This is a genomic window from Streptomyces sp. GL_148 (assembly GCF_057834205.1).
This window is the reverse complement of sequence record NZ_CM174396.1, coordinates 4,473,128-4,529,645: the sequence shown is the minus strand read 5'-3', so window position 1 is coordinate 4,529,645 and position 56,518 is coordinate 4,473,128. Positions and strand designations below refer to the sequence as shown.

Sequence of the window (56,518 nt, the reverse complement as noted above, 5' to 3'; positions counted from 1 at the left end):
TCAAGGGCAACGGCCCGTGCAACGAAGAACGGATCGGACAGCGCCGCGCGGCGCACGAGGAAGGCGCCTGGGTGCGCGACGCGGCCGCGGCGTACGCGGAGAAGCAGGCGGCGGCCACGGCCGCCGCGGCGGCAATCGGAAGCGAGGCTCGGGTATGACGCAGAACTGGCCCCTGTGGGAGGTGTTCGTCCGCTCGCGGCGCGGCCTCTCGCACACGCACGCGGGCAGCCTGCACGCCCCCGACGCGGAGATGGCCCTGCGCAACGCCCGCGATCTCTACACCCGGCGCGGCGAGGGCATCTCCATCTGGGTGGTGCCCTCCACGGAGATCACCGCCTCCTCCCCGGACGAGCGGGACCCGTTCTTCGCCCCGTCCGCCGACAAGCCGTACCGGCACCCGACCTTCTACGAGATCCCCGAGGGGGTGCAGCACCTGTGACGAGCACCGAGGCAAGCACCGAGACGAGCACCGCATCGGGGACGGCCGCCGTGGCGGCGGCCCTGGCCCTCGGCGACGACGCGCTGATCCTTTCGCACCGCCTCGCCGAGTGGGCGGGCCACGCGCCCGTCCTGGAGGAGGAGGTCGCGCTCGCCAACATCGCCCTCGACCTGCTCGGCCAGGCCCGCGTCCTGCTGTCGACGGCCGGCGACGAGGACGAGCTGGCGTACCTCCGCGAGGAGCGGTCCTTCCGCAACCTCCAGCTGGTCGAGCAGCCGAACGGCGACTTCGCCCACACCATCGCGCGCCAGCTCTACTTCTCGCTCTACCAGCACGAGCTCTACGGGGAACTGGCGCTCGGCGACGGCCCGTTCGCGCCGCTCGCCGCCAAGGCGGTCAAGGAGACCGCCTACCACCGCGACCACGCCGAGCAGTGGACGCTGCGGCTCGGCGACGGCACCGAGGAGAGCCGGCGCCGGATGCGGACCGGCCTGGACGGGCTGTGGAAGTACACCGGGGAGATGTTCCGGCCGGTGGACGGGCTCGACGGGATCGACGGGATCGACTGGGCCGCGCTGGAAGGCCGTTGGCTGGCCGCGCTGGGCGGCGTACTGGAGCGGGCCGGACTGGAGCTGCCCCAGGGGCCGCGGCACGGCGCCTGGGCCGCGGGAGCCGGCCGGCAGGGACTGCACACCGAGTCGTTCGGCCGCCTGCTCGCGGAGATGCAGCACCTGCACCGCAGCCACCCGGGGGCATCGTGGTGACCGGCACCAGTGCCGGCGTCGCCGCTACCGGCACCGGCACCGACAGGACCCGGCTGGAGGAGGAGCTGGCCGCGCTGGCCGGCTCCGTCCCCGACCCCGAACTGCCCGTGCTCACCCTCGCCGAGCTCGGCGTGATGCGCGGGGTGCGGATGCACGAGGACGGCCACGTGGAGGTCACCCTGACCCCCACCTACACCGGCTGCCCGGCCATCGAGGCCATGTCCGCCGACATCGAGCGGGTCCTGACCGACCACGGCATACCGGAGGTCCGGGTGCGGACCGTGCTGGCCCCCGCCTGGTCCACCGACGACATCAGCGCCGAAGGCCGCCGCAAACTGGCCGAGTTCGGCATCGCCCCGCCGCGGCCGCACGCCGCCGGCGGACCGGTTCCGCTCACCCTGTCCGTCCGCTGCCCGAACTGCGGATCGACCGACACCGAGCTGCTCAGCCGGTTCTCCTCCACCGCATGCAAGGCGCTGCGCCGCTGCACCGCCTGCCGTGAACCGTTCGACCACTTCAAGGAGCTGTAGATGGCCGTGTCACCGCCGTCGCCCACGCCGGTGTCGCCTGCCGGCCCGGCGTCCGCCGCGTCGGCGCGCCCCGCCCGCCACGGCGCGTTCCACACCTTGACGGTGACGGCGGTCGACCGGCTCACCGAGGACTCCGTGGCCCTGACCCTGGCCGTCCCGCCGGAGCTGCGCGCCGAGTACCGGCACGCCCCCGGTCAGCACCTCACCCTGCGCCGCGGCGGCTCCGCTGCGGCCGGGACCGCCGAAGTGCGGCGCACCTACTCGATCTGCTCCCCCGCCCCGGCCGCGGACGGGCCCGGCCCCGGCGCGCTGCGGGTCGGGGTGCGGCTGGTGGAGGGCGGGGAGTTCTCCTCCTTCGCCCACAAGGAGATCGCCGCCGGGGACGTCCTGGACGTGATGGTCCCGGCCGGCCGGTTCGTCCTGGACCCCGCGGCGGCGCCGCCCGCCGCGCACTACGCCGCGATCGTCGGCGGCAGTGGCATCACCCCGGTGCTGTCGATCGCCGCAACCCTCCTCGCCGCCCGCCCCGACGCCCGGTTCTGCCTGGTGCGCAGCGACCGCAGCGCGGCCTCGACGATGTTCCTGGAGGAGGTCGCCGACCTCAAGGACCGCTATCCCGACCGGTTCCAGCTCGTCACCGTGCTGTCCCGGGAGGAGCAGGAGGCCGGGCTGCCCTCGGGCCGGCTCGGCGAGGAGCGGCTGACGGAGCTGCTGCCCGCCCTGCTGCCGGTCGCCGAGGTGACGGGCTGGTTCCTGTGCGGGCCGTACGGTCTGGTGACGGGCGCGGAGAAGGCGCTGGGCTCGCTCGGCGTGCTCCGCACCCGGGTCCACGAGGAGGTCTTCCACGTGGAGGACACCGCCCCGCCCGTCCGCACCGCTTCGGCCGACACCACGCGCGGCCGGGTCACCGCGCGGCTCGACGGCCGCTCGGGCACCTGGCCCGTGCGCGACGGCGAGTCCCTGCTCGACGCGGTGCTCCGGGCTCGCGCGGACGCTCCGTACGCCTGCAAGGGCGGGGTGTGCGGCACCTGCCGGGCGTTCCTGGTGACGGGTGAGGTGCGGATGGACCGCAATTTCGCCCTGGAGGAGACCGAGACGGAGGCCGGGTTCGTGCTGGCCTGCCAGTCGCACCCGGTGTCCGAGGACGTGGAGATCGACTTCGACCGCTGACGGGCCCCCCGCGCTGCCCCTGTCCAATTTCAGGAACGTGTTCTATCTTGACGCACCGTCAGGCGCATCGTCAGGCAGAGCGCGATCCGGGCACGCGGGAGGACAGGCAGTGGACTTCACCTTCACCGAGGAGCAGCAGGCCGCCGTCGAGGCGGCCAAGGCCGTGTTCGCGGACGTGGCCCCCGACGGCGTGCCCAGCCCCGCACTCACGCCGAGGGCGGTGGCCGAGGAGTTCGACCGCGAGCTGTGGGCCAAGCTCGCCGACTCCGACCTGCTGAGCCTGGTCCTCAACCAGGAGCACGGCGGCTCGGGACTCGACGCGATCGCCCTGTGCCTGGTCCTGCGCGAGGCAGCGAGGGTGCTGGCACGGGTGCCGCTGTTGGAGCACTGCGCCACCGCCATGGCCGTCCAGGCCCACGGCAGCCCCGAGCTGGCCGGCGCCCTGCTGCCCGGCGCCGGGCGCGGCAGCGTCGTCCTCACCGTCGCCGCGCACGGCCGCAGCGGCCACGACCCGGCCGAACTGGCCGTCACCGCACGGCGGGACGGGGGCACCTGGGTCCTGGAGGGCCTCCAGACGGCCGTCGCCTGGGCGCACGGCGCCGACTGGACCGCCGTACCGGCCCACACCGGGGAGGGCGAGGCGGTCCTCGCGTTCGTCCCCCGGGGCGCGGAGGGCCTCTCCCTCGCGGAGCAGTACTCCACCAGCGGGGAGCGGCTCGCCGAGCTCACCCTCGACGGCGTACGGGTCCCGGCCGCGCACCTGATCGACGCTCCCGGCGCCTGGGACCACCTGCGCCAGCTGCTGGCCACGGGGACCTGTGCGCTCGCGCTCGGCCTCGGCGAGAACGTGCTCACCATGACCAGCCAGTACACGAGCAAGCGCGAGCAGTTCGGCTTCCCGGTGGCCAGCTTCCAGGCCGTCGCCGTCCAGGCCGCCGACCGCTACATCGACCTGCGCGCCATGGAGGTCACCCTCTGGCAGGCCGCCTGGCGGCTCGACGCCTCCACGGGCGGAGCGGGCGGACCGCTGCCGAGCGCCGGTGATGTGGCCGTGGCCAAGATCTGGGCCTCCGAGGGCGTACGCCGCGTCGTGCAGACCGCACAGCACCTGCACGGCGGCTTCGGGGCCGACACCGACTACCCGCTGCACCGCTACCACGCCTGGGCCAAGCAGCTGGAGCTCCAGCTCGGCCCGGCCGCGGCCCACGAGGAGGCGCTGGGCGACCTGCTGGCCGCCCACCCCCTCGCCTAGCCCGTCACTGGGCCGCCGTCTCAGACGACGAAGCCCGGGGCGCCCGCGTCGGTGACGACCGGACGGCCCGCGGCCTCCCAGTCCTGCATGCCGCCGACCACGTTCACGGCGTCGATGTCCCGGCCCCGCAGGTACTGGGCCACCTGGGCGGAGCGCCCGCCGACCCGGCACATCACGTAGACCGGGCGCTCGTCCTCGATCTTCTCGGTCAGCTCACCGATGCGCGCCACGAACTCGCTCATCGGGATGTGCAGCGCACCCTCGGCATGGCCGGCCGCCCATTCGTCGTTCTCGCGAACGTCGAGGACAAAGGCTTCGGAGGGCAGTGCGGAGGCGGCCACCGAGGGAAGCGGTCCGGAGTTCATGTCTGTCGCCTTCTCTCGTCACGGATAGCTGAGCCAACCTATCCGACCCGCCCGGCCGGCCCGTCCGCCGCGGCCCCAGCCTCGGGTCCCAGCCTCGGGCCCCAGCCGCGGGTCCGGGCCGCGGCCTCACTCGGCGGCGAGTGCCGCCAGCTCCGCCTCGCGCTTCTCGACGTCGCCGAGCAGCTGCTCGGCGATCTCCTCCAGCAGCCGGTCCGGGTCCTCCGGGGCCATCCGCAGCATCGACCCGATCGCGCTCTCCTCCAGGTCCCGGGCCACGACCGACAGCAGCTCCTTGCGGCGCGAGAGCCACTCCAGGCGCTCGTACAGCTCCTCGCTCTCGCTCAGTCGCGGCTCGGCCGGCGCCGGGCCCGCCGCCCACTCCTGCGCCAGCTCGCGCAGCGCCTGCTCCTCGCCGCGCCCGTAGGCGGCGTTGACCCGCGCGATGAACTCACCGCGCCGCTCGCGCTCGGCCTCGTCCTGGGCGAGGTCGGGATGCGCCTGGCGGACCAGCTCGCGGTAGAGGCGGCGCACCTCCTCCGAGGGGCGCACCCGCTCCGGCGGCCGCACCGCGCGGTCCGTGAGCATCGCGGAGGCGTCGTCGGACATCCCCTCCGAGGCCAGCCAGTCGTGGAACAGCTCGTCCACCCCGGGCATCGGCATCACCAGCGAGCGGGCATCGCGCGCCCGGCGCAGGTCCTCCGGGTCGCCGGTCCTCGCCGCCTTCGCCTCGGCGATCAGGGCGTCCAGCTCGTCGAGGCGCGAGTACATCGGTCCGAGCTTCTGGTGGTGGAGGCGGGAGAAGTTCTCCACCTCCACCCGGAAGGTCTCGACCGCGATCTCGAACTCGATCAGCGCCTGCTCGGCGGCCCGCACGGCGCGCTCCAGGCGCGCCTCGGGCCGCTCGTCGGCAGCGGGGCCGGGGCCTTCGCCGGAGCCGGGCTCGGACGCTTCGGGAACTGTCTGCTCGCTCACCCGGCCAGCCTACGGCCCTGGGGCCCGGGTGTTTCACGTGAAACATCCACCGGTTTCACGTGAAACATCCCGGCTGCGGGCTCGGATCCCGGGGCCCAGCCGCTCAGACCCCGGCTGCTCAGACTCCCGTTGTCGCCGCGATCCGCCCCGACCGCACCGCCGCCACCAGTACCGCGTGGTCGGCCTCGCTCCGGTCGGCGTAGGCCACGGCGAAGCCGGCGATGGCCTCGTCGAGCTCGTCGCTCTTGCCGCAGTACCCGGACAGCAGCCGCGGATCCGCGCTGTGCGCGTGGGCCCGCGCCAGCAGGGCTCCGGTCATCCGCCCGTAGTCGTCGAACTGGTCGGCGGCCAGCGCCGCGGGGTCCACACTGCCCTTGCGGTTGCGGAACTGGCGGACCTGGAAGGGCCGCCCCTCCACCGTCGTCCAGCCCAGCAGGATGTCGGAGACCACCTGCATCCGCTTCTGCCCGGCCACCACCCGGCGGCCCTCGTGCTCCTCCGGCGGGGACACGAAGCCGAGCCCGGGCAGGTGCGGCAGCAGCGCCGAGGGCCGGGCCTCCTTCACCTGGAGGACCAGCGCCTCACCCCGGTGGTCGAGCAGCAGCACCACGTACGAGCGGGTACCGACGCTGCCCGTGCCCACCACCCGGAAGGCCACGTCGTGGATCGCGTACCGGGCCAGCAGCGGCAGCCGGTCGCCCTGCAGGGTCTCCAGGTACGGGCCCAGCGCGGCCGCCACGGCCGCCGCCTCCCCGTCGCCGACCCGGCGCAGCACGGGCAGCGCGTCCACGAAGGCCCGGCCCCCGTCGGGCGTGGGCTCGGTGGACTTGGCGGCGAACCGGGCGGAGGTGTTGTTGCGGGCCTTCTCCGAGACCCGTTCCAGGGTGCCCAGCAGGTCACGGGCGTCGGTGTGGGAGACCAGTTCCTCGTCCGCGATGGCGTTCCACGCGTCGAGGGCCGGCAGTTTGGCGAGCAGGCGCATCGTGCGCCGGTAGGCGCCCGCCGCGTCGTGCGCGGCCGCCCGGCAGGTGGCCTCGTCCGCACCGGCCACCCGGCCGGCCAGGACCAGCGAGGTGGCCAGCCGCTTGAGGTCCCACTCCCACGGGCCGAAGACGGTCTCGTCGAAGTCGTTGAGGTCGATGACCAGCCGGCCGCGTGCGTCCCCGTACAGGCCGAAGTTGGCCGCGTGGGCGTCCCCGCAGATCTGCGCGCCGATCCCGGTCACGGGACCGCCGGAGAGGTCGTGGGCCATCAGCCCGGCCGCCCCGCGCAGGAAGGCGAAGGGGGTGGCGGCCATCCGGCCGACCCGTATCGGCGTGAGCTCGGCGACCCGCCCGACGTTGGACTCCTCCACCGCCCGCACCGCGTCCGGCCGGTCGGCCGGGGCCTCGAACCGCGCGTGTGCCGCCCGGGGCACGCGCGTCCGCAGCGCCTTGCCCGCCTCCCGGGGAGAGCCGGCGGGCGAACCGGCGGCCCGCGCCGCCGACCCCGCGGAGTACCGCGGAGCGAACCCCTCGACCACCGGGATCCGTACCTTCGGCTCCGGTCCCACGCCACGCTCCTGCGCTACCGCCGTCATGCGCCCCGCCCCCTGATCGCCATCGGATTTCGGCCCGACCGTACCTAGAGCCCGGCGTCCCTGGCCAGCAGGGCCGCCTGCACCCGGTTCTCGCATTCCAGTTTCGCCAGGATCCGGCTCACGTACGTCTTCACCGTGGCCTCGCTCATGTGCAGCCGCCGCCCCGCGTCCGCGTTCGACAGCCCCTCCCCGAGCAACGCCAGTACCCCGCGCTCGCGCTCGCTCAGTTCGGCCACCCGGCGCCGTGCTTCCTCGTCGCGGCCGGCCGTCCTGCCGGAGGCGAGCTGGTCCACCACGTGCCGGGTCGCCGCCGGGGACAGGTACGCGTCCCCCGCCGCGGCCGCCCGTACGGCGCCGATGAGTTCGCCGGGCGCCGAGTCCTTCAGCAGGAACCCCGCGCCGCCGCCGCTCAGCGCCCGCAGCACGTTCTCCTTCTCCCCGAAGGTGGTCAGGATCAGCGCCCGCACCTCGGGCGCCGCCCGCCCGAGCTCGGCAAGCGCCGTCAGCCCGTCCATCACCGGCATCTGGATGTCCAGCAGCACCACGTCCGGGCCGTGTGCCCGGGCCAGTTCCACCGCCTCCCGGCCGTTCGCCGCCTCGGCGACGACCTCGATGTCCGCCGCCGAGGTCAGGATCATCCTGATCCCGGCCCGGATCAGCGGTTCGTCGTCAGCGATCACCACGCGGATCACCTTGGCTGTCACCCCTGCTCCTACTGCTTGGCCTGGTACGCCTGCTTGTCGACGAGCTTGCCGTCCTTGAAGCAGAACCGGAAAACGCTGTCGCTGCCCAGGTCGGAATCGTCGTCCGCCAGAAAGACCAGACAGGCCGCGCCCTTCGGACGCGGCGGCCCCTTCCGGTCGAGCCCCTCGGTCAGGATGCTGTCCCCGCTGGGCAGTTGCGAACGTACCGCTTCCTCCGAGTCACCCACGTGGACGGCGTCGTACTCGGCCTTGCCGAGCATCGCATCTCCCACCGAGCCCACCAGCAGCGCCACCGCGGCCCCGATCACGATCAGCAGCACCACCACCGCCGCGACGGCGATCCCACAGCCCAGCGTCACGCCCCCGGCGCGGCCGCTCCCGTTCAGCAGCTTCCGGTCGATCGCGTCCCAGTCCACCGGCGCGGCGGTTGCGCTCAGTGTCCTGGCCTGCAGCTGCTGTCCGAAGTCGTCGGCGACCCCACCCGCCCCGGCCTCCTCGGCCCCGGCCGGCTCGGTCCCGTACGGGAGCACCCCGGCCACCCGGAACCCGCCGCCCTCCGCGGTCCCCGCGTAGACCATGCCGCCGACCAGCCGGGCCCGTTCGCGCAGCCCGGTCAGGCCCTGCCCGCCGGACACCACCTCACCGGCGCCCGGTCCGGCGGCCGGGCCGTTGGCGATCTCCACCACCAGGGAGTCGTCCTCGTACCGCAGTTCCACCGTGATGGGCGCGCCCGGCGCGTGCTTGTAGGCGTTGGTCAGCGCCTCCTGCGCGATCCGGTACGCCGCGTGGTCGCACGCCGCGACCAGCGGCCTGGGCTGCCCCGCCGTGGTGAGCCGCACGTCCGTCCCCGCGCTCCGCGCCGACTCCACGATGCCGGCGATGCCCGCCACCCCGCGCGCGGCGGGCTGCGCCTCTTCGACCGGCAGCGGCGCCTCCACCCCGTCCCGGAGGATGCCGACGACTTCGCGCAGCTCGTGCATGGCGGCGACCGAGGCCTGGCGCAGGACGCCCACCGCCTCGCGCTGCCGGTCGGTCAGGACCGGATCGACCTCCAGCGCACCGGTGTGCACCGAGATCAGCGCGAGCTGGTGGCCGAGGCTGTCGTGCATGTCCTGGGCGATGCGCTGGCGTTCGCGCAGCCGGGCCTGCCCCGCGACCATCGCCCGCTCGCGCAGCAGCTGGGCGTTGCGCTCCTGGAGGGCGCGCAGCAGCGTATGGCGCTGGGACCAGTAGCGGCTGGCCAGACCGGGCATGACCACCATGGCCAGGAACATCAGCGCGCTGAAGACGACGATCAGCACCGCGCGGCCCTGCGACCACTCCTTGACCACGCTGAGGGCGACGGCCAGGGCGAAGGCCGCGGTGAAGGCGCCGAGCGCCCGTCCGACGCCGACGATGCGCCGCCCCGCCGACCAGCCGAGCGGGACCGCCACGAGGAAGGCCCCGGGCAGGTAGACGCCCACGGCCGAGCCGACCACCAGCGTGAACACCGGAAGCCGCCGCCGCAGCAGGGTCAGCACCACCACGACCACGGCACTGGCCAGCATCCGCGCCGCCGAGCCCTTGTCGAGCTCCTCGACCCCCAGCCCGAGCAGCACCAGCACCCCGGCCAGCGCGAGATCCCCCGCCAGCATCCGCCGGGTCCAGGGCTCGGGCCCCTTCACCCAGTCCCATCCCGCACGCACCCTCGACGTCACATCCACCCGGCCGACCCTAGACACCACCCCGCCACCCGGCTGCCCTCTTTAGTCGCGCCCGCCGCAACGAAAGTCTCCCGGCGCAACTTTCTTCAACGCGGTGACGGACGCGCCGCGGGCCCGCCCAGGGTGACGGCGAGGGCGGCCAGGGCCGGTACCCACCCCAGCGCCACGCCGAAGAGCCCCGCGTGCGCGGCCTCCGAGAGCGCGGCCCGGACGCCGTCCGCCCCCCAGCCGGCCCGCGGCAGCGCCAAGACGCCGGCAGTGATCATCGCCCGGCCTCGGCGACGTGGGCCGCGTCGGCGGTGGCGGTGGCGTCGGCGGCGGTGGCGGCCGCGTCGACTGCGTGGCCGGCGTGCCCGGCGTGCCCCTGCGCAGGGACCGTACGCTCCCCGGCCGCGGACTCCCGGAAGCCGTGGCGGGACCACCAGCCGGCCAGCGGCGCCGGTGCCCACCACGCCCCATCGCCTTCGGCCTGGCCATGGACTACGAGGTGTTCCTGCTCTCCTGGGTGCGCGAGGAGTGGGAGGCCACGGGTGACCCGGTCGAGTCGATGGCCATCGGGCTCCAGCGCACCGCGAAGATCATCACCAGTGCCGCGCTGCTGCTCGTCGCAGTCCGCGCCCCGTGAATTGCCCGGCTTTTCATCGGTCTTGAATTCGCGCACGACGCACGACGCGCGGCGCACGATCACGCTTCCGTGCCGGACCGCGGGCCGCGGTCCACGACCGGCCCTCCTCTCGCCCGAAGGCGTCAGGCACGACCCCGGAACCGGCCTCCGGATCTTCCCGGCCCGCACGGCCACCCGAGACCCTCGTCACGCCCCGCCCAGGCCCGGCCCACGCCCACGCCCGCTCCCCCGGACACAACGAAAGAGCCCCCGCTCCGGATCTCTCCGGAGCGGGGGCTCTTCCAACTGTGCGCGAGGGGGGATTTGAACCCCCACGTCCCGAAGGACACTGGCACCTGAAGCCAGCGCGTCTGCCGTTCCGCCACTCGCGCAAGTGGCTACCAGTGGTTCTTCCCTTGCGGGCCGTTCCCCTGGCGACATCGGAACATTAGCACGTCGGATGGGGTGGATTCACATCGCTTTTCGTGCTCTCCCGGCCCCCGCCGACGACCGCCCCTCCCGCACTCGGCCGCCGGTGCGGGACACTGTCCTCGGGGCGCCCCTACGATCGCTTGTGAGGACCAACACTCATGCGCACGTGACCGATGGGGAACCACCCGAATCCGCCATGCGTGGATACGATCAGTAAGCAGTACAGGGCGACAACGACGGAGGAGGTGCCCCATGGGAGTCCTGAAGCGGTTCGAGCAGCGACTCGAAGGTCTGGTGAACGGCACCTTCGCCAAGGTGTTCAAGTCCGAGGTCCAGCCGGTGGAGATCGCGGGCGCCCTCCAGCGCGAGTGCGACAACAACGCCACCATCTGGAACCGCGAGCGCACCGTCGTCCCCAACGACTTCATCGTGGAGCTGAGCACGGGCGACTACGAGCGCCTGAGCCCCTACTCGGGCCAGCTCGGCGACGAGCTCGCGGGCCTCGTCCGCGACTACGCCAAGCAGCAGCGCTACAGCTTCATGGGCCCCATCAAGGTCCAGCTGGAGAAGGCCGACGACCTGGACACCGGGCTCTACCGGGTCCGCAGCCGCACGCTCGCCTCCAGCACCTCCCAGTCCCCCGGCCAGCACGGTCCGGGCCAGGGGCAGGGCCACCAGGCCCCCCCGGCACAGCCCGGCGGCTACGGATACCCTCCGACCGCCGCGCCGCCGATGCCCGCCGGACCGCCCCCGGGCGGTCCCGGTGCGCGCCGACCGAATCCTGGCGCACCTGGCGGTCCGGCCCCCGTACCCACCGGCGGCGCCGTCCGGCGCCACTGGATCGAGATCAACGGCACCCGCCACCAGATCTCGCGCCCTACGCTCGTACTCGGCCGAAGCACCGAAGCCGACGTGCGGATCGACGACCCCGGCGTATCGCGCCGGCACTGTGAGATCCGGACCGGAACGCCCTCGACGATCCAGGATCTCGGGTCCACCAACGGCATCGTGGTGGACGGGCAGCACACCACCCGCGCTACGCTCCGCGACGGTTCGCGGATCGTCGTGGGATCCACCACCATCATTTACCGGCAAGCCGAAGGGTAAGCGGGGGCAATGTCAGAGCTGACCCTGACGGTCATGCGGTTGGGTTTCCTGGCCGTTCTGTGGCTGTTCGTCATCGTGGCCGTCCAGGTCATCCGCAGCGATCTCTTCGGTACGAGAGTCACGCAGCGCGGATCCCGACGCGGCGGCGGCGCCTCCGGCGCCCCTACGCAGCAGGGCCGCCAGCCGGCGGCCCCGCCGCAGCAGCGCCAGCGCCGCGGTGCGCCCACCAAACTCGTCGTCTCCGAGGGCACGCTCACGGGCACCACGGTGGCCCTCGCCGGCCAGACGATCACCTTGGGCCGCGCCCACGACTCCACGATCGTGCTGGACGACGACTACGCCTCCAGCAGGCATGCCAGGATCTACCCCGACCGTGACGGCCAGTGGATCGTCGAGGATCTCGGGTCCACCAACGGCACGTATCTCGACCGGACCCGGCTGACCACCCCGACGCCCATTCCGCCGGGCGCCCCGATCCGCATCGGCAAGACCGTCATCGAGCTGCGGAAGTAGTACGAGAATGAGCGAGCGGAGCGAGCGAGCCGCAGCGGCCGGTCCCACCGGGGACACGGACCCGAGCGCGCTCCAGGCCGGAGGGTGGGCAGTGTGGCTCGAGACCGGTTGTACCCCGAGGCGTCGACAGGGCAGGTGCGCATGAGTCTGTCCCTGCGGTTCGCCGCCGGATCGCACAAGGGCATGATCCGCGAGGGCAACGAGGACTCCGGCTACGCCGGTCCCCGTCTCCTCGCGATCGCCGACGGCATGGGCGGCCAGGCCGCCGGTGAAGTCGCCAGCTCCGAGGTGATCTCCGCCCTCGTCCAGCTCGACGACGACGTCCCGGGCTCCGACATGCTCACCGCGCTCAGCACCGCGGTACAGCGCGCCAACGACCAGTTGCGCGTCATGGTCGAGGAGGACCCCCAGCTCGAGGGCATGGGCACCACGCTCACCGCCCTGCTGTGGACGGGCCAGCGCCTCGGCCTGGTCCACGTCGGCGACTCCCGCGCCTACCTGCTCCGCGACGGCGTCCTCACGCAGATCACCCAGGACCACACCTGGGTGCAGCGCCTCGTCGACGAGGGCCGGATCACCGAAGAGGAAGCCACCACCCACCCCCAGCGCTCCCTGCTGATGAGAGCCCTGGGCAGCGGCGACATCGTCGAGCCCGACCTCTCCATCCGCGAGGTCCGGGTCGGCGACCGCTACCTGATCTGCTCCGACGGCCTCTCCGGCGTGGTCTCGCACCAGACCCTCGAAGAGACCCTCGCCGACTACCACGGCCCCCGCGAGACCGTGGCCTCGCTCATCCAGCTCGCACTGCGCGGCGGCGGCCCCGACAACATCACCTGCATCGTGGCCGACGTCCTCGACACGGACAGCAACGACACCCTGGCCGCGCAGGTCAACGACACCCCGGTCGTCGTCGGCGCGGTCGCCGAGAACCAGCACCACCAGCTCTTCGACGGCGGCAACGCCATGCAGACGCCGGCCGGCCGCGCCTCCGGGCTCGGCCGCCAGGCCCCCCCGCAGGCCGGCGCCTTCGGCCCCCCCGGCAGCGGCGAGGCTTCGGGTTACGGCGGTTACGGCGCCCAGGGACAGGGCGGCGGAGCCGACGCGTACGGCAGCTTCGGCGACGCCGACCCGTACGACGGCGACTCCGGGTACGAGGACACGTACGACCACCCCCGCAGGCGCCGCGGCAAGGGCCGCAAGTGGACCACGCGCACGCTGATGCTGCTCGTGGTCTTCGGCGTCGTCGGCGGCGGCCTGTACGCGGGCTACCGCTGGACCCAGACGCAGTTCTACGTCGGGGTCAAGGACGAGCACGTCGCGCTCTTCCGCGGGATCAGCCAGAAGCTGGGGCCGCTGGAGCTCTCCAAGGTGGAGACCGACCGCCCCGACATCGAACTGAAGTACCTGCCGTCCTTCAAGCGCAAGCAGGTCGTGGACACGATCAGCGAGACCAGCCTCGACTCGGCCCGTACGAAGATCGACGAGCTCGGCACCCAGGCTTCCGCGTGCAAGAAGGACGAGGAGCGGCGTGCCGCCGAGGCCCAGGGCAACCAAACACCCGGCCCCGTCCTGACTGCCGCCGAGCAGCAGGTCGCCGGCCAGTGCGAGAAGCAGTAGACATACGCGGGCACAGGGGGCCCGCCACACCATGAGCGTTGTCACCAACACGACCACCATCGGCGCCATCGAGCTGCCGAGCCGGCGGAACACCGAGCTCCTGCTGCTCGTCTTCGCCGTGGTCATCACGATCTTCGCCTACGCCAACGCAGGCCTGTCGATCGACGGAAAGCTGCCCCCGGGCATGCTCAGCTACGGGCTCGGCCTCGCCGTCCTGGCGGGCATCGCCCACTTCGTCGTACGGCGCTACGCCAAGTACGCCGACCCGCTGCTGCTGCCGATCGCCACGCTCCTCAACGGGCTGGGCCTCGTCCTGATCTGGCGCCTGGACCAGTCCGAGCGCCTGCAGAACCTGGCGAAGATCCAGTTCGGCGCCTTCTCCGAGTCCGCCCCCCGGCAGATGATGTACACGGCGCTCGCCATCGCCCTGTTCGCCGTGGTCCTGGTGGTCCTCAAGGACCACCGCGTGCTCCAGCGGTTCACGTACATCTCGATGGCCGCCTCGCTCGTCCTGCTGATCCTGCCCGTGATCCCGGGCCTGGGCGCCGACGTCTTCGGCGCCAAGATCTGGATCAGCGTCGGCGGATTCTCCATCCAGCCCGGCGAGTTCGCGAAGATCGTCATCGCCGTCTTCTTCGCCGGCTACCTCATGGTCAAGCGCGATGCCCTGGCACTCGCCAGCCGCCGCTTCATGGGCCTCTACCTGCCGCGCGGCCGCGACCTCGGCCCGATCCTGATGATCTGGGCGATGAGCCTGCTCGTCCTGGTCTTCGAGAACGACCTCGGCACCTCGCTGCTCTTCTTCGGCATGTTCGTGATCATGCTGTACGTGGCCACCGAGCGGACGAGCTGGATCGTCATCGGCCTGCTCATGAGCGTCGGCGGAGCCGCAGTGGTCGGCGCCACCGCCAGCCACGTCAAGGCCCGCGTCACCGCCTGGCTCGACCCCTTCGCCTGCTACCAGAAGTCCGGCGCCTGCGAGCAGGTCGGCCAGTCGATCATGAGCTTCGGCTCCGGCGGGGTCCTCGGCACCGGCTGGGGACAGGGCAACTCCGACCTCATCGGCTTCGCCGCCAACTCCGACTTCATCTTCTCCACCGTCGGCGAAGAGCTCGGGCTCGCCGGGGTCATGGCCTTCCTGCTGCTCTACGGCCTGATCATCGAGCGGGGCGTGCGCACCGCCCTCGCCGCCCGCGACCCCTTCGGCAAGCTCTTCGCGATCGGCCTCTCCGGCGCCTTCGCGCTCCAGATCTTCGTGGTCGCCGGCGGAGTCATGGGGCTCATCCCCCTGACCGGTATGACCATGCCCTTCCTCGCGTCCGGCGGTTCGTCCGTCCTTGCGAACTGGATCCTCATCGCCATCCTCATCCGGATCAGCGACACCGCACGCCGCCCTGCCCCGGCCCCGGCACCGTCCCCCGACTCCGAGATGACCCAGGTGGTCCGCCCGTCATGAACAAGCCCCTGCGCCGCATCTCGATCTTCTGCGGGCTGCTCGTCCTGGCACTGCTCGTGCGGACCAACTGGATCCAGTACGTCAAGGCCGAGGAACTGAGCACCCGCAAGGAGAACCGCCGGGTCCAGATCGCCCAGTACGCCACCGAGCGCGGCAACATCATCGTCGAGGGCAAGCCGATCACCGGCTCCGCCGTCACCGACGGCAGCGATTACAAGTTCAAGCGGACCTACATGGACGGTCCGCTCTGGTCCCCCGTGACCGGCTACGCCTCGCAGGCCTTCGGTTCCACGCAGCTCGAGTCCCTCGAGGACGGCATCCTCACCGGCAACGACGACCGGCTCTTCTTCGACCGCACCATCGGCATGTTCACCGGCGAGAAGAAGCAGGGCGGCAACGTCATCACGACGCTGAACGCCGCCGCGCAGAAGGCCGCGTTCGACAAGCTCGGCAGCAAGAAGGGCGCCGTCGCGGCGATCGACCCGCGCACCGGCGCCATCCTCGCCCTGGTCAGCACCCCCTCGTACGACCCCACGTCCTTCGCGGGCAACTCGAAGGCCGACGAGAAGGCCTGGGTCGAGCTCAAGGACAGCGAGGACAAGAAGCTGGTCAACCGCGCCCTGCGCGAGACCTACCCGCCCGGCTCCACCTTCAAGGTGGTCACCGCGGCCGCGGCCCTGGAGCACGGCGTCGTCACGGACGTCAACGCTCCGACCGACACCGAGGACCCGTACATCCTCCCGGGGACCAAGACCGAGATGGTCAACCACGCCCCGAACTGCGGCAAGGCCACCCTCAACTACGCCCTGCAGGTCTCCTGCAACTCCGTCTTCGCCAACATGGGCGACAAGGTGGGGCGGGACAACATGGTGAAGACCGCCGAGAAGTTCGGCTTCAACAACAGCAAGATCGACACCCCGGTCCGCGCCTTCGCCAGCGTCTACGACAAGACCATGGGCAAGGACGGCAACGCGCTGAGCTCCATCGGTCAGTTCAACACCGCGGCCACCCCGCTGCAGATGGCGATGGTCACCGCCGCCATCGCCAACAACGGCAAGCTGATGAAGCCGTACATGGTCAGCCAGCTGGAATCGCCCGGCGTCGACATCGTCGAGAAGCACGAGCCGCAGGAAATGAGCCGTCCCCTCTCCGCCGAGAACGCGAAGAAGGTCCGGGACATGATGGTGAACGTCGTCGAGAACGGCACGGGCAGGACCGCCAGGATCAACGGCACCGTCGTCGGCGGCAAGACCGGCACCGCCCAGCACGGCGAGGGCAACAAGAAGCGCCCCTACGCCTGGTTCATCTCCTACGTGGAGAACCCGGACGGCAGCTCGCCGGTCGCCGTCGCCGTCGTCATCGAGGACAGCGGCGCCGACCGCGAGGACATCAGCGGTGCCGGTCTCGCCGCCCCCGTGGCCAAAGCCGTCATGCAGGCCGTACTCAAGAGCAACAAGGGGTAACGGGCGGGGCGAAAGGCCCCACGAGAGCCGCAAGGGGCATACAGATGTGATCCGGGTCACCATTCCCGTCCGGATCCGAGCGTACGGTACCGGTCCGGTATCAGCCGGTGGTCACGAACCGATCACCGACGATCGGCCGGTAGCCTTTGCGCGAACAGCACACCGCCGGACCACACACCGGTGCGGTCGGGACTGACGGAGAGGGCTGCAACGTTATGGAAGAGCCGCGTCGCCTCGGCGGCCGGTACGAGCTGAGCCACGTGCTCGGCCGCGGTGGCATGGCCGAGGTCTACCTCGCCCACGACACCCGGCTCGGCCGTACCGTCGCCGTCAAGACCCTGCGCGCCGACCTCGCCCGCGACCCGTCCTTCCAGGCCAGGTTCCGCCGCGAGGCCCAGTCGGCCGCATCGCTCAACCACCCGGCGATCGTCGCCGTGTACGACACCGGCGAGGACTACGTCGACAACATCTCCATCCCGTACATCGTGATGGAGTACGTCGACGGCTCGACCCTGCGCGAGCTCCTGCACTCCGGCCGCAAACTGCTGCCCGAGCGCACCCTGGAGATGTGCATCGGCATCCTCCAGGCGCTGGAGTACTCGCACCGCGCCGGCATCGTGCACCGCGACATCAAGCCCGCCAACGTCATGCTGACCCGCTCCGGCCAGGTCAAGGTCATGGACTTCGGCATCGCCCGCGCCATGGGCGACTCCGGCATGACCATGACGCAGACCGCCGCCGTCATCGGCACCGCCCAGTACCTCTCCCCGGAGCAGGCCAGGGGCGAGCAGGTCGACGCCCGCTCCGACCTCTACTCGGCCGGCTGCCTGCTGTACGAGCTCCTCGCCGTCCGGCCGCCGTTCATCGGCGACTCCCCGGTCGCCGTCGCCTACCAGCACGTACGGGAAGAGCCCCAGCCCCCGTCGAACTTCGACTCCGAGATCACGCCCGAGATGGACGCGATCGTGTTGAAGGCGCTGGTCAAGGACGCCGACTACCGCTACCAGTCCGCCGACGAGATGCGCGCCGACATCGAGGCCTGCCTCGACGGCCAGCCCGTCGCCGCCACCGCCTCCATGGGCGTCGCCGGCTACGGCTACCCCGACCAGGGCAACGGCTACGGACACCAGGGCTACGACCAGCCCACCACCGCCCTGCGCACCGCCGACCCGAACCAGACCTCCATGCTCCCGCCGATGCCCCAGGGCGACGGCGGCTACGGCGGCCCCGGGTACCCGGACCAGGGCGGCTACGACCAGGGCGGCCGCGGCCGGCGTCCGCAGAAGAAGAGCAAGGCCTCCACGATCCTGCTGGTCACCGCCGGCATCCTCGTCCTGGTCGGCGCGATCCTGATCGGGCGCGCCCTCTTCGACACCAACGCCGACAACCGGCCCGCGGTCCCCAAGCTCATCGGCGAAACCCTGGAAACGGCCAAGGCCAACGGGGACAACGTCGGTCTCGTCGTCCAGCAGGACGGGGAGATGGCCTGCGAGACCGCCCCCAAGGGCAGCGTCTGCGAGCAGAACCCGGCCGAGGGCACCAGGGTCGACAAGAACTCCATCGTCAAGGTGAAGGTCTCCACGGGCGCGCCCAAGGTCGCCGTGCCGGACGTCCTCCGCCTGCCGTTCGACGCCGCGGAGAAGACCCTCAAGGACAAGGGCTTCCAGGTCACGAAGAAGCTGGACGAGTCCGAGGCGTCGCCCGGTACCGTCCTGGACCAGGACCCGAAGAGCGGCGGCCAGGTCGAGGCGGGCAGCACCATCACCCTGACGGTGGCCAAGGAAATCTCCAAGGCGACCGTCCCGGACCTGACCGGCAAGAGCCAGGCCGACGCTTCGAAGGCCCTGCAGGCCGTCAAGCTGAAGCTCGGCAGCATCACGGAGGTCGACGCGCCCCCGGGCACGGCCCCCAGGACGGTCGTCGGCCAGGACCCCGGCATCAACAGCCAGGTCGAGGTCGGCTCGGCGGTCAACATCTCGGTCGCCAAGCCGGTCCAGCAGCTCCAGGTCCCGAACCTGGCCGGCAGGACCATCAACCAGGCCCGGGAACTGCTGGCCGCCAAGGGCCTGGTCTTCGGAGCCGTCCTGTCGGGCTCCTCGGACGGCAAGGCGAGGATCCTCAGCACGGACCCGCCCGTCGGCAGCCCGGTGGAGCCCAACGCGGTGATCAACGTGAACACGGTCCCCGACAACCAGCAGGACGGCGGCAACGACGGCGGCGGCGGCTTCTTCGGAGGCCTGGGCGGCTGACCGCGCGGCATCGCACACCAACGGGTCGGGCCCCTCTCCACGAGAGGGGCCCGACCCATTTTTCGTACGTGTCTTCATATGTACGAAATTCGTTAGCCCGGACGGGGCGGGCAGCTGAGCCCGCCCGGGAGGGACGGGCCATGATCAACGAATCGGTGCTGCTGGAGTCCAGGACTTTGCGCACGAGCGTCCTGGAGCGGACGGACGTGCTGGACAGGGTGAAGGCGCTGTCACTACTGCCGGACGGGCTCCACGTGACGACGGCGATGGTGGCGGCGTATTACGAGGTCACCGAAGTCGTCGTTCGCGCCCTACTGTTCGACCACCGCGAGGAACTGGAGTCCAACGGCTACCGGGTTCTGACAGGTACAGAACTGAGTTACTTCAAGCAACTCGGTGACATTCGGTCACAGGTTTCGTCACTCGCAGTATTCCCCCGCCGGGCCGTCCTGAACGTCGGAATGCTCCTCAGGGACAGCGAAGTCGCACGTCAGGTGCGTACGTACCTCCTCGACGCCGAGACCGAGGTCCGCACTCGCCCTGTGGATAACCTTGTCCACAGGGCGAGTTGGGACGAGCTCGACGAGCGGATCGACAATCGCATCACCGACGTGCTCGGCAAGACCGTCGTGCCGATGCTGAACGTCCTGATCGAGACGTCCGGCGAACAGCGCCGCGAGCTGATCTCCCTCCGGGAGGACGTCCAGCAGATCCAGATGAAGCTCATCGAACACGACCTCCAGATCAGCCGCCTCCAGCGCGGCCAGGACGTGAGGGCCCTCACCGGGGTCATCGGGACCATCGACGCAATGAACTGGAAGGAGTTCGAACTGCACGTCGCAGAGCTATTGCGGCGGGACGGGTGCACCGACGTCGAGGTGTACGGCGGGCACGGCGGCGACCGCGGGGTCGATATCACCGCCAAGACGGCCGACGGACGCTCGGTCGCCGTCCAGTGCAAGAACTTCGCGCCCTTCCGGCACGTGCTCAGCGGTGAGATGCAGAAGTTCCTCGGCTCCTCCAAGGTCCTCCACCAGGCCGACGTGGCCCTCTACGTGGCCACCTGCGCCTTCACGCGCGAGTCCCTGGCCATCGCCACTCAGGGGGGCGTCACGGCCGTCCACAGGGGCCTTCTGGAGGCCTGGAGCGCCGGAGTCCGGCTCCAGGTCTTGCGCTGACTTTGAAAGCGACAGCCTGTCGCTTTCAAACGAGGGTTATCCACAGCGCAACGACTGTCAGCGCAGCTCCGCCGGAAGGCTCCGCTTCGCGTCGACCTTCTCCGTGCGGACCAGCTCGCCCCACACGATGTAGCGGTACTTCGAGGTGTACACGGGCGTGCAGGTCGTCAGGGTGATGTAGCGGCCCGGTGCCGTGCGGCCCGACTCCTTGGGGACCGGGCTGATCGAGTCCACGTTGTACTTCGAGGTCTGGCTCAGTTCCGCGAAGACCTTGTACACGTACCAGGTGTCGCGGGTCTCGAAGACGAGCGCGTCGCCGTTCTTCAGCTTGTCGATGTTGTGGAACTTGGCCCCGTGCCCGTCGCGGTGCGCCGCCAGCGCGAAATTGCCCGCCGGGTCCCACGGCAGCGCCGACTTGACCGGCTCCGTGTAGTAGCCGGCGACGCCGTCGTTCAGGACCTCCGAGGCGGTGCCCCGCTTGACCAGCACCTCGCCGTTCTTCATCGCCGGCACGTGCAGGAAGCCGATCCCGCCCTGGGTGTCCAGCGCGCCCGGCGCCGCGGCCGCCTGCGAGGGCGCCGCCCGGTCCCACTGCTCGCGCACCGCGTCCCCGCGCGCGGAGGCGTCCCGGTCGGCCAGGACGTTCGTCCACCACAGCGAGTACGCCACGAACAGCCCGAGCACCAGGCCCACCGTGATCAGGACCTCGCCCAGCAGGCTCAGGAACCCCGCGACGGCGCTGCGGTGCGGGGGCGGTGCGGCACGTGACACTGCGGTTCCTCTACGGGCTGGTCAGCTCGGGCGGAGCACCCTGACTGCGGGGGCGTTCAGCTGTCATCCTGCCCCATACGATCAGCCGGTAGGTGCTGGTGAACTCCGGGGTGCAGGTGGTCAGCGTGATGTACCGGCCCGGGGCGGTGAATCCCGATCCGGCCGGCACCGGCTTGATCACCGCCACGTTCGACGGCGGGGTCTGCGCGAGCTGCGCGCTCGTCTCGTACGTGTAGTACGCGTCCCGCGTCTCCACCACGATCTTGTCCCCCGGCACCAGCCGGTTGACGTAGCGGAACGGTTCTCCGTGTGTGTTCCGGTGGCCCGCCAGCGCGAAGTTGCCTTGGCGGTCGGCCGGCATCCCGGTCGCGAGCGGCGCCTCGGAGTAGTGGCCGACCATGCCCTTGTCGAGGACCTTCGCCTTGTTCGTCCCCTCCGCGACCGGCACCTTCACGTCCAGCTTCGGGATGTACAGGATCGCGAAGCCCTGGCCCGGCTCGAACGCCGCCGCGACCGGCGGGGCGGCCGCCCCGGCCGGATCGCGGTCCCAGTTCTCGAGCAGGGAGCCGGCCGCGTCATCGGCCGTCCGGCCCGCCAGGAAGTTGGTGTACCAGAGCTGGTAGCCGACGAAGAGCAGCATCACCAGGCCCAGCGTGATGAACAGCTCCCCGGCGAGCCTGCTGACGACCACCACCGGTCCGCCCGAGGCCGGCCGCCTGCGCCGCCGGCCCCGGCCCCGCGCGCGCGTACGCTTCGCGGCCTCCTGCGCTGCCCTGCGTCGCGCTGCCCGGCCCTCGGTGGGCGCGGACGGCGCGAGCGCCGTCACGCGACGGCCTTGCCCACCACCGGGGCGAGCCCCACCGAGCGCTCCACCGCGCCCGCGTCACCGCAGCGCACCAGCCAGTTCGCGAGCATCCGGTGGCCCCACTCGGTCAGCACGGACTCGGGGTGGAACTGCACGCCCTCGACGTCGTGCTCGCGGTGACGCAGACCCATGATGATCCCGTCCTCGGTCCGCGCCGTGACCTCCAGCGTGTCCGGCAGGGTCGGCGGCTCGGCCGCGAGGGAGTGGTACCGGGTCGCGGTGAAGGGCGAGGGCAGTCCCTCGAAGACGCCGAGGCCCTCGTGGACCACCGGCGAGGTCTTGCCGTGCAGCAGTTCCGGAGCCCGGCCGACGACGCCTCCGTAGGCGACGGCCATCGACTGCATGCCGAGGCAGACGCCGAAGACCGGTACGCCCGTGTCCGCGCAGTGGCGGACCATGTCCACGCAGATGCCGGCCTCTTCGGGCGTCCCCGGACCCGGGGACAGCAGGACCCCGTCGAAGCCGTCCTGGGCGTGGGCGAGCTCGACCTCGTCGTTGCGCAGCACCTCGCATTCGGCGCCGAGCTGATAGAGGTACTGGACCAGGTTGAAGACAAAGCTGTCGTAATTGTCGACAACCAGAATGCGCGCGCTCACGGAGTCGCTCCCGATCCCTCGTCCACCGTCACATCGTTGAACGGAAGCAGCGGCTCGGCCCACGGGAAGACGTACTGGAACAGCACGAACACCACCGCGAGCACCAGCACGAGGGAGATCACCACACGTACCCACGCGTTGCCCGGCAAATGCCGCCAGATCCAGCCGTACATGCCGCCTGTGTCCTTTTCGTCCACGATCGTTCAACGCACCGCAGGGGCGGTACGTCCACAGCCTAAAGCCACCCGCCCGGCGCGGAGGGTCACCTTGCCAAACCCTCCGGTACACCCTGGGCCAGGGTCCGCATACCGGTCAGTTCGGCCCAGACCACGAGCCGGTGGCTGTGGCCCCATTCCGGGTCGCAGGTGGTCAGCGTCAGGTACGTGCCCGGCCCGGTGAAGGGCGAGCGGCTCGGCACCGGATCGACCACGCCGACCTCCGTGGGGAGGGTGCGCAGCGCTTCGGCGCGGACGGTGTACGTGTACCAGCCGGTGGCGTCCTTGAGGATCACCAGGTCGCCGGGGCGCAGCTTGGGGATGTCCTTGAAGGGGTCCCCGTACGTGCGCCGGTGGCCCGCCACGGCGAAGTTCCCGGTGGAGCCGAGCCGGGCCGTGCCGGCGTAGTGGCCCAGGCCCTTCTTCAGCAGCTCGGTGCCCGTGCCCTCCAGGACGGGCTTGTTCCAGCGCGGGCCGAAGCGCGGTACGTACATCTCGGCGAAGGCCCGGCCCGGCGGGTACGCGGCGCTCTGCGGTGCGGCCGGGGCCGCCGACGGCGCGGGGGCGGGCTGCGGAGCGGCCGCGGGCGCCGCGGACCAGCGGTCGCGCATGCGGGCCATCTCCCCGTCCATGGCCTGGTCGGCCTTGACCCCGGTCCACAGCAGGACGTAGACGACGAAGAGCACGATGAGCGAGCCCGCGGTCAGGCACACCTCGCTGAACGTCCGTACCAGCAGGCGCAGTACGGCGTCACGGGGTGGCGGACTCCAGCGGCTTCGCATAGTGGAGGTCCACTGTGCCGGAGTAGCCCGGCAGTGTCAGCGCCTTGTGCTCGTCCACTTTCCAGCCGAGCCCGTACGCGTTCACGTACAGCTGGTAGTTCTGCAGCGCCGGGGAGGCCGCGAGGGCCTTCTTCAGCGCGCCGGGGTCACCGACCGCCGACACCTTGTACGGGGGCGAGTACACCCGGCCCTGGAGGATCAGGGTGTTGCCCACGCAGCGCACGGCGCTGGTGGAGATCAGGCGCTGGTCCATGACCTGGATGCCCTGGGCGCCGCCCTGCCAGAGGGCGTTGACCACGGCCTGGAGGTCCTGCTGGTGGATCACCAGGTCGTTTGGCTGCGGCTCGGGCACGTTGGGGATGCGGGCCGTGGCGTTCGGGGGCGCGTCGTTCAGGGTGACCGTGACGGCCTTGCCGGTGATCTCCTCGGTGCCGGAGGCGGCGCGCAGGGCGGCCAGCTTGGCGTCCTCGGCCTTGGTGCTCCCGTTGTCGCGTTCGGCGAGGGCGTCGACCTGGCCGCGTGCGGTGGCGGTGCTCTTCTCCAGCTCCAGATTGTTCTGGCTGCGCTCCTGGATCAGGTCGGACAGCTTGAGGAGCGAGGCGTCCGTCCGGATGTTCGTACCCTTGGAGGTGTTGAAGCTGGTGACGAAGATCAAGCCGGCCAGGGCGAAGACGGCGGCCGTGAGCAGCCGGACCGGTCTGGCACGGCGACGGGGACCCGCGGAGGAGTCGTCGGAATTGGTCAACGTACCGTTCTCCTTCAACGCCACAGGTCCACTACGCTAACGGACGCCCGGGGCAGGCAAGGTCCCCAGCCCATCGACAGGAGAGCCCCTCGTGCCGAAGTCACGTATCCGCAAGAAGGACGACTACACGCCGCCCCCCACGCGGACGCCGCAGTCGATCAAGCTGACGAACCGCAACTGGGTCGCCCCGGTCATGCTGGCGTTCTTCTTGGTCGGTCTGGCATGGATCGTCGTTTTCTATCTGTCCGAGACCCAACTTCCGATCGAAGCTCTCGGAAATTGGAACATTGTGGTCGGATTCGGCTTCATTGCGGCAGGATTCGGCGTCTCTACGCAGTGGAAGTAGCCCGGCTCCGCAAGCTCTCCCCATGAGTTATCCACAGCGTCATCCACACCTGAGGAAAAGACAGAAGATCTGTGGATAACTCTGTGGAGAGTTGACGCCGGTGTGATCAGTTGAGTACGGAAAGTTCGGCCGTCCGGATCGCGATCAGGGCTGTGGCCAGCAGGAACACCGCCACACAGGTGCCCCACTGGACGAATTTGCGATTCCGCGCGCCCATGTCCTTGGCTGGCCACAGGAAGCCCGACGCGACCAGCACACCGGTGACGAGGCCACCGATATGGGCCTGCCAGGACACGTTCAGCCCCGGTACGAAGGTCAGTACCAGCATGAACACGGCCATGGTGATCAGCGGCCGCATCTCGTACCGCATCCGGCGAGCCAGCACCACGGTGGCGCCGAGCAGGCCGAAGACGGCCCCGGAGGCGCCGAGGGTAGGGACGTTCATCGGGGTCAGCAGATAGACCACGGCGCTGCCGCCCAGGGCCGACAGCAGGTACACGGTGAGGTAGCGGGCCCGGCCGAGGGCCTGCTCCAGCGGTCCGCCGATGAACCACAGGGCGAGCATGTTGCCGAAGACGTGCCACAGCTCGGTGTGCAGGAACGTCGAGGTCAGCAGCCGGTAGTACTCGCCGGTGGAGACGCCTTCCGCCGGCCCGCCCTCCAGCTCTCGGTACCAGCCCAGCAGCTCCAGCTGGATCGCCAGCCCGGGAAAGACCTGGACCGCGAGGAACACCGCCACGTTGATCCCGATCAGGATCTTGGTGACCAGGTACGGATCGGCGGCGGCCACCCCGCCCGCGATCGTGCGCGGGGCGTTGGCGGCGGGCCCGTGGCCCGTTCCCGAGCCCCCGCGGACGCACTCGGGGCACTGGAAGCCGACCGAGGCGCTGATCATGCACTCGGGGCAGATCGGCCGCTCGCAGCGCGTACAGCTGATCCCGGTCTCGCGGTCCGGGTGCCGGTAGCAGCCCGGAAGACGGTCGGTGTCCATCGGTCCCCTCGGTCGGGGGCGGGGCGGCGGATCCGCCGCGCCCGTCCGGTACGTATCGAGGACGGACGGGCGGGGCCGAAAGGTTCCCCTGCGGTCAGCGCTTCTCGATGACGACGGACTGGATGATCACGTCGTCGAGGGGGCGCTCCGTGCGCGGGTTGGTGGGACCCGCGGCGATGGTGTCGACGATCTTCTGGCTGGCCTTGTCGCTGATCTCGCCGAAGATGGTGTGCTTGCGCGTCAGCCAGGCGGTGGGGGCGACGGTGATGAAGAACTGCGAGCCGTTGGTGCCCGGGCCGGCGTTCGCCATCGCGAGCAGGTAGGGCTTGGTGAAGGCCAGGTCGGGGTGGAACTCGTCGGCGAACTGGTAGCCGGGGCCGCCGGTGCCGTTGCCCAGCGGGTCGCCGCCCTGGATCATGAACCCGCTGATGACGCGGTGGAAGACGGTGCCGTCGTAGAGCGGGTCCGTGGTCTTCTGGCCGTCGGTGGGGCGCGTCCATTCGCGCTCGCCGGTGGCGAGTTCCACGAAGTTGCGCACGGTCTTCGGAGCGAAGTTCGGCAGAAGCTCGATCTCGATGTCGCCGTGGTTGGTCTTCAGGGTGGCGTAGAGCTTCTCGGCCACGGATCTGCCTTCCTCTCGTCATCACTGTCGGTTTCAGATCCTCGCACGGAGGGATGCACCGGACGGAAATCGTCCACCCGTATGCCCTGTCGCGCGCGCCGGGCGGCGTTATGGGAGGCATGATCCGACAAAGGGTGGAAAGGTGAACTGTGTCCGCCACCGAGGAGGAGGATCCTGTGACCCGCAAGGAAAGCGTGCGCCTGGCAGCATCAAGTGCCAGGGATACGGCGCGGCACGCAGCGGAAGTGGTGGCGCCGTACGCGGAATCCGCCAAGCACGCTGCGGTGCATTACGCCCACGAAGCAAATGAACGGCTCGCACCGAAGGTGTCGTACGCGGCCGGCGAGGCAGCCAAACAAGCCCGCCAGACGTACGACTGCCACGTACAGCCCATGATCAAATCAGCGCGCGCCCACGTCCCGCCGAATGTGGACCGGGCGGCGTCCAATGCCGTGAAGCAGACCCGTCTGGCGGCCCGGCACGCGGCGGAGTACACGCAGCCGCGTCTGGAGAGCGCCCTCGCGGCGGCCCAGCCGGTGGCCGAGGAGGCCGCTTCCCGGTCGACGGCGGCGCTGGCGGCGCTGCGCGGCCAGGTATCGGCCAAGGAGGTCAAGAAGCTCGTACGGCGCCACGAGCGGCGTGCGCGCTGCGGCCGCCTGTTCAAGGGTGTGGTGGTGGTCGGCGTCCTGGCCGGCGCAGCCTACGCCGCGTGGCGCTGGTGGGACCAGCAGTCGAACCCTGACTGGCTCGTCGAGCCGCCGGCCGCCACCGAGCTGTCGGCTCGCGACGAGGGGGCCCCGGCCTCCTTCGACGATGAGCTGGCCGCGAAGGAGCGCGACGCCGGGACGTCGGATTTCGTGTCCGGCTTGGAGGAGGAGGCCGAGGCCGCGCAGGAGCGGATCGACGCCGAGGACGCGAAGCGCAAGCACCGCTGAGGAACGCGTGAAAGAGAGCGGGGCCCGGATCCTTTCCAGGATCCGGGCCCCGCTCTCGTTTTCCGCTAGCTGGGGAGGGTGAGCTTCTGCCCCGGGTGGATCATGTCGGGGTTCGAGCCGATGACGCCCTTGTTCATCGCGTAGAGCTCGCGCCAGCGGCCCTCGTTGCCGAGCTCGCGGCGGGCGATCGCGGAGAGCGAGTCGCCCGAGCGGACGGTGTACGTGCGCTGCGCCTTGGGCGCGGGCTTCGGCATCGGGGCCGCGGGCACCGCCTTGTGCGCGGCGGAAGCCGGCGTGGGCGTGTGCGAGGCCGGCCGAGTGACGGGGGGAGCCGGTGCGGCCCTGGGCGGCATCGGCGCCGCCTTGGGCGGAGCCGCCGCCGCCATGCGCTCGGCGGCCGCCTTGGTCGCCGCTGCCGAGTCGGTGTACTTGGTCCCGGCGTCGGCAGGCATCGCGGGCGGGGCCGCCGGAGCGGCCGCGGCCTGCTGCTGCACCTGCTCAGCCGCCTTTCCCGCGGCCTTCTCGGCTTGTTCCTTCTTCTTGTCGGACCTCATGAAGTCGAACAGTCCCATGTGCGTACGCCTCCGGCATGGTGGTGCCCCCTGGGCTGAGTGCCCTTGTCCCCAACTCTCTGCCCGAAGGCGCCGGACGGCCCTGCGACGGGGCCATCCGGGGGATACCGGTGGATACCGGGAACCGGGGCGCTGCTACTGGCGGGCCCTGCGAGCCGGCCTCGGGCTCTCCGACGGGGTTGCCAGGTCGCCCTTGACGAGCAGGTTCAGTACCCGCAGCACGGCCTCGCGGTCCGCGTCCGCGAGGGAGGCGAGGGCGTCGGCGTGGACCTGGTCGACGATGCGGCTGCTCTCCTGCGCCAGGGCCGCGCCCTGCTCCGTGACGACGATGACGCGGGCCCGGCGGTCGGTGCTGGACTGCCGCCGCTCGGCCAGGCCGGCCTTCTCCAGGGCGTCGACGGTGACGACCATTGTCGTCTTGTCCATGCCCCCGATCTCGGCGAGCTGGATCTGGGTCCGCTCCTCCCCCAGGGCGTGCACGAGCACGCAGTGCATCCGCGCCGTGAGCCCGATCCGGTCGAGCGCCACCGCCATCCGGGTGCGCAGGACGTGGCTGGTGTGGTCCAGGAGGAAGGAGAGGTCCGGCTCGTTCTGTGCGGGCGCCATGGCTGTCATGTCCGCCAGTCTAGCAATTCAGTCCCCAACAGATCGTCTGCAACAGAACTATCTGATACGGTCTTACCAAGTCAGCCCGCCGCTCACGACTGGGGACACAGATGCCTGCCACTTCCGCTCCCGCCGCCCCTCCGATCGCTTCCCCCGGTGCCGCCGCGTCCGCCCCTGCCGCACCGCGCGGGCTGCGCTCCCGGTGGACCGCCCTCGGGGTGCTGTCCACCGGCGTCCTGATGACCGTCCTCGACGGCAGCATCGTCACCGTCGCCATGCCGGCCATCCAGAACGACCTCGGCTTCACCCCCGCGGGACTCAGCTGGGTCGTCAACGCCTACCTGATCGCCTTCGGCAGCCTGCTGCTCCTCGCCGGCCGGCTCGGCGACCTCATCGGCCGCAAGCGGATGTTCCTGGCCGGGACCGGCGTCTTCACCGGAGCCTCCCTGCTCGCCGGGTTCGCCGGATCCCCCGAGGTGCTGATCGCCGCCCGGTTCCTGCAGGGCCTCGGCAGCGCCATGGCCGCGGCCGTCAGCCTGGGCATCCTGATCACGCTGTTCACCGAACCCCGCGAGCGGGCCAAGGCCATCGCCGTCTTCTCCTTCACCGGCGCGGCCGGAGCCTCCCTGGGGCAGGTGCTCGGCGGGGTCCTGACCGATGCCCTCGACTGGCACTGGATCTTCTTCATCAACCTGCCCATAGGACTCGCCGCCCTCGCGCTGGCCCTGCCCGCGCTCCCCGCCGACAGCGCTCACGCCCGGACGGGTCTGCGCGCCGGGGCCGACGTCATCGGCGCCCTCCTGGTCACCGCCGGCCTGATGCTCGGCATCTTCACCGTCGTCGAGGTGGAGCGCTACGGCTGGATCTCCGCCCACACCCTCGGCCTCGGCACGCTCGCGGTCGCCCTGCTCGCCGGCTTCACCGCACGCCAGGCCAGGACCCGCACCCCGCTGGTACCGCTGCGGATCTTCCGCTCGCGGACCGTGGTCGGCGCGAACCTGGTCCAGATGCTGATGGTGGCCGCACTGTTCTCCTTCCAGGTCCTCGTCGCCCTGTACCTCCAGAACGTGCTCGGCTACGGAGCCGCCGAGACCGGCCTGGCGATGCTCCCGGCGGCCGTGGTCATCGGCGGGGTCTCCCTCTTCGCCTCGGCCCCGCTGAACGCCCGCTTCGGCGAACGGGCCGTCCTGCTCGCCGGACTGGCCCTGCTCGTCGCCGCCCTCGGCCTGCTGACCCGGCTCCCGGTCCGCGCCGACTACGTCACCGACCTGCTCCCCGTGTTGCTGCTGGCCGCCGGCTTCGGCCTGGCCCTGCCCGCCCTCACCGCGCTCGGCATGTCCGGCGCCGATGAGCAGGACGCGGGCCTCGCCTCGGGCCTGTTCAACACCACCCAGCAGATCGGCATGGCCCTCGGCGTCGCCGTCCTCTCCACCCTGGCGGCCGCCCGCACCGACTCCCTGCTCTCCAGCGGCCACGACCGCGCCGCGGCCCTGACCTCCGGCTACCACCTGGCCTTCGGCATCGGGGCCGGCCTGATGCTCACGGCGCTCGTGGTGGCCGCGACCCTGCTGCGGACCGGCCGGCGCCGGTGACCCCCGCCCGTTGTTTCACGTGAAACATCGGGCGGGACGGGCCAGAACCGGCCGGGCTGACCGATGGGACCGCGGACACGACTGTGGGCCGCTCCGTACACCGGAGCGGCCCACAGTCGTTTCACCACAGGCCCTACTTCACAAAGAGGCCGTTGAGCGTGCCGTAGTCGACCGCACCGTCGAGCGCCCCGTACGTCCCCTGCTCCAGCACCTCCACCGCAGCGGCACGGGCCGCCGTGTACGCCGCCTGGGCCACGCCGGTCCCGACGCTGACCCGGCGCACCCCGGCCTTCGCGAGCTCGGCGACGGACGGACCGCCCGGCCCGGCCAGGACGTTGACCGGCAGCGGGCCCCGCGCGATCTCACTCAGGGCGTCCAGGTCCAGCAGCCCCGGCACGAAGATCCCGTCGGCCCCGGCGGCGGCGTACGCCTCCACCCGTGCCAGTACGTCGGCGAGGCGGCCGGACTCCTCACCGATCCCGAACAGGAAGACGTCGGTACGGGCGTTGATCACCAGCTCCGGCAGCCCGGCCGCGGCGGCCGCCGCACGGGCGGCGCTGATCCGCTCGGCCTGCTCCGAGGCGGTGTGGAGCGTACCGTCGGCCGCCTTCGAGTCCTCCAGGTTGATCCCGACGGCGCCCACCGCCACCACCTCGCGCACGGTGGCCGCGACGTCCTCGTAGCCGCCCTCGACGTCCACGGTGACCGGGACGTCCACGGCCGCCACGATCCTCGCGGCCGCAGCCAGCATCTCCGGCCGCGTCGCGTGCTGCCCGTCCCCGCGCCCGATCGACCAGGCCACACCACCACTGGTGGTGGCGATGGCCTGCGCCCCGGCCGACTCGATCACGGCCGCGCTGCCCGCGTCCCAGGCGTTGGGCAGGACGAGTACGCCCTCGCCCAACGCCCGCAGCCGCAGGGCCTTCTCAGTGGTCTTCACATCCACGGTCATCGGAAGTCTCCTCAACATCAGCCTTGCTGAATGATCGTCATACCGCCCAACCCGGCCGAGATTAACGCGAAAAGCCCCCTGCCCGGCGTGTGCGCCGGGCAGGGGGCCTCGTCTCACGGCTGTCGAGCGCCGGTTACAGCGCGCGCCAGTCCAGGGTCGTGCGGGCCAGTCGCGCCACGTCGTCCAGCAGGGCCAGCCGGGCCGCGCGGACCGCCGGGTCGGGGTCCATCACCAGGACGTCGTCGAAGAAGGCGTTGATCGCGACGACCAGCGGGGCGGAGACCTCGATCAGCGCGGCGAGGTCGTCCTCGCGGCCGGTCAGGGACTTAGCGACGGACTGCGCGCTCTCGGCGAGGCGCAGCTCGGCGGGAGCGGTCAGCGGGGAACGGTCCACCGCGTCGGCGCCGCCTTCCGCGGCGTCTGCGGGGAGGATGCGCACCACGCGCTGGAGTGCGGCGGTGAGCCCGTCGAACGCCTCGGTGCCGACGTGGCGCTCCAGCGTGGCCAGGGTGCGGTCGCCGTGGGCGGGGCGATCGGCCCACACCAGGACGGCCTGGACCAGGCGGTGCTCGTGTCCGGCGTCGGTGAGCTGCTGCTCGTAGCGACGGGTGATCAGCTCGGCGGCCTCCGTGAGCCGCTCGGCGGGCACCTCGACACCCTGGGCGGCGAAGCGTTCGGCCGCCGCGCGAAGCGCCTCCTTCACGCGGACGCCGGCCAGCGCGGGAGTGCTCCGCAGAACGTTGAGCAGACCGATGGCGGCCCTGCGCACGCCGAACGGATCGGAGCTTCCGGTCGGCGCGGCACCGATCACGAACATGCCCGTCACCAGGTCGAACCGGTCGGCGAGCGACAGTACGGCGCCCGCGTCACCGGCGGGCAGCGCGCCGCCCGCGGAACGCGGAAGCTCCATCTCGGCCAGGGCTCGCGCGACCTCCGCGGACTCTCCGGCGTGGCGTGCGTACTCCTCGGCCATCACCCCGGCCAGGCCGGAGAACTCGACGACCATCTGGGAGGCCAGGTCGAACTTCGCCAGCGCACCGGCGCGGCGCACCGTGGCGAGCGCGTCCTCGTCGAGCCCCGCGTCCGCGGCCAGACCGAGGGCGAGGGCGGCGATGCGGTCGGCGCGGTCGGCGACCGTGCCGAGCCGGTCCTCGAAGGTCAGCTTGTCCAGCCGGCCGCGGAGCTCCTGGGGGGAGACCTTCAGGTCGGCGCGGAAGAAGAAGGCGGCGTCCTCGTAACGGGCCCGCAGCACCGCCTCGTTGCCCGAACGCACCACGTCGTCGTCGCACGTGCCGTTGGCGAAGGTGATGAAGTGGGGCATGAGGCGCCCGCCCGCGTCCAGCACCGGCAGGTAGCGCTGGTGCCCCCGCATCACGGTGGTCAGGACGCTCGCGGGCAGGTCGAGGTAGCTCTCGTCGAAGGATCCCCGGACCGGGTGCGGGAATTCCACGATGTCGGTGATCTCGTCGATCAGTCCGGCTTCACCGGCTACATCGATGGATCCGCCGACCTCGGCCGCCGACTCGTGGGCTCCGCGCACCACCACGTCGCGGCGGGCCTCGCGGTCCAGCAGGATGCCGTGCATCTTGAGGAAGTGGGCGTAGCCCTCGGCTGACGCCACCTGGACGACCGGGTCGGGGGCCGTGCGGTGGACCCGGGTGGTGTGGCCCGAGGAGAGCGCGGAGACGGCGACCGGCAGGGGGGTGCTGCCGAGCAGGGCGAGCAGCCAGCGGACGGGGCGGGAGAACGAAAGGGTCGGGTCGTTCCACCGCATGTTGCGGCTGGCGCGCAGCCCGGACACGACCTCGGCCAGCAGTTCGCTGAGCACCTCGACCGCCGGGCGGCCCGGCTCTTCGCGGGTGAGTACGACGTACTCGACACCGCTGACGTCGAGGACCTGCAGGTCCGCCGGGTCGACGCCCTGGCTGCGGGCGAAGCCCAGCAGGGCGGGGGTGGGGGCGCCGTCCTTGTAGGCGGCGGCGGTCTTGGGGCCGCGCACGGTCTTGGCGGTGTCCGGCTCGCGCGGCTCCACACCGTCGACCGTGATCACGATGCGGCGCGGTGTGGCCATCGCGGTGATCGGGCCGTGCCCCAGCCGGGTGGCGGCCAGCTTGGCCGTGACCGCCTCGCGCACCGCGTCGGTGGTGGCGCGGACATCGGCGTACGGCAGTTCCTCCATGCCGATCTCGAACAGCAGCGTCTCGGTGCTGGACACCGTGGGCAGCGCGGCCCGCACGGCTGCGGCCGGCGCGGCCGCCACTCCGAGCGGGTACTCCAGTACGGCGCGGCGCTGCGCCCACAGTTTGGCCGACTCGTGGGTGAGCCCGCGCATCAGGGAGAAGGCCTTGGCCCGCTCCGTGGTGCTGAGAGCGCCGCGCGCGTCGAGCACGTTGAAGGTGTGGCTGCACTTGAGTACGTACGTGTAGGCCGGGATGGGCAGCTCGAGGTCGATCATGCGCCGGGCCTCGGACGCGTACGCCTCGAAGAGCTTGTGGTGGGTGTCGACGTCGGCGTCGTCGAGGTGGTGGCGGCTCATCTCGTACTCGTTCTGGCCGAACACCTCGCCGTAGGTGATGCCCGGCGCGTAGACGATGTCCTTGAAGTGGGACACGCCCTGAAGGTTCATCAGGATGCGCTCGAGGCCGTAGGTGATCTCCACCGACACCGGGGACAGGGTGACCCCGCCGACCTGCTGGAAGTAGGTGAACTGGGTGATCTCCATGCCGTCCAGCCAGACCTCCCAGCCCAGCCCCCAGGCACCGAGCGCGGGCGAGGCCCAGTTGTCCTCCACGAACCGCACGTCGTGCGCGCTCAGGTCGACGCCGAGCGCCCGGAGGCTGCCCAGGTACAGCTCCTGCGGATTGCCCGGGTCGGGCTTGAGGATCACCTGGAACTGGGTGTGCATCTGGAGCCGGTTCGGGTTCTCTCCGTAGCGCGAGTCGTCCGGCCGCACGCTGGGCTCGACGTAGGCGACGCTCCAGGGCTCGGGGCCGATCACCCTCAGCGCCGTGGACGGGTTGGCCGTTCCGGCCCCTACCTCGGTGTTCAACGGCTGCGTGATCATGCAGCCGTTGTCGCTCCAGTACTTCTGCAGGGTGAGTATCGCGTCCTGCATCGTCAGCGCGGTGTGGCCGTTCTTCATGGTGATCGAATCGCCTGTTTCCCGAGTCGGTGCGGCAAGGTGGTGCCAGGGAACGGTACGAGAAAAGCCCCCTTGGTCTGCGTTTCCGCAGGTCAAGGGGGCTTTCTACATGTGGAGCCTAGGAGATTCGAACTCCTGACATCTGCCTTGCAAAGGCAGCGCTCTACCAACTGAGCTAAGGCCCCGGATGTGGGCATGCCGGTCCCCCGCGAGCGAGTGACCGTTCCGTAGGACAGAGTACCGGGTGTACCCCCACATCCCGCAAAATGATAGGGACTCCCGCCCCGCGACCACTCTCCGTAAGATGCTCGCGAGGTTCGCACCAGCGAAGGGGAGTAGTAAGAGTGGACGCAGTACAGCAAGAGGCGACCGCCAGAGCCAGGGAACTCCAGCGGAGTTGGTACGGGGAGCCGTTGGGCGCGCTCTTCCGCCGGCTCATAGATGACCTCGGTTTGAACCAGGCCCGCCTCGCTGCCGTCCTCGGGCTGTCGGCGCCGATGCTGTCCCAGCTGATGAGCGGCCAGCGGGCCAAGATCGGAAACCCCGCCGTGGTCCAGCGGGTTCAGGCTCTCCAGGATCTCGCCGGCCAGGTGGCCGACGGGAGCGTCAGCGCGGGAGAGGCCACCGACCGGATGGACGAGATCAAGAAGACCCAGGGAGGTTCCGTCCTCAGCAACAGCACCGGCCAGGCCGCCACCGGCTCCGGCGCACCCACCGTCAAGCGCGTCGTACGCGAGATCCAGTCGCTGCTGCGCTCGGTCTCCGCGGCCGGCGACATCATCGACGCGGCGGACACCCTCGCCCCGACCCACCCGGAACTGGCAGAGTTCCTCCGGGTGTACGGAGCGGGCCGCACCTCCGACGCCGTCGCGCACTACGAGGCGCACCAGAACTGACACGCGACGAACGCCACGCACGCAACGGACACAGCTGACGACGGGGGACGGGCGCAGCAATGGGTGAGATCTTCGCCGGCCGGTACGAACTGATCGACCCGATCGGACGTGGCGGCGCAGGCGCCGTATGGCGTGCCTGGGACCACCGGCGCCGCCGATACGTCGCAGCGAAGGTCCTCCTGCAGAGCGATGCCCACACCTTGCTGCGGTTCGTCCGCGAGCAGGCGCTGCGGATCGATCACCCGCACGTCCTGGCCCCGGCCAGCTGGGCGGCGGACGACGACAAGGTCCTCTTCACCATGGACCTCGTCGCCGGCGGCTCCCTCGCCCATGTGATCGGGGACTACGGGGCCCTGCCGCCCCGGTTCGTCTGCACCCTGCTCGACCAGCTCCTGTCGGGGCTGGCGGCGGTGCACGCGGAGGGCGTCGTCCACCGCGACATCAAACCGGCCAACATCCTGATGGAGGCCACTGGAACCGGGCGGCCGCACCTGCGGCTGTCCGACTTCGGCATCGCCATGCGCAAGGGGGAACCCCGGCTGACCGAGACCGCCTACGTGGTCGGCACGCCGGGCTATCTCGCGCCCGAACAACTCCTCGGCTCCGAGCCGGACTTCACCGCCGACCTGTTCGCCGTCGGACTGGTCGGCCTCTACCTCCTCCAGGGCACCAAGCCCGACTCCCAGGCCCTCGTGGAGCAGTTCTTCACCCACGGCACCCCGGATGCCCCCGAGGGCGTTCCCGCGCCGCTGTGGGACGTCCTGGCCGCACTGCTCCAGCCGGACCCCCGGAGCAGGTTCCAGACGGCCACCGGGGCGCGCAGGGCCCTCGCCGAGGCCTTGGAACTGCTGCCGCCGCCCGGCCCGGACAGGGATCCGGTCGAGGTCTTCGACCAACTGGGCCCGGTGCCCGCCGATTTCACACCCCAAGAGCCCCGAGGGCCCCAGGGGCTCCAGGGACCCCGCCCGTCACCGCCGGCCACTGACGGGGACGCGTACCAAACCGAGCACCGGGCCGCGCACGAAGCCCGCTACCAAGCTCAGTACCAAGCTCCGTACGAGACCCCGTCCACGGCCCCCCACGCGTCCCCGGCCGTCACCGTGCCCGCGCAGCCGGCCGACGCCCCCACACCCGTCACCACTCCCCTCGGGGTCTTCGGGCCCTCGGAGACGGGCAGCTTCCACCTCCCGCCGCCCGTCCTCGCCGGCGCCCCGACACCGCAGACCGCGCCGACGACGCCGACGGCCCCGTATCCGTACCAGCAGCAGCCCATGCCGCCCGCCACTCCCCCCGTACCCCGCACGACCGCCCTCGCGCCCCCGCCCGCGAAGGTCACCGCCGGGATCCTGCTCGCCGCGGTGCTGTGCTTCGCCGTCGGGATCTGGGCCCTGACCCAGATCTAGGGCCCGTCCTAGGCGGAACGCCGCCGGGACAGCAGGATCCAGCCGCCCAGGAGGAGCAGCAGCAGCGTCCCCGTACCGAAGCCGGCGCCCGCGACCACCCGCATCACCGACCGGTTCGCGGCGGCGGCATCGGCCTCCACGGCCGTGCTGCCCTCCTTGGCCGCCGTACGGTCCTCGGCGCCCACGCCGAACCCGCCGGCCGCGAGGTCCTCCGCGTAGGCCGGGGCCTTGCCCGGAGCGCCGATGATCTGCGTGCGCAGGGTCAGCGGGACGGGCACCGCCTCCTGGGTGAACTCCCCGACCTTCCCCGCCATGGTCACCGCGACGTAGTACCAGCCGGCCACCCGGACCGAACCGACCTTCCGGTCGGAGGCGAAGCGGTTCTCGTAGGCCACCGGCGGTGTCCGCGGCAGGGTGAGCCCCGCCTGCTTCCCGTCGTAGGAGACGTCCTCACCGTTGATCAGGGACCGGTACGGGCTGTACAGCGAGACGGAGAGCCCGGTCGAGGCGTACCCGGAGTCCTTCGTCATCGTGCCCGCGGAGAGTTCGGCCGCGAGGCCCAGCTGCTGCCCCCAGTCGAGCGGCACCCGGTAGAAGAGGGTCTGGCCGGGCCGCAGTTCGTCGCTCCAGACTCCGCTGTCCAGCGCCCGTGCGTCGTTGAAGCCGGTGCCGCCGGAGCGCGGAGCCGCGTCGCTGCCGGGCAGGGTCGGGGAGGCGGAGGGCCAGACGCTGGGGGCGGCGACGGGCGCGTTGCTGCCACCGAGCTTCGGTTCGCGCTGCACCCGCAGCTCCAGGGGCCACTCCGCCCGGTCCCCGTCCTTGGCCGTCTCGCGCGTGACCTTGACGTAGTAGGTGCCGCCCGTCTGACAGAGGGCGTCCTCCTGCATCACGCGGGCTCCCACGGCGCTGATGGGGACGGGGTCGTAGCCGAAGTCCGCGCGCCCAGGGCCGCCCATGCAGGAGTGGTTCTCGATGGTGAGGACGTCCACCGTCAGGCCGTCGCTGTAGCTCACCTTGGCGCTGCCCGGCGGCTGGAGCACGGCGGAGACGTACACGGTCGAACTGTCGTCGAGGTTGAGCCGGTAGTACCGCTCCCCCGGCGCCATCGAGTCCTTGTAGACCGCGCCGGCCTTCAACTCCGGGGCCCCGGCCGTGGAGGGCTGCCCCACCACCGCCTGCGCCCCGTCAGCGCCCCGGTAGGCGGGCACCGGCTGCGGGGTCCCCGCCGCTGCCGCGGCCCCCGGCAGCGCCGCGACCAGCCCGAGGACGGCCAGCGCCGCCGCAGCGGTCGTCCGTACCCGACGTACCCCACCCATCACACGCACCCACCCCGAGTTTGCCAACGCAAGCAAGTTCTTTGCATACCGCAATATTTCGTCACAGAGCAGCACAAAGCCCCGACCGCAGCGGCAGTCGGGGCTCTGGGATCAACCTCGGGTCTCAGACACCGGAACCAGAAGGCACGGAGTCGGTTGCCTCCGTCCACAGGTCCTGCTCTGCGCGGTCCGCCTGGATCTGGCGGTACACGAGGAGCCCGCCGATGGCGGCCAGTGCGACCAGGAGCAGCTTCTTCACCGCGCGACCTCGTCTTTCGTTGACGTAGGGGACTTCTGGCGCCCAACAATACACACCGACCGATACCGATCGGTGACCTGCCGGCCCATCAACTGGCCCACCAACTGGCCCAACGACAAAGACCCCCAGGCCATGGGCCTGGGGGTCTTCGACACTGTGGGGCTAACAGGATTTGAACCTGTGGCCTCATCCTTATCAGGGATGCGCTCTAACCAACTGAGCTATAGCCCCATCCGCGCTGCGCGCTGACTTCTGAAGGTTAGCGCACAGACCCGGTGACTCCAAAATCGATAGCGGCGGCCCGTCTGCGCAGGTCATCCGCCCCGTCCTCGGAGGCCTACTCGTCCTCGGCGAGCGTCAGCTCCACACCGCCGACGAAGCCCGCCGACAGGTTGTAGATGAACGCGCCGAGAGTCGCCAGCGCCGTCATGAGCACCACGTCGATGACCGAGATCACCGACGTGAAGATCAGAACGCGAGGCAGCGACAGGAAGGTCTGGAGGTCGAAGCCGTTGCTCTCGTTCGAGCCGGTCGCCTCGCTGATGGTGCCGCCGACGCTGGAGAAGATGCCCATGGCGTCCATGACCATCCACAGCACCACCGACGCCACGATCGTGCAGACGCCCAGCGCGATCGACAGCAGGAAGCTGACCTTCATCACCGACCAGGGGTCGGCCTTGGCCACCCGGAGCCGCGCCTTGCGCGTCCTGGGCGCCATACGGGCCCCCGTGCGCGGCTTGCGCTGCGCGCCGGGGTCGCCCGCCCCCCGCGGCGCCCCGGGGCCCTGGGGCACCGAGTACGCCTGCGGCGGGTGGTACGGCTGCTGAGGGCCGGCCCCGGCCTGAGTCTGATGCGACTGAGGCGGCTGCGGTCCTCGGGTGTCCGTCACGGTTCCCCCCTGGGAGTCCGCGGCGGGGCCACGGGCACCGTTCGTTCCAGTGTGGGCCGGTCCGGCGCCCGTGGCTCCGCTCACGCTTACTCCTCGTGCTCCCCAGCCGAGGGCTCCGTGCCCTCGGCGGCCTCGGCGGCCTGTCCTTCGACGGCCGCCTCGGTCCCGATCTCGTTCTCGCTGTCGTCGACCTCGTCAGTTTCCTGACCGGCCTCCGCGTTGCGGGCGATGCCGACGACGGCATCCCGCTTGCCCAGGTTGATCAGCTGGACGCCCATGGTGTCACGGCCGGTCTCCCGTACTTCGTTGACGCGCGTACGAATCACACCACCGCTGAGCGTGATGGCGAGAATCTCGTCCGTTTCGTCCACCACGAGCGCCCCGACGAGCGAGCCGCGGTCTTCCACGATCTTCGCGGCCTTGATGCCCAGTCCACCACGGCCCTGGACGCGGTACTCGTCCACCGGCGTCCGCTTGGCATAGCCGCCGTCGGTCGCGGTGAAGACGAACGTACCGGGCCGGACCACGCTCATGGAGAGCAGTTCGTCCCCTCCGCGGAAACTCATGCCCTTCACGCCCGAAGTGGCGCGGCCCATCGGACGCAGCGCGTCGTCGGTCGCCGTGAAGCGGATCGACTGCGCCTTCTTGCTGATGAGCAGCAGGTCGTCCTCGGCGGACACCATCTCGGCGCCGATCAGCTCGTCGTCGCTGCCGTCCTCGGTCTCCCGCAGGTTGATGGCGATGACGCCACCCGAACGGGGCGAGTCGTAGTCCTTGAGCGCCGTCTTCTTCACCAGGCCGCCCTTGGTGGCCAGGATCAGGTACGGGGCGGCCTCGTAGTCGCGGATCGCGAGGATCTGGGCGATCTTCTCGTCCGGCTGGAAGGCCAGCAGGTTCGCCACGTGCTGACCGCGGGCGTCGCGGCCGGCGTCCGGGAGCTCGTACGCCTTGGAGCGGTAGACCCGGCCCTTGTTCGTGAAGAACAGCAGCCAGTGGTGCGTGGTGGACACGAAGAAGTGGTCGACGAGGTCGTCCTGCTTCAGCTTCGTGCCGCGCACGCCCTTGCCGCCGCGCTTCTGCGAGCGGTAGTCCTCGGTCTTGGTGCGCTTGACGTACCCGCCGTGGGTGATCGTGACGACGATGTCCTCTTCGGCGATCAGGTCCTCCATGGACATGTCGCCGTCGAAGGGCACCAGCTTGGAACGCCGGTCGTCGCCGAACTTCTCGACGATGGCCGCCAGTTCCTCGCTGACGATCTGACGCTGGCGCTCCTCGGAGGCCAGGATCGCGTTGTACTCGTTGATCTTGGCCTGGAGCTCGTCGTGCTCGGCGACGATCTTCTGCCGCTCCAGGGCCGCGAGGCGGCGGAGCTGCATCTCCAGGATGGCGTTCGCCTGGATCTCGTCGATCGACAGCAGGCCCATCAGGCCCTCACGGGCGATCTCGACCGTGTTGCTGCGCCGGATCAGCGCGATGACCTCGTCGATCGCGTCCAGCGCCTTGAGCAGACCGCGCAGGATGTGGGCGCGCTCCTCCGCCTTGCGCAGGCGGAACTTCGTGCGCCGGACGATGACCTCGATCTGGTGCGTCACCCAGTGGCGGATGAAGGCGTCGATCGACAGCGTGCGCGGCACGCCGTCCACCAGCGCCAGCATGTTCGCGCCGAAGTTCGTCTGCAGGTCGGTGTGCTTGTAGAGGTTGTTCAGCACGACCTTGGCGACGGCGTCGCGCTTGAGGACGATCACCAGGCGCTGGCCGGTCCGGGACGAGGTCTCGTCCCGGACGTCGGCGATGCCGCCGACCTTGCCGTCCTTCACCAAGTCGGCGATCTTCTGCGCCAGGTTGTCGGGGTTGGTCTGGTACGGAAGCTCCGTGACCACCAGGCACTGGCGGTTCTGGATCTCCTCGACCTCGACCACCGCGCGCATCGTGATGGAGCCGCGACCGGTCCGGTACGCCTCCTCGATGCCCTTGCGGCCCACGACCAGGGCGCCCGACGGGAAGTCCGGGCCCTTGATCCGCTCGATGAGCGCGTCCTGGAGCTCCTCGTGCGAGGCCTCCGGGTGCTCCAGCGCCCACTGGGCGCCGGCCGCGACCTCGCGCAGGTTGTGCGGCGGGATGTTGGTGGCCATGCCGACCGCGATGCCCGCCGAACCGTTGATCAGCAGGTTCGGGAACCGCGCCGGCAGGACGGTCGGCTCCTGGTTGCGGCCGTCGTAGTTGTCCTTGAAGTCGACGGTCTCCTCGTCGATGTCCCGGAGCATCTCCATGGCCAACGGCATGAGCTTGCACTCGGTGTAGCGCATCGCGGCCGCCGGGTCGTTGCCCGGGGAGCCGAAGTTGCCGTTGGAGTCCACGAGCGGCATGCGCAGCGACCACGGCTGGGCCAGGCGGACCAGGGCGTCGTAGATCGAGGAGTCACCGTGCGGGTGGTACGTGCCCATGACGTCACCGACGACGCGGGCGCACTTGTAGAAGCCCTTCTCGGGCCGGTAGCCGCCGTCGTACATCGCGTACAGCACGCGACGGTGGACCGGCTTGAGGCCGTCCCGTACGTCGGGTAGCGCGCGGGAGACGATGACGGACATCGCGTAGTCGAGGTAGGAGCGCTGCATCTCCGTCTCGAGCCCGACGGGCTCGATGCGTACGACGGGCTGCTCCTCCGCGGATTCCGCGGCGGTGGGCGTGGTTTCGTCGGCCATTGCTGGTCAAAGGTCCTTTCAGGCGGTCAGCTGAGCCGACTCAGATGTCGAGGAAGCGAACGTCCTTGGCGTTGCGCTGGATGAAGGAGCGCCGGGCTTCGACGTCCTCACCCATCAGCACCGAGAACAGGTCGTCGGCCTGCGCGGCGTCGTCCAGGGTGACCTGGCCGAGCACGCGGTGGTCCACGTCCATCGTGGTGATGCGCAGTTCCTCGGCGTTCATCTCGCCCAGACCCTTGAAGCGCTGGATCGAGTCTTCCTTGATCCGCTTGCCGTTCTGCTTGCCGAGCTCGACCAGGGCGTCGCGCTCGCGGTCCGAGTACGCGTACTCGAAGTCGTCGCGGCCCCACTTGATCTTGTAGAGCGGCGGACGCGACAGGTAGACGTGACCGGCCTCGACCAGCGGCCGCATGAAGCGGAACAGGAAGGTCAGCAGCAGGGTGTTGATGTGCTGGCCGTCGACGTCGGCGTCAGCCATCAGGATGATCTTGTGATAGCGGAGCTTCGCGATGTCGAAGTCCTCGTGCACACCCGTGCCGAAGGCGCTGATCAGCGCCTGGACCTCGGTGTTCTGGAGGATCTTGTCGATGCGGGCCTTCTCGACGTTCAGGATCTTGCCGCGGATCGGCAGGATGGCCTGGTACATCGGGTTGCGGCCGGACTTGGCCGAGCCGCCGGCCGAGTCGCCCTCGACGATGAAGATCTCGCACTTGGTCGGGTCGTTGGACTGGCAGTCCGACAGCTTGCCCGGCAGCGAGGCGCTCTCCAGCAGACCCTTGCGACGGGTGAGGTCACGGGCCTTGCGGGCCGCGACGCGCGCCGTGGCCGCGTTGATCGACTTGCGGATGATGTCCGCGGCCTCGTTCGGGTTCCGGTCGAACCAGTCGTTGAGGTGCTCGTGGACGACCTTCTGCACGAAGGTCTTGGCCTCCGTGTTGCCCAGCTTGGTCTTCGTCTGGCCCTCGAACTGCGGCTCGCCCAGCTTGATCGAGATGATCGCGGTCAGACCCTCGCGGATGTCCTCACCGGCGAGGTTGTCGTCCTTCTCCCGCAGGAACTTCTTCTCACGCGCGTAGCGGTTCACCAGACCCGTCATCGCGGCGCGGAAGCCCTCTTCGTGGGTGCCGCCCTCGTGCGTGTGGATCGTGTTCGCGAAGGAGTAGACGCCCTCGGTGTACTGCGAGTTCCACTGCATCGCGATCTCGACCGAGAGCATGCGCTCCTTGTCCTCGGCCTCGACGTCGATGACGGTCGGGTGGATCATCTCGCCCTTGCGCGAGTTCAGGTACTTCACGAAGTCGACGATGCCGCCCTCGTAGAAGTACTTGACCGTGCGCGCCTGCTGGTCGTCGGTCTCCTCGGCGGTGTCCGCGCCCATCGTGGCCTTGGCCGACTCGCGCTCGTCCGTCAGGGTGAGGGTCAGGCCCTTGTTGAGGAAGGCCATCTCCTGGAAGCGGCGCGAGAGCGTCTCGAAGGAGTACTCGGTGGTCTCGAAGATGTCGCCGTCGGCCCAGAAGGTGACCGAGGTGCCCGTCTCGGACGTCGCCTCGTTCTTCAGCAGGGCCGCTGTCGGGACACCGAGCTTGTAGTCCTGGGTCCAGCGGTGGCCGTCGGTCTTGACCTCGACCGCGACCCTGGTCGACAGGGCGTTCACGACGGAGACGCCGACGCCGTGGAGACCGCCGGAGACGGCGTAGCCGCCGCCGCCGAACTTGCCGCCCGCGTGCAGGACCGTCAGCACGACCTCGACGGCTGGCTTCCCCTCGGACGGCACGATGCCGACCGGGATACCGCGGCCGTTGTCGACCACGCGCACGCCGCCGTCGGCGAGGATCGTCACGTCGATCGTGTCCGCGTGCCCGGCCAGGGCCTCGTCGACCGAGTTGTCGACTACCTCGTAGACGAGGTGGTGGAGCCCGCGCTCACCGGTCGAGCCGATGTACATGCCGGGCCGCTTGCGGACCGCGTCCAGGCCCTCGAGGACCTGGATGGCACTGGCGTCGTACGAGGAGGTGACCTCGCCGTTCTGGCCGACTGTGGACTGGTTGTCGTTGGGGTTGCCGGAATCGGCCACGAAGCGCCCTTTCTGGCACAGCACAGGCCGTACTCCGGGCCGGCATGCATGCAAGCGGGAGCGGCTGCGTCGATCTGCGTTGTCAGCGGTGGTCAGCTTTACTCGACTGGATCCCGCGCGTGCGCGGGATTCTCGTTCAGTCTACCGGTATCACCCCCATGAATGGGCGTTTGCCGGTACCTGAGTCCGCATGTGCCGCCCGGAAACTCCTCTCTCCGACTCCCCATATCCGGGGAGGGGCTCAAAGAGGCTCACACGGGCATTGAGCGCTTCGGGCTGTCAACCTCCCGCTACCGTGAGGGACACCACCCGCAGAGCCGTCCGTACGGGTGGCCGCCGGATCCCTACTCACCCGTACGGGCTCACCGCGCGGGCCGGCCTACGGGCATCGGCGCGCGGGGCCCGGCACGGGCCGGGGCCGGGGCCGGGGCACGCCCGGAACACGCACGACCGGAACACGCACGGGCGAGCGCACCGGTTCAGCCGCCCCACGCGGGCAGCCTCAGGCGCGCACGGTGTCAGGCCCCTCGGTGTCGGGCCTGTGGGTTCACCCGTAGGTGTCCCCCGGGCCGGTGCTCCCCGGCGCCCGCCAGGGGCCGTACCGCTTCGGACCGCCGCCCGGGCCGTGGACCTTGATCAGCCGGACGGTGCCCTGCCCCAGGTCCGCGTTGAGCCGGGCCACCAGCTGCGGAGCCATCAGCTTCAGCTGCGCCGCCCACGCCGAGGAATCGCAGCGCACCACCAGCTCGCGGTCCTCGTACCGGTCAGGCACGCAGTGCGTCGCGATGTCCTGGCCGACGATCTCCGGCCAGCGCTCCATCACGCCCGCCACCGCCATCGGCATCTCCCAGCCGCGCTCCGTGCGCAGCCGGTCCAGCGCCGCCATCAGCGGCATCGGGTCCCGGCCGTCCGCGCGGGCGCCCGAGCGCAGGCCCGGCTGGTGGCGGCCCTTCTTGTTCTGCGCCGCGTTGCCGCGGGCCCGCGCCTGCTCGCGCGCCGCCGCCAGCGCCTGGCGCGCCAGGTCCACGCCGGAGGGTTCGGCCGCCTTGCGCGGCGGGTCCTGCGGCCCTTCCTGCGACGGCGGGCCCTGCTCCTTGCCGCTCACAGCCGGGTCACCTCCCCGCCGGACACCGCGAACCGGGTCCCTGCCAGCACCCCGGGCACGTCGTCGTCGACCGCCGCCGTCACCAGCACCTGCTCGCCCGGCGCCACCAGCTCCGCCAGCCGCTCCCGGCGCCGCGCGTCCAGCTCCGCGAACACGTCGTCGAGGATCAGCACCGGCTCGCTGCCCTCCGAGCGCAGCAGCTCGTAGGAGGCCAGCCGCAGGGCCAGCGCGTAGGACCAGGACTCGCCGTGGCTCGCGTACCCCTTGGCCGGCAGCTCCCCGAGGCGCAGCACGACGTCGTCGCGGTGCGGGCCGACCAGGGTCACGCCGCGCTCGATCTCGCCCTTGCGCACCTCGGCCAGCGCGCCGAGGAGGACCTCGTACAGCGCCTCGCGGGTGCGGGCCTCGCCGCTGTCCACCTGCTCGCCCGCGGAGGACTTGTAGGCCACGCCGAGCGGTCCGCCGCCGGGCGCGAGCTGCTCGTACGCCTTGTCCGCCAGCGGCAGCAGGGTCGCGAGGAGGTCGAGCCTGTGGGCCAGCAGCTCCGCGCCCGTGCGCGCCAGGTGCTGGTCCCACACGTCGAGGGTGGACAGGTCCATGGAGCGGCCGCCGTGCCGGCGGGCCATCGCCGCCGACTTCAGCAGGGTGTTGCGCTGCTTGAGCACCCGCTCGTAGTCCGAGCGGACGGCCGCCATGCGCGGCGAGCGGGCCGTGACGAGCTCGTCGAGGAAGCGGCGCCGCTCCCCGGGATCACCCTTGACCAGGGCCAGGTCCTCCGGGGCGAACAGCACCGTGCGCACGATGCCCAGGACGTCCCGCGGCCTGACCTGCGAGGACCTGTTGATCCGGGCCCGGTTGGCGCGGCCCGGATTCAGCTCCAGCTCCACGAGCTGCTGCCGCTCGCCCTGGGTGACGGCGGCCCGGATGACGGCGCGCTCGGCGCCCATCCGCACGAGCGGGGCGTCCGCGGAGACGCGGTGGCTGCCGAGGGTCGCGAGGTAGCCGATGGCCTCGACGAGGTTGGTCTTGCCCTGCCCGTTGGGGCCCACGAAAGCGGTGACGCCCGGTTCGAGGGGAACCTCGGCCCGGGCGTACGAGCGGAAGTCGGCCAACGAGAGATGCGAAACGTGCATACGGCGCCGACCTCCCCCGGCTTCCTGCTGCTCTGCCGTGCTCCGCTCCACAGGCTGTGGATCTACAAGTCGTGGATCTGTGGACCTGTGGAGCGGTTGTGGATTACTTCTTCTCGACCGCGTGGCCGCCGAACTGGTTGCGCAGCGCGGCGATCATCTTCATCTGCGGGGAGTCGTCCTGGCGGGACGCGAAGCGCGCGAAGAGCGAGGCCGTGATCGCGGGCAGCGGCACGGCGTTGTCGATCGCGGCCTCGACCGTCCAGCGGCCCTCGCCGGAGTCCTGCGCGAAGCCGCGCAGCTGCTGCAGGTGCTCGTCCTCGTCCAGCGCGTTCACGGCCAGGTCCAGCAGCCAGGAACGGATGACCGTGCCCTCCTGCCAGGACCGGAACACCTCGCGGACGTCGGTGACCGAGTCGACCTTCTCCAGGAGCTCCCAGCCCTCGGCGTAGGCCTGCATCATGGCGTACTCGATGCCGTTGTGGACCATCTTCGCGAAGTGGCCGGCACCGATCTTGCCGGCGTGCACGGCGCCGAACTCACCCTCGGGCTTGAGGGCGTCGAAGACGGGCTGTACGGCCGCGACGTGCTCCTTGTCGCCGCCGTACATCAGCGCGTAGCCGTTCTCCAGGCCCCAGACGCCGCCCGAGACTCCGCAGTCCACGAAGCCGATGCCCTTGGCGGCCAGCTCGGCGCCGTGCTTCTCGTCGTCGGTCCAGCGGGAGTTGCCGCCGTCCACGACGATGTCGCCGGGCGAGAGCAGGCCCGCGAGCTCGTCCACGGTGGACTGGGTCGCCGCGCCGGCCGGGACCATGACCCACACCACGCGGGGGGCCTGCAGGCTGTCCACAAGTTCCGACAGGCTGTGGACATCGGCGAGGTCCGGGTTGCGGTCGTATCCGATGACGGTGTGGCCGGCGCGGCGGATGCGCTCGCGCATGTTGCCGCCCATCTTGCCGAGACCGACGAGACCAAGCTCCATCAGGTGGTTCCTTAAGCGTTGTGGCCGTCTGTGCCGGGGTGCCCCCGGCGCCCGGGGACATCCCCCCCGTGCCGAGCCTACGCCGGGCCGTGCCGCCCGGCGCCACGGGCACTGCGGGTGTCGGCGCCGAGGAAGGCGGCGGGCCGCGCACGAGGCTCCGTACAGGCTCCTGCGCGGCCGCCGGGGCCCCTGTGGAGCCGCTACGGGGCTTCGCGGGCGGGAGGCGGAACGCCCTCGGGCCCGGTCCCGCGGGGAGCGGGGACGGGCCCGAGGGGCTTGCCGCGTCGTGTCCGGGCTCAGCCGGAGAGGCGGACCGGCATGATCAGGTACTTGTACGCCTCGTCGGCCTCTGCGTCGACCGCGGGGCGGCCGCTGAGCAGCGCCGGCTTGGTGGACGTGGTGAAGCTCAGCTGCGCGGCCGGCGAGTCGATCGCGCTCAGGCCGTCCAGCAGGAAGGTCGGGTTGAAGGCGATCGAGATGTCGTCGCCCTCCAGCTTCGCGTCGACGCGCTCCACAGCCTGTGCGTCGTCGGAGGAGCCGGCCTCCAGGATCAGCACGCCCTGCTCGAAGCTGAGGCGGACCGGGGTGTTGCGCTCGGCGACGAGGGCCACGCGCTTGACGGCCTCGACGAACGGGGCGGTCTCGATCACGGCGATGGAGTTGAACTCCGTCGGGAAGAGCGTGCGGTACTTCGGCAGGTCGCCCTCGAGGAGGCGGGTGGTGGTGCGCCGGCCGGCGCCCTCGAAGCCGATGAGTCCCTCGCCCTGGCCGGAGCCCGACAGCGCGATGGTGACCGTGTCGCCGCTGGTGAGCGACTTGGCGGTGTCCAGGAGGGTCTTGGCGGGCACCAGGGCCACGGCCGAGGCCTCGGGGTCCTCGGGCTTCCACAGGAACTCGCGGACCGCGAAGCGGTAGCGGTCGGTGGAGGCCAGGGTGACCTTGTCGCCCTCGATCTCGATGCGGACACCGGTCAGCACGGGCAGCGTGTCGTCACGGCCGGCGGCGATGGCGACCTGGGCGGCGGCGGAGGCGAAGACCTCGCCGGGCACGGTGCCGGTCGCGGTGGGCATCGTCGGCAGCGCCGGGTATTCCTCCACAGGCAGGGTGTGGAGTGTGAATCGCGAGGAGCCGCAGACCACGGTCGCCCGTACACCGTCTGTGGAAATCTCCACCGGGCGGTTGGGCAGGGCCCGGCAGATGTCGGCGAGCAGCCGGCCGGAGACCAGGACGGTGCCGTCCTCCTCGACGTCCGCCTCGACGGAGACCCGGGCCGAGACCTCGTAGTCGAAGCCGGAGAGGGACAGCTTGCCCTCCTCGGCCTTCAGCAGCAGGCCCGCGAGAACGGGCACCGGCGGCCGGGCCGGGAGGCTACGAGCAGCCCAGGCCACCGCCTCCGCGAGTACGTCGCGCTCCACCCGGATCTTCACCGGAAACCGCCTCCTGCTGTTGCTCGCTCGTCTGCCGGCCTTCGTCGTCGGCTCGTCGATGCCTCGACCGATGCCGGGGACCAGTCTGACGTACGGCGCCGACAGTCGTCGCTGCCGGCGGTCAAGTCGGGAGCGAGGTGTCGGGGAGGGCGATCCACCGAGTTGTGCACAGGACCTGCTTGAAAACCGAAACCGGGCTAACTCTCTATGGGGGTAGTAGTAGGGCCTGTGGAAACGGTGGATAACAGTGTTTTTGCAGGTCACCCCGTGTTTTTTATCCCCACACCCTGTGGGTGACACCGGTGGACAACCAGGTGTCTCTGTGGAGAACGAAAAGTTCTGCACAGGCCATCCCCAGATGACCCTCACTACTCCACAGGTGCGTCCCCAGGTTTTCCCGAGTACTCCACAGCCCAAACGTCGACTTCGGTGTGACCGCTTTCACTCGGGGCGGTGACGGGGGGTTCCTCGTTGCCGAACAGTGGACAACGGTGTGGGGAAGTCGTCTGATCCTGTGCACAGCACCCGGGAAGCTGTGGATCGCCGGTGGACAACGCGGTGGACAGACCTGTGGACGAATATTTCGTCCACAGCCTGTGGATAGTCGTTGCGCACAATTCCACAGGGGTCTGACCAGCCCTGATGGTGCCTCACACCAGGGCCCTGTGGACAGTCTTGTGGGCAGCGCGGCCCGTCCCCAGGGTGTGGACGGAAGAAAGTCGCCCAATCTGTGGATGACTTGCCTCCCAGGGGGCGTATTCGAACAGCCCAGGGGCGCACGCATGAAGAAGGGCGCCCCCGAACTGACCCGGAAGCGCCCTCTTAAAGCGTTTGGAAGGGCTCGGCGGCGCCCGTACGGCACGTCCACAGAGCCGGCGTCAGCCGTTCTTGATGCGGTTGGTGAGCTCGGTCACCTGGTTGTAGATGGACCGGCGTTCCGCCATCAGAGCGCGGATCTTGCGGTCCGCGTGCATGACGGTGGTGTGGTCGCGGCCGCCGAACTGCGCCCCGATCTTGGGCAGCGAGAGGTCGGTGAGCTCCCGGCACAGGTACATGGAGATCTGCCGGGCGGTGACCAGGACCCGGCTGCGCGAGGAGCCGCACAGGTCGTCCACGGTCAGCCCGAAGTAGTCGGCGGTGGCCGCCATGATGTCGGTGGCGGTGATCTCGGGCGAGCTGTCCTCGCCGCCCGGGATCAGGTTCTTCAGTACGTCCTCGGTCAGGCCCAGGTCGACCGGCTGCCGGTTCAGGCTCGCGAAGGCCGTGACCCGGATCAGCGCCCCCTCCAGCTCGCGGATGTTGCGCGAGATGCGGGAGGCGATGAACTCCAGCACCTCCGGCGGGGCGTTGAGCTGCTCCTGGACGGCCTTCTTGCGCAGGATCGCGATGCGGGTCTCCAGCTCGGGCGGCTGGACGTCGGTGATCAGGCCCCACTCGAAGCGGTTGCGGAGCCGGTCCTCCAGGGTGGCGAGCTGCTTGGGCGGCCGGTCGGAGGAGAGGACGATCTGCTTGTTGGCGTTGTGGAGCGTGTTGAAGGTGTGGAAGAACTCCTCCTGTGTCGACTCCTTGCTCGCCAGGAACTGGATGTCGTCGACGAGCAGGATGTCCATCTCGCGGTAGCGCTTGCGGAACGCGTCGCCCTTGCCGTCGCGGATCGAGTTGATGAACTCGTTGGTGAACTCCTCGGAGCTCACGTACCGCACCCGGGTGCCGGGGTAGAGGCTCCGCGCGTAGTGCCCGATGGCGTGCAGCAGGTGTGTCTTGCCGAGGCCCGACTCCCCATAGATGAAGAGGGGGTTGTACGCCTTCGCCGGCGCCTCGGCGACGGCCACCGCGGCGGCGTGCGCGAAGCGGTTGGAGGCGCCGATGACGAAGGTGTCGAAGAGGTACTTGGGGTTCAGCCGGGCGGTCGGCTCCAGCGGCCCCGAGGTGGAACCGCCGGACGGCGCCGAGGGCGCGGGCCGGCTGGGCGCCGGGCGCGGGGCGGACTGCTGCTCGTACTGCTGTTGCTCGTACTGGCGGGAGGAGCGCTGCTGGCCCTCGTACTGCTGCTGCTCGTACTTCTGCTGTTCGTAGGAGCCCTGGTCGTAGGAGGAGGGCTCGGGCTGCTGCATGTAGCCCGGCTGCGGGGAGGCGTACGGGTCGCGCTCGGGGAAGCCGCCGAGGCGGGGCTGCTGCCAGCCGTAGTCGTCCTGCTGGCCGCCGCGGGGCCAGGCGCCGGGCTCGGAGCGCTGCTGCTGGTAGTCCGGGTAGGCGGGGCGGGCGCTGGGGAGCTGGTCGTCGGCGGGGCCCGTATGACCCATGGGTCCGGTGTGCCCGCCCGGGCGCTGGCCGCCGTACGGTTCGTAGCCGTCGCGGGAGGAAGACGAGGACGGGGCCGGGGGCGAGGGCTCGCCCGCCGAGTCGTCGACGGTGATGGCGATCCGGATGGGGCGGCCGCATTCACGGCTGAGGGCGTCGCTGATGAGCGGGGCGAGCCGGCCCTCGAGGACGCGCTTGCCGTACTCGTTGGGGACGGCGAGCAGGGCGGTGTCCGCCACCAGGGCCAGGGGCTGACAGCGCTCGACCCACTGCTTGTCCTTGGGCTCGATGCTGTTCTGTCCCTCCCCGAGGAGCTTTTCGAGCACCCTTGGCCACACTGCGGCAAGATCGGCAGGTACGTCAGCCACAGAGCACGCTCTCTCAGAGGGGGTCCCACGAATGTGTGGTTCTTTGGGACGGTCGGGACAAAAAATCCGGGGTCAGGCAACGGTAGTCAGGCCAGCGGGTACGGTTCAAGTCGTTGTCCACAGCCTGTGCACAGTGTGGGGCACCGCCGGCTCGGTTTGACCGGATGGCGTAGCCGCGCGTACCGTAACGAGGTCGAGTTGTCGATGGCTGCTGCCGCCTGCCTACCGATGGGCGAAGATCACTGATTGTGATCGTTTTGCGGTGCCACTCGGGCGTAACGCGAGATTTCTCCTCGTGGGCGCACGGTGACAGCCAGGCGAGCGATGTCCCGCCATAACGATTTATTCTCTGGAGCCCCCGAGTGAGCAAGCGCACCTTCCAGCCGAACAACCGCCGTCGTGCCAAGACCCACGGCTTCCGTCTCCGGATGCGTACCCGTGCCGGCCGCGCCATCCTCGCGAACCGTCGTGGCAAGGGCCGCGCCGAACTCTCCGCGTAACTGACGGGCGGATCGTGACGTCGTGCTGTCTCCCGAAAATCGGCTGAGGCGGCGCGAGGACTTCGCGAGCGCGGTACGTCGAGGTCGCCGGGCCGGTCGCCCGCTCCTCGTCGTCCACCTACGTACAAGCGGTGCAACGGACCCGCACGAGTCGGGGGAGATCGATCCCTCGACGCGTGCGGGTTTCGTCGTCAGCAAAGCTGTCGGCATCGCCGTCGTACGCAACCGGGTCAAGCGCCGTTTGCGCCATCTCGTCCGCGAGCGGCTGTCTCAGCTGCCCGAAGGTAGCCTGATGGTGGTACGGGCTCTGCCCGGAGCGGGTGATGCCGGTCTCGACGAGCTGGCCCGGGACCTCGATGCCGCATTGCTGCGGCTCCTGGGAGGCGTGGCTCGATGAAGTACCCGCTGCTCGCATTGATCAAGCTGTACCAGTGGACGATCAGTCCGCTGCTCGGGCCGGTGTGCCGCTACTACCCCTCGTGCTCGCACTACGGGTACACGGCCATCGACCGGCATGGTGCGGTGAAGGGGACGGCTCTGACCGCCTGGCGGATCCTGCGGTGCAATCCGTGGTCCCCGGGTGGCGTGGACCACGTCCCACCCCGGAAACGCCCGCGTTGGCACGAGCAGCTGCGCAGTGCGTTGCGTAGATCTCGCAATGCTCAAGGAGCCTGATTAGTGGACACGATTGCCAATCTGTTCAGCTTTATTACCACGCCCGTCTCGTGGATCATCGTTCAGTTCCACAAGGTGTACGGCGCCATGTTCGGCGTGGACAGTGGTTGGGCCTGGGGCCTGTCCATCGTGTCCCTGGTGATCTTGATCCGCATCTGTCTGATCCCGCTCTTCGTGAAGCAGATCAAGGCGACGCGCGGCATGCAGGCGATCCAGCCGAAGATGAAGGCGATCCAGGAGCGCTACAAGAACGACAAGCAGCGCCAGTCCGAAGAGATGATGAAGCTGTACAAGGAGACGGGTACCAACCCGCTCTCCTCGTGCCTTCCCATCCTGGCGCAGTCCCCGTTCTTCTTCGCGCTCTACAGCGTGCTCTCGAGCATCGCCAGCGGCAAGACGATCGGCGAGATCGACGGCCCGCTGCTGGAGAGCGCGCGTAAGGCGCACATCTTCGGCGCTCCGCTGGCATCCAAGTTCATGGACAGCGCCGAGAAGGTCGAGGCCCTGGGCGCCTCGATCACCGACGTGCGCATCGTCACCGCCGTCATGATCATCATGATGTCGCTGTCGCAGTTCTACACGCAGCGCCAGCTGATGCAGAAGAACGTCGACCTTTCGGTCAAGACGCCGTTCATGCAGCAGCAGAAGATGCTGATGTACGTCTTCCCCCTGATCTTCGCGGTCATGGGCATCAACTTCCCCGTCGGTGTCCTCGTCTACTGGCTGACCACGAACCTGTGGACCATGGGCCAGCAGATGTTCGTCATCAGCCGGAACCCCACCCCGGGCAGCCTGGCCCAGGACCAGTACCTGACGCGTCTGGTGAAGCAGATCGGTGCGCACGGCGAGCTCAAGGGCCGGGGCAAGAAGAAGATCGTCGCGGCGATCGTGGCCAAGGGCCCGGACCGCAACGACAACGAACGCAAGTTCATCTCCGCTCTGACCAAGCAGGGCCTGGCCGCGCAGGCGGACGGCTCCGTGACGAAGAGCGTCGAGGCGACCGTCGACGCCGACGCGGCCGGAAGCGGTGGTGCCCAGAAGCGGCAGCAGCCCAAGCGGCAGTCGAAGTCGCAGCGTCAGACGCCCCCCAGCAAGCCCGCTCCCAAGAAGTAAGAAGGAGTCCCTCCCGTGACGGAAGGCACCACCACCGCCGCCGCTGAGAGTGGCGACACCCTGACCCGCCTCGAGCAGGAGGGTGAGATCGCGGCCGACTACCTTGAGGGTCTGCTGGACATCGCCGACCTGGACGGCGACATCGACATGGACGTCGAGGCGGACCGCGCCTCTGTCTCCATCGTCAGCGAATCCGCGCGCGACCTGCAGAAGCTCGTGGGCCGTGACGGCGAGGTGCTGGAGGCTCTGCAGGAGCTGACCCGTCTCGCCGTGCACCGCGAGACCGGGGACCGCAGCCGGCTGATGCTGGACATCGGCGGCTTCCGGGCGAAGAAGCGCGAGGAGCTGACGGCTCTGGGCGCCAAGGCCGCGGAGGACGTGAAGTCGTCCGGCGAGCCCCTGAAGCTGGACCCGATGACCCCCTTCGAGCGGAAGGTCGTCCACGACGCCGTGGCGGCCGCCGGTCTGCGGAGCGAGTCCGAGGGCGAGGAGCCGCAGCGCTTCGTCGTCGTGCTTCCGGCCTGACCGGAAGCTTGAGTGTCCGGCCCCGTCTGTCTCGCAGGCGGGGCCGATCTTTGTCAGCCTGGCAGTGACGACGTGGCCCGCGGGACGGCACGGCCACAACCATGCGGTACGGAAGGACGGTCCCCGTGACGGAGGCAGCTGAGCTTCCCCCGATGCCCGAAGAAGCACCCCAGGCACCCGAAGAGGCGCGTGCGGTGTTCGGTGAGCATTTCCCGGAAGCTGTGCGGTACGCGGAGCTGCTGGCGGACGCGGGTGTCAAGCGGGGCCTGATCGGGCCGCGCGAGGTGCCGCGGCTCTGGGAGAGGCACCTGCTGAACTGCGCCGTGCTCTCCGAAGTGGTGCCTGAAAACGTCACCGTGTGCGACGTGGGTTCGGGTGCCGGCCTCCCCGGCATTCCGCTGGCCCTGGTGCGCAGGGACCTGAAGATCACCCTGCTGGAGCCGCTGCTGCGCCGTACGAACTTCCTCCAGGAAGTCGTGGAGCTGCTGGGGCTCGACCACGTGACGGTCGTGCGCGGGCGGGCCGAGGAAGTCCTCGGCAAGCTCCAGCCGGTGCACGTGGTGACGGCGCGCGCGGTGGCTCCGCTGGACCGGCTCGCCGGATGGGGCGTGCCCCTGCTGCGCCCCTACGGCGAGATGCTGGCGCTGAAGGGCGACACCGCCGAGGAGGAGCTGGTGGCGGCGAAGGCCGCGCTGACCAAGCTCGGTGTGGTGAAGACCTCGGTGCTGCACGTCGGCGAGGGGATCGTGGACCCGCTCTCCACCGTGGTGCGGGTCGAGGTCGGGGAAAGCCCGGGCGGGGTGCGGTTCGCGGCGAAGCGGGCCAAGGCCGCCCGTACGAGCCGTACGCGCAGGCGTCGCTGAGCCCCTGCCGGGCAGCGCTCGCAGGCGTATCGCAGGGGTGTTGAGCCCTATAGGTATGGATTTCGGAGTGTCGTAGCGGCCGGATGACTCCGTCCGGGCATCGTGTTTCACGTGAAACGTCGCTCTCTGCTGCACGGAATCATCAGCCGCGGTCGTGCGGCCACGTCCCCCCGTCTCCGCAAGGGTGAAGGGGGGACGGAGTTGTCCACATCGGTGGATTCATCCACAGGAGTACGGGCCCCGCTGGTTCGCAGCCCCGGTGACATGGCAGGCTCTGTTCATCGCGAGCCTGATGCCGAGGAGAGTGACACCGTGCGGTCAGACGCCAACCTTGCGGGGCCGATGGCCGATCCGGTCCCCGGTCCCCGCTCTGAATTCCCGGGCGACGATGTTTCACGTGAAACATCGGCCCCGCCCCTAGTGGACAACGAAGACACGCCCATCGGCCGTGCCGCCCAGATCGCGGTCGAGGCCCTCGGACGTGCGGGCGAGGGCCTGCCCAGGCCCCCGAAGACCCGGATCATGGTGGTGGCCAACCAGAAGGGCGGCGTGGGCAAGACCACGTCGACCGTGAACCTGGCCGCATCCCTGGCCCTGCACGGTGCGCGGGTCCTGGTGGTCGACCTCGACCCGCAGGGCAACGCCTCGACGGCGCTGGGCATCGACCACCACGCGGACGTGCCGTCCATCTACGACGTGCTCGTGGACAGCCGCCCGCTGATGGAGGTCGTCCAGCCGGTGGCCGACGTGGAGGGGCTCTTCTGCGCGCCGGCCACGATCGACCTGGCGGGTGCCGAGATCGAGCTGGTGTCCCTGGTGGCACGGGAGAGCCGTCTCCAGCGGGCCATTCAGGCGTACGAGCAGCCGCTCGACTACATCCTGATCGACTGCCCGCCCTCGCTGGGCCTGCTGACGGTGAACGCCCTGGTCGCGGGCGCGGAGGTGCTGATCCCGATCCAGTGCGAGTACTACGCGCTGGAGGGGCTCGGTCAGCTGCTGCGCAACGTGGACCTGGTGCGGGCGCACCTGAACCCGACGCTGCACGTGTCCACGATCCTGCTGACGATGTACGACGGCAGGACCCGGCTGGCCTCGCAGGTGGCGGAGGAGGTGCGCACCCACTTCGGCAAGGAGGTGCTGCGCACGAGCATCCCGCGGTCGGTCCGCATCTCCGAGGCTCCGAGCTACGGGCAGACGGTGCTGACTTACGATCCGGGTTCCAGCGGTTCCCTCTCCTACCTGGAGGCGGCGCGGGAGATCGCGCTGCGCGGGGCCGGATTCCAGTACGACCCCCAGCATCCCCATCAGGGTGCTGCGGGCATGAACAACACGCAAAGCATGGCGGAGGGGATCCAGTGAGTGAGCGACGTAGGGGTCTGGGGCGGGGGCTCGGCGCGCTGATTCCCGCTGCTCCCCAGGAGAAGGTGCCGCCGGTGATCGGTGCCGGGTCGACGTCTCCGTCGGCGGTTCCGCTGCTGCCTTCGGAGCGGGGTGTCGCGGCGGCGAAGCTGGCTTCGCTGGCGCAGGCTGATGTTTCACGTGAAACATCACCGGCGATCGAGTCTGTGCGCGAACCGGAGCCCGCTGTGGGCCCGGAGGCCGGCGAGGTGGCGGGGGCGACGTTCGCGGAGCTCCCGATGGACTCCATCACGCCGAACCCGCGCCAGCCTCGAGAGGTGTTCGACCAGGACGCGCTGGCCGAGCTGGTGTCCTCCATCCAGGAGGTGGGCCTGCTCCAGCCGGTGGTGGTGCGTCAGTCCGGGCCCGGTCGCTATGAGCTGATCATGGGCGAGCGGCGCTGGCGGGCGTGCCGGGAGGCCGGCCTGGAGCGCATCCCGGCGATCATCCGTGCCACGGACGACGAGAAGCTGCTGCTGGACGCGCTGCTGGAGAACCTGCACCGGGCTCAGCTGAACCCGCTGGAGGAGGCAGCCGCGTACGACCAGCTGCTCCAGGACTTCAACTGCACGCATGACCAGCTCGCGGACCGGATCGGACGTTCGCGTCCTCAGGTCTCGAACACGCTGCGGCTGTTGAAGCTGTCTGCGCCCGTGCAGCGGCGGGTGGCGGCGGGTGTGCTGTCGGCGGGGCACGCGCGGGCACTGCTCTCGGTGGACAGCTCCGAGGAGCAGGACCGGCTGGCCCAGCGGATCGTGGCCGA

General features: G+C 70.3%; 54 protein-coding genes, 3 tRNA genes and 2 pseudogenes (2 of these 59 cut by a window edge). 27 read left to right on the top strand and 32 right to left on the bottom strand.

Going from position 1 to position 56,518, the window contains the following annotated elements; translation table 11 throughout:
* From paaA to AC3IYI_RS20865, 6 genes are all read left to right on the top strand, one after another.
* A protein-coding gene (gene paaA / locus AC3IYI_RS20890; RefSeq protein WP_489405195.1) for a 1,2-phenylacetyl-CoA epoxidase subunit PaaA crosses the window boundary here: on the top strand, positions 1 to 158 show its final stretch. Its footprint begins 892 nt before the window's first position; 158 of the gene's 1,050 nt are visible here — the last part of the coding sequence; the start codon falls outside the window, past its left edge; it ends in the stop codon at positions 156 to 158.
* Positions 155 to 439: a 1,2-phenylacetyl-CoA epoxidase subunit PaaB gene (paaB, locus tag AC3IYI_RS20885; RefSeq protein WP_243331024.1), complete on the top strand. Its 285-nt coding sequence runs from the start codon at positions 155 to 157 to the stop codon at positions 437 to 439. The genes paaA and paaB overlap by 4 nt, the downstream gene beginning before the upstream one ends.
* Entirely contained in the window at positions 436 to 1,203 is a 768-nt protein-coding gene (paaC, locus tag AC3IYI_RS20880) for a 1,2-phenylacetyl-CoA epoxidase subunit PaaC (RefSeq protein WP_489405194.1), read from the top strand. Before paaB ends, paaC begins: the two co-directional genes overlap by 4 nt.
* The gene (gene paaD / locus AC3IYI_RS20875) at positions 1,200 to 1,733 is read left to right on the top strand and encodes a 1,2-phenylacetyl-CoA epoxidase subunit PaaD (RefSeq protein WP_489405193.1); all 534 of its coding nucleotides are present in this window, start codon (positions 1,200 to 1,202) and stop codon (positions 1,731 to 1,733) included. Before paaC ends, paaD begins: the two co-directional genes overlap by 4 nt.
* Positions 1,734 to 2,903, top strand: coding sequence for a 2Fe-2S iron-sulfur cluster-binding protein (locus tag AC3IYI_RS20870; protein ID WP_489405192.1), 1,170 nt, complete (start codon positions 1,734 to 1,736; stop codon positions 2,901 to 2,903). It begins immediately after the preceding gene.
* 109 nt (positions 2,904 to 3,012) lie between these two features.
* The gene (locus AC3IYI_RS20865) at positions 3,013 to 4,155 is read left to right on the top strand and encodes an acyl-CoA dehydrogenase family protein (RefSeq protein WP_489405191.1); all 1,143 of its coding nucleotides are present in this window, start codon (positions 3,013 to 3,015) and stop codon (positions 4,153 to 4,155) included.
* Between the two features lie 20 nt (positions 4,156 to 4,175).
* Here the strand turns inward: AC3IYI_RS20865 and AC3IYI_RS20860 are convergent, their stop codons facing one another.
* From AC3IYI_RS20860 to AC3IYI_RS20835, 6 genes are all read right to left on the bottom strand, one after another.
* Positions 4,176 to 4,520, bottom strand: coding sequence for a rhodanese-like domain-containing protein (locus AC3IYI_RS20860; RefSeq protein WP_489405190.1), 345 nt, complete (start codon positions 4,518 to 4,520; stop codon positions 4,176 to 4,178).
* A gap of 126 nt (positions 4,521 to 4,646) precedes the next feature.
* Positions 4,647 to 5,492 carry a J domain-containing protein gene (locus AC3IYI_RS20855; protein ID WP_489405189.1) on the bottom strand — a complete coding sequence of 282 codons (846 nt, stop codon included), beginning with the start codon at positions 5,490 to 5,492 and terminating at the stop codon, positions 4,647 to 4,649.
* Between the two features lie 118 nt (positions 5,493 to 5,610).
* Positions 5,611 to 7,071, bottom strand: a complete 1,461-nt coding sequence (locus tag AC3IYI_RS20850; protein WP_489405188.1) for a DUF2252 domain-containing protein — start codon at positions 7,069 to 7,071, stop codon at positions 5,611 to 5,613.
* A gap of 44 nt (positions 7,072 to 7,115) precedes the next feature.
* Positions 7,116 to 7,763 carry a response regulator gene (locus AC3IYI_RS20845; protein WP_489411603.1) on the bottom strand — a complete coding sequence of 216 codons (648 nt, stop codon included), beginning with the start codon at positions 7,761 to 7,763 and terminating at the stop codon, positions 7,116 to 7,118.
* Positions 7,764 to 7,783: 20 nt separating this feature from the next.
* On the bottom strand, positions 7,784 to 9,478 hold the full coding sequence (locus tag AC3IYI_RS20840) for a sensor histidine kinase (protein WP_489405187.1): 1,695 nt from the start codon (positions 9,476 to 9,478) through the stop codon (positions 7,784 to 7,786).
* 86 nt (positions 9,479 to 9,564) lie between these two features.
* Entirely contained in the window at positions 9,565 to 9,744 is a 180-nt protein-coding gene (locus AC3IYI_RS20835; RefSeq protein ID WP_489405186.1) for a hypothetical protein, read from the bottom strand.
* A 17-nt stretch (positions 9,745 to 9,761) separates the two neighbouring features.
* Here AC3IYI_RS20835 and AC3IYI_RS20830 point away from each other — a divergent pair, with 17 nt between their 5' ends.
* Positions 9,762 to 10,103 (top strand): MMPL family transporter, encoded by a 342-nt coding sequence (locus tag AC3IYI_RS20830; protein ID WP_489405185.1) that lies wholly within the window; start codon positions 9,762 to 9,764, stop codon positions 10,101 to 10,103.
* Positions 10,104 to 10,391: 288 nt separating this feature from the next.
* Here the strand turns inward: AC3IYI_RS20830 and AC3IYI_RS20825 are convergent.
* Positions 10,392 to 10,474: transfer RNA gene (locus tag AC3IYI_RS20825), tRNA-Leu, on the bottom strand.
* A 292-nt stretch (positions 10,475 to 10,766) separates the two neighbouring features.
* On the opposite strand from AC3IYI_RS20825, the gene AC3IYI_RS20820 reads away from it, so the two are divergent.
* From AC3IYI_RS20820 to AC3IYI_RS20790, 7 genes are all read left to right on the top strand, one after another.
* Positions 10,767 to 11,621 carry an FHA domain-containing protein gene (locus tag AC3IYI_RS20820; protein WP_489405184.1) on the top strand — a complete coding sequence of 285 codons (855 nt, stop codon included), beginning with the start codon at positions 10,767 to 10,769 and terminating at the stop codon, positions 11,619 to 11,621.
* Between the two features lie 9 nt (positions 11,622 to 11,630).
* Entirely contained in the window at positions 11,631 to 12,134 is a 504-nt protein-coding gene (locus AC3IYI_RS20815) for an FHA domain-containing protein FhaB/FipA (protein WP_243331039.1), read from the top strand.
* Between the two features lie 141 nt (positions 12,135 to 12,275).
* Complete coding sequence (locus AC3IYI_RS20810) at positions 12,276 to 13,751, top strand: PP2C family protein-serine/threonine phosphatase (protein WP_489405183.1); 1,476 nt, start codon at positions 12,276 to 12,278, stop codon at positions 13,749 to 13,751.
* Between the two features lie 31 nt (positions 13,752 to 13,782).
* A complete protein-coding gene (locus AC3IYI_RS20805) occupies positions 13,783 to 15,207 on the top strand; it encodes an FtsW/RodA/SpoVE family cell cycle protein (RefSeq protein ID WP_489405182.1) in 1,425 nt (474 codons plus the stop codon).
* Entirely contained in the window at positions 15,204 to 16,670 is a 1,467-nt protein-coding gene (locus AC3IYI_RS20800; protein ID WP_489405181.1) for a peptidoglycan D,D-transpeptidase FtsI family protein, read from the top strand. The genes AC3IYI_RS20805 and AC3IYI_RS20800 overlap by 4 nt, the downstream gene beginning before the upstream one ends.
* 215 nt (positions 16,671 to 16,885) lie before the next feature.
* Positions 16,886 to 18,919, top strand: coding sequence for a Stk1 family PASTA domain-containing Ser/Thr kinase (gene pknB / locus AC3IYI_RS20795; protein WP_489405180.1), 2,034 nt, complete (start codon positions 16,886 to 16,888; stop codon positions 18,917 to 18,919).
* Between the two features lie 140 nt (positions 18,920 to 19,059).
* A complete protein-coding gene (locus AC3IYI_RS20790; RefSeq protein ID WP_489405179.1) occupies positions 19,060 to 20,097 on the top strand; it encodes a restriction endonuclease in 1,038 nt (345 codons plus the stop codon).
* Between the two features lie 57 nt (positions 20,098 to 20,154).
* Here AC3IYI_RS20790 and AC3IYI_RS20785 read toward each other — a convergent pair whose 3' ends face one another.
* From AC3IYI_RS20785 to AC3IYI_RS20760, 6 genes and pseudogenes are all read right to left on the bottom strand, one after another.
* Positions 20,155 to 20,868: a class E sortase gene (locus tag AC3IYI_RS20785; protein ID WP_489405178.1), complete on the bottom strand. Its 714-nt coding sequence runs from the start codon at positions 20,866 to 20,868 to the stop codon at positions 20,155 to 20,157.
* 10 nt (positions 20,869 to 20,878) lie between these two features.
* Positions 20,879 to 21,559 (bottom strand): annotated as a pseudogene (locus AC3IYI_RS20780) (class E sortase); the annotation flags it as partial.
* A 131-nt stretch (positions 21,560 to 21,690) separates the two neighbouring features.
* Positions 21,691 to 22,329 (bottom strand): aminodeoxychorismate/anthranilate synthase component II, encoded by a 639-nt coding sequence (locus AC3IYI_RS20775; RefSeq protein WP_243331047.1) that lies wholly within the window; start codon positions 22,327 to 22,329, stop codon positions 21,691 to 21,693.
* The gene (locus AC3IYI_RS20770) at positions 22,326 to 22,526 is read right to left on the bottom strand and encodes a hypothetical protein (protein WP_215021282.1); all 201 of its coding nucleotides are present in this window, start codon (positions 22,524 to 22,526) and stop codon (positions 22,326 to 22,328) included. Before AC3IYI_RS20770 ends, AC3IYI_RS20775 begins: the two co-directional genes overlap by 4 nt.
* A gap of 65 nt (positions 22,527 to 22,591) precedes the next feature.
* Positions 22,592 to 23,326, bottom strand: coding sequence for a class E sortase (locus AC3IYI_RS20765; RefSeq protein WP_489405177.1), 735 nt, complete (start codon positions 23,324 to 23,326; stop codon positions 22,592 to 22,594).
* A complete protein-coding gene (locus AC3IYI_RS20760; RefSeq protein WP_489405176.1) occupies positions 23,295 to 24,071 on the bottom strand; it encodes a DUF881 domain-containing protein in 777 nt (258 codons plus the stop codon). Before AC3IYI_RS20760 ends, AC3IYI_RS20765 begins: the two co-directional genes overlap by 32 nt.
* Before the next feature lie 91 nt (positions 24,072 to 24,162).
* On the opposite strand from AC3IYI_RS20760, the gene crgA reads away from it, so the two are divergent.
* Positions 24,163 to 24,417 carry a cell division protein CrgA gene (gene crgA / locus AC3IYI_RS20755; RefSeq protein ID WP_250738676.1) on the top strand — a complete coding sequence of 85 codons (255 nt, stop codon included), beginning with the start codon at positions 24,163 to 24,165 and terminating at the stop codon, positions 24,415 to 24,417.
* A gap of 106 nt (positions 24,418 to 24,523) precedes the next feature.
* Here the strand turns inward: crgA and AC3IYI_RS20750 are convergent, their stop codons facing one another.
* A complete protein-coding gene (locus AC3IYI_RS20750; protein ID WP_489405175.1) occupies positions 24,524 to 25,408 on the bottom strand; it encodes a rhomboid family intramembrane serine protease in 885 nt (294 codons plus the stop codon).
* 94 nt (positions 25,409 to 25,502) lie between these two features.
* Positions 25,503 to 26,030, bottom strand: coding sequence for a peptidylprolyl isomerase (locus AC3IYI_RS20745; protein ID WP_489405174.1), 528 nt, complete (start codon positions 26,028 to 26,030; stop codon positions 25,503 to 25,505).
* Between the two features lie 176 nt (positions 26,031 to 26,206).
* Between AC3IYI_RS20745 and AC3IYI_RS20740 the strand changes: the two genes are divergently transcribed.
* Positions 26,207 to 26,965, top strand: a complete 759-nt coding sequence (locus AC3IYI_RS20740) for a DUF5324 family protein (protein ID WP_489405173.1) — start codon at positions 26,207 to 26,209, stop codon at positions 26,963 to 26,965.
* 65 nt (positions 26,966 to 27,030) lie between these two features.
* On the opposite strand, the gene AC3IYI_RS20735 is transcribed toward AC3IYI_RS20740, so the two are convergent.
* On the bottom strand, positions 27,031 to 27,537 hold the full coding sequence (locus tag AC3IYI_RS20735; RefSeq protein ID WP_489405172.1) for a LysM peptidoglycan-binding domain-containing protein: 507 nt from the start codon (positions 27,535 to 27,537) through the stop codon (positions 27,031 to 27,033).
* A 135-nt stretch (positions 27,538 to 27,672) separates the two neighbouring features.
* On the bottom strand, positions 27,673 to 28,152 hold the full coding sequence (locus tag AC3IYI_RS20730) for a MarR family winged helix-turn-helix transcriptional regulator (protein ID WP_489405171.1): 480 nt from the start codon (positions 28,150 to 28,152) through the stop codon (positions 27,673 to 27,675).
* A 101-nt stretch (positions 28,153 to 28,253) separates the two neighbouring features.
* Here AC3IYI_RS20730 and AC3IYI_RS20725 point away from each other — a divergent pair, with 101 nt between their 5' ends.
* On the top strand, positions 28,254 to 29,735 hold the full coding sequence (locus tag AC3IYI_RS20725) for an MFS transporter (protein WP_489405170.1): 1,482 nt from the start codon (positions 28,254 to 28,256) through the stop codon (positions 29,733 to 29,735).
* Positions 29,736 to 29,868: 133 nt separating this feature from the next.
* On the opposite strand, the gene AC3IYI_RS20720 is transcribed toward AC3IYI_RS20725, so the two are convergent.
* The 3 genes from AC3IYI_RS20720 to AC3IYI_RS20710 all read right to left on the bottom strand — a co-directional run bounded on the left by AC3IYI_RS20720 (position 29,869) and on the right by AC3IYI_RS20710 (position 34,014).
* Complete coding sequence (locus tag AC3IYI_RS20720; protein ID WP_489405169.1) at positions 29,869 to 30,687, bottom strand: isocitrate lyase/PEP mutase family protein; 819 nt, start codon at positions 30,685 to 30,687, stop codon at positions 29,869 to 29,871.
* 133 nt (positions 30,688 to 30,820) lie between these two features.
* Positions 30,821 to 33,829 (bottom strand): glycine--tRNA ligase, encoded by a 3,009-nt coding sequence (locus AC3IYI_RS20715; protein WP_489405168.1) that lies wholly within the window; start codon positions 33,827 to 33,829, stop codon positions 30,821 to 30,823.
* Between the two features lie 112 nt (positions 33,830 to 33,941).
* Positions 33,942 to 34,014, bottom strand: a tRNA-Ala gene (locus tag AC3IYI_RS20710).
* Between the two features lie 159 nt (positions 34,015 to 34,173).
* Between AC3IYI_RS20710 and AC3IYI_RS20705 the strand changes: the two genes are divergently transcribed.
* Together AC3IYI_RS20705 and AC3IYI_RS20700 are read left to right on the top strand one after the other, a co-directional pair.
* Positions 34,174 to 34,725, top strand: a complete 552-nt coding sequence (locus AC3IYI_RS20705; RefSeq protein ID WP_385368535.1) for a helix-turn-helix domain-containing protein — start codon at positions 34,174 to 34,176, stop codon at positions 34,723 to 34,725.
* Between the two features lie 59 nt (positions 34,726 to 34,784).
* Complete coding sequence (locus tag AC3IYI_RS20700; protein WP_489405167.1) at positions 34,785 to 36,128, top strand: serine/threonine-protein kinase; 1,344 nt, start codon at positions 34,785 to 34,787, stop codon at positions 36,126 to 36,128.
* An 8-nt stretch (positions 36,129 to 36,136) separates the two neighbouring features.
* On the opposite strand, the gene AC3IYI_RS20695 is transcribed toward AC3IYI_RS20700, so the two are convergent.
* The 12 genes and pseudogenes from AC3IYI_RS20695 to dnaA (AC3IYI_RS20640) all read right to left on the bottom strand — a co-directional run.
* Entirely contained in the window at positions 36,137 to 37,444 is a 1,308-nt protein-coding gene (locus tag AC3IYI_RS20695) for a hypothetical protein (RefSeq protein WP_489405166.1), read from the bottom strand.
* A 124-nt stretch (positions 37,445 to 37,568) separates the two neighbouring features.
* Positions 37,569 to 37,703, bottom strand: a complete 135-nt coding sequence (locus tag AC3IYI_RS20690; protein ID WP_208809277.1) for a DLW-39 family protein — start codon at positions 37,701 to 37,703, stop codon at positions 37,569 to 37,571.
* A 157-nt stretch (positions 37,704 to 37,860) separates the two neighbouring features.
* Positions 37,861 to 37,934, bottom strand: a tRNA-Ile gene (locus AC3IYI_RS20685).
* Positions 37,935 to 38,040: 106 nt separating this feature from the next.
* A complete protein-coding gene (locus AC3IYI_RS20680; RefSeq protein WP_489405165.1) occupies positions 38,041 to 38,592 on the bottom strand; it encodes a DUF3566 domain-containing protein in 552 nt (183 codons plus the stop codon).
* Between the two features lie 86 nt (positions 38,593 to 38,678).
* Positions 38,679 to 41,294: a DNA gyrase subunit A gene (gene gyrA / locus AC3IYI_RS20675; RefSeq protein ID WP_489405164.1), complete on the bottom strand. Its 2,616-nt coding sequence runs from the start codon at positions 41,292 to 41,294 to the stop codon at positions 38,679 to 38,681.
* A 40-nt stretch (positions 41,295 to 41,334) separates the two neighbouring features.
* Positions 41,335 to 43,392, bottom strand: a complete 2,058-nt coding sequence (gene gyrB, locus AC3IYI_RS20670) for a DNA topoisomerase (ATP-hydrolyzing) subunit B (protein WP_489405163.1) — start codon at positions 43,390 to 43,392, stop codon at positions 41,335 to 41,337.
* A gap of 523 nt (positions 43,393 to 43,915) precedes the next feature.
* The gene (locus AC3IYI_RS20665; RefSeq protein ID WP_489405162.1) at positions 43,916 to 44,473 is read right to left on the bottom strand and encodes a DciA family protein; all 558 of its coding nucleotides are present in this window, start codon (positions 44,471 to 44,473) and stop codon (positions 43,916 to 43,918) included.
* A complete protein-coding gene (recF, locus tag AC3IYI_RS20660) occupies positions 44,470 to 45,606 on the bottom strand; it encodes a DNA replication/repair protein RecF (protein ID WP_489405161.1) in 1,137 nt (378 codons plus the stop codon). Before recF ends, AC3IYI_RS20665 begins: the two co-directional genes overlap by 4 nt.
* A gap of 103 nt (positions 45,607 to 45,709) precedes the next feature.
* A complete protein-coding gene (gene gnd, locus AC3IYI_RS20655) occupies positions 45,710 to 46,585 on the bottom strand; it encodes a phosphogluconate dehydrogenase (NAD(+)-dependent, decarboxylating) (protein ID WP_243331108.1) in 876 nt (291 codons plus the stop codon).
* A 296-nt stretch (positions 46,586 to 46,881) separates the two neighbouring features.
* Positions 46,882 to 48,012 carry a DNA polymerase III subunit beta gene (gene dnaN, locus AC3IYI_RS20650; protein WP_489405160.1) on the bottom strand — a complete coding sequence of 377 codons (1,131 nt, stop codon included), beginning with the start codon at positions 48,010 to 48,012 and terminating at the stop codon, positions 46,882 to 46,884.
* A gap of 878 nt (positions 48,013 to 48,890) precedes the next feature.
* The gene (gene dnaA / locus AC3IYI_RS20645) at positions 48,891 to 50,126 is read right to left on the bottom strand and encodes a chromosomal replication initiator protein DnaA (RefSeq protein ID WP_489411602.1); all 1,236 of its coding nucleotides are present in this window, start codon (positions 50,124 to 50,126) and stop codon (positions 48,891 to 48,893) included.
* A gap of 41 nt (positions 50,127 to 50,167) precedes the next feature.
* A pseudogene (gene dnaA / locus AC3IYI_RS20640) lies at positions 50,168 to 50,681 on the bottom strand (chromosomal replication initiator protein DnaA); the annotation flags it as partial.
* Positions 50,682 to 51,043: 362 nt separating this feature from the next.
* On the opposite strand from dnaA (AC3IYI_RS20640), the gene rpmH reads away from it, so the two are divergent.
* From rpmH to AC3IYI_RS20600, 8 genes are all read left to right on the top strand, one after another.
* Entirely contained in the window at positions 51,044 to 51,181 is a 138-nt protein-coding gene (rpmH, locus tag AC3IYI_RS20635) for a 50S ribosomal protein L34 (protein WP_100597229.1), read from the top strand.
* A gap of 22 nt (positions 51,182 to 51,203) precedes the next feature.
* On the top strand, positions 51,204 to 51,578 hold the full coding sequence (gene rnpA, locus AC3IYI_RS20630) for a ribonuclease P protein component (protein ID WP_382748376.1): 375 nt from the start codon (positions 51,204 to 51,206) through the stop codon (positions 51,576 to 51,578).
* Entirely contained in the window at positions 51,575 to 51,856 is a 282-nt protein-coding gene (gene yidD / locus AC3IYI_RS20625) for a membrane protein insertion efficiency factor YidD (RefSeq protein WP_076043740.1), read from the top strand. Before rnpA ends, yidD begins: the two co-directional genes overlap by 4 nt.
* 3 nt (positions 51,857 to 51,859) lie before the next feature.
* Entirely contained in the window at positions 51,860 to 52,969 is a 1,110-nt protein-coding gene (yidC, locus tag AC3IYI_RS20620; protein ID WP_489405159.1) for a membrane protein insertase YidC, read from the top strand.
* Positions 52,970 to 52,984: 15 nt separating this feature from the next.
* Positions 52,985 to 53,494: a Jag family protein gene (locus tag AC3IYI_RS20615; protein WP_385368553.1), complete on the top strand. Its 510-nt coding sequence runs from the start codon at positions 52,985 to 52,987 to the stop codon at positions 53,492 to 53,494.
* Between the two features lie 152 nt (positions 53,495 to 53,646).
* A complete protein-coding gene (rsmG, locus tag AC3IYI_RS20610; RefSeq protein WP_489405158.1) occupies positions 53,647 to 54,357 on the top strand; it encodes a 16S rRNA (guanine(527)-N(7))-methyltransferase RsmG in 711 nt (236 codons plus the stop codon).
* A 264-nt stretch (positions 54,358 to 54,621) separates the two neighbouring features.
* Positions 54,622 to 55,716 carry a ParA family protein gene (locus AC3IYI_RS20605; protein ID WP_489405157.1) on the top strand — a complete coding sequence of 365 codons (1,095 nt, stop codon included), beginning with the start codon at positions 54,622 to 54,624 and terminating at the stop codon, positions 55,714 to 55,716.
* On the top strand, positions 55,713 to 56,518 hold the 5' portion of the coding sequence (locus tag AC3IYI_RS20600) for a ParB/RepB/Spo0J family partition protein (RefSeq protein WP_489405156.1). Its footprint extends 289 nt past the window's final position; 806 of the gene's 1,095 nt are visible here — the first part of the coding sequence; it begins with the start codon at positions 55,713 to 55,715; its stop codon lies beyond the right edge, outside the window. Before AC3IYI_RS20605 ends, AC3IYI_RS20600 begins: the two co-directional genes overlap by 4 nt.

Bases quoted from the DNA above. Each gene is read 5' to 3' on its own strand.
- paaB (WP_243331024.1), top strand. From the start codon at position 155: ATGACGCAGAACTGGCCCCTGTGGGAGGTGTTCGTCCGCTCGCGGCGC.
- AC3IYI_RS20870 (WP_489405192.1), top strand. From the start codon at position 1,734: ATGGCCGTGTCACCGCCGTCGCCCACGCCGGTGTCGCCTGCCGGCCCG.
- AC3IYI_RS20860 (WP_489405190.1), bottom strand. From the start codon at position 4,520: ATGAACTCCGGACCGCTTCCCTCGGTGGCCGCCTCCGCACTGCCCTCC.
- AC3IYI_RS20850 (WP_489405188.1), bottom strand. From the start codon at position 7,071: ATGACGGCGGTAGCGCAGGAGCGTGGCGTGGGACCGGAGCCGAAGGTA.
- AC3IYI_RS20835 (WP_489405186.1), bottom strand. From the start codon at position 9,744: ATGATCACTGCCGGCGTCTTGGCGCTGCCGCGGGCCGGCTGGGGGGCG.
- AC3IYI_RS20820 (WP_489405184.1), top strand. From the start codon at position 10,767: ATGGGAGTCCTGAAGCGGTTCGAGCAGCGACTCGAAGGTCTGGTGAAC.
- AC3IYI_RS20815 (WP_243331039.1), top strand. From the start codon at position 11,631: ATGTCAGAGCTGACCCTGACGGTCATGCGGTTGGGTTTCCTGGCCGTT.
- AC3IYI_RS20810 (WP_489405183.1), top strand. From the start codon at position 12,276: ATGAGTCTGTCCCTGCGGTTCGCCGCCGGATCGCACAAGGGCATGATC.
- AC3IYI_RS20805 (WP_489405182.1), top strand. From the start codon at position 13,783: ATGAGCGTTGTCACCAACACGACCACCATCGGCGCCATCGAGCTGCCG.
- AC3IYI_RS20800 (WP_489405181.1), top strand. From the start codon at position 15,204: ATGAACAAGCCCCTGCGCCGCATCTCGATCTTCTGCGGGCTGCTCGTC.
- pknB (WP_489405180.1), top strand. From the start codon at position 16,886: ATGGAAGAGCCGCGTCGCCTCGGCGGCCGGTACGAGCTGAGCCACGTG.
- AC3IYI_RS20790 (WP_489405179.1), top strand. From the start codon at position 19,060: ATGATCAACGAATCGGTGCTGCTGGAGTCCAGGACTTTGCGCACGAGC.
- AC3IYI_RS20765 (WP_489405177.1), bottom strand. From the start codon at position 23,326: ATGCGAAGCCGCTGGAGTCCGCCACCCCGTGACGCCGTACTGCGCCTG.
- AC3IYI_RS20750 (WP_489405175.1), bottom strand. From the start codon at position 25,408: ATGGACACCGACCGTCTTCCGGGCTGCTACCGGCACCCGGACCGCGAG.
- AC3IYI_RS20735 (WP_489405172.1), bottom strand. From the start codon at position 27,537: ATGGGACTGTTCGACTTCATGAGGTCCGACAAGAAGAAGGAACAAGCC.
- AC3IYI_RS20730 (WP_489405171.1), bottom strand. From the start codon at position 28,152: ATGACAGCCATGGCGCCCGCACAGAACGAGCCGGACCTCTCCTTCCTC.
- AC3IYI_RS20725 (WP_489405170.1), top strand. From the start codon at position 28,254: ATGCCTGCCACTTCCGCTCCCGCCGCCCCTCCGATCGCTTCCCCCGGT.
- AC3IYI_RS20720 (WP_489405169.1), bottom strand. From the start codon at position 30,687: ATGACCGTGGATGTGAAGACCACTGAGAAGGCCCTGCGGCTGCGGGCG.
- AC3IYI_RS20715 (WP_489405168.1), bottom strand. From the start codon at position 33,829: ATGAAGAACGGCCACACCGCGCTGACGATGCAGGACGCGATACTCACC.
- AC3IYI_RS20700 (WP_489405167.1), top strand. From the start codon at position 34,785: ATGGGTGAGATCTTCGCCGGCCGGTACGAACTGATCGACCCGATCGGA.
- AC3IYI_RS20695 (WP_489405166.1), bottom strand. From the start codon at position 37,444: ATGGGTGGGGTACGTCGGGTACGGACGACCGCTGCGGCGGCGCTGGCC.
- gyrA (WP_489405164.1), bottom strand. From the start codon at position 41,294: ATGGCCGACGAAACCACGCCCACCGCCGCGGAATCCGCGGAGGAGCAG.
- recF (WP_489405161.1), bottom strand. From the start codon at position 45,606: ATGCACGTTTCGCATCTCTCGTTGGCCGACTTCCGCTCGTACGCCCGG.
- gnd (WP_243331108.1), bottom strand. From the start codon at position 46,585: ATGGAGCTTGGTCTCGTCGGTCTCGGCAAGATGGGCGGCAACATGCGC.
- dnaA (WP_489411602.1), bottom strand. From the start codon at position 50,126: ATGCAGCAGCCCGAGCCCTCCTCCTACGACCAGGGCTCCTACGAACAG.
- yidD (WP_076043740.1), top strand. From the start codon at position 51,575: ATGAAGTACCCGCTGCTCGCATTGATCAAGCTGTACCAGTGGACGATC.
- rsmG (WP_489405158.1), top strand. From the start codon at position 53,647: ATGCCCGAAGAAGCACCCCAGGCACCCGAAGAGGCGCGTGCGGTGTTC.
- AC3IYI_RS20605 (WP_489405157.1), top strand. From the start codon at position 54,622: ATGGCAGGCTCTGTTCATCGCGAGCCTGATGCCGAGGAGAGTGACACC.